Origin of the sequence: Oligoflexus sp. (genome assembly GCF_035712445.1) — a bacterium.
Lineage (GTDB): Bacteria > Bdellovibrionota_B > Oligoflexia > Oligoflexales > Oligoflexaceae > Oligoflexus.
In genome coordinates this window covers 1-57,671 of sequence record NZ_DASTAT010000111.1, presented here as the reverse complement: position 1 = coordinate 57,671, position 57,671 = coordinate 1, and the positions used below count along the sequence as shown (strand labels likewise).

51 protein-coding genes (1 of these 51 running past the window's edge) are annotated in these 57,671 nt (G+C 55.3%); 37 read left to right on the top strand and 14 right to left on the bottom strand.

Annotated features, from left to right (window positions below; genetic code table 11):
- From VFO10_RS24510 to dinB, 3 genes are all read left to right on the top strand, one after another.
- Window positions 1–988 carry the final stretch of a phosphoenolpyruvate synthase gene (locus VFO10_RS24510; RefSeq protein ID WP_325144633.1) on the top strand. It extends 1,736 nt beyond the left edge of the window, so 988 of the gene's 2,724 nt are visible here — the last part of the coding sequence; its start codon lies beyond the left edge, outside the window; it ends in the stop codon at window positions 986–988.
- Between the two features lie 3 nt (window positions 989–991).
- The gene (locus VFO10_RS24505) at window positions 992–2,011 is read left to right on the top strand and encodes a hypothetical protein (RefSeq protein ID WP_325144632.1); all 1,020 of its coding nucleotides are present in this window, start codon (window positions 992–994) and stop codon (window positions 2,009–2,011) included.
- A 79-nt stretch (window positions 2,012–2,090) separates the two neighbouring features.
- Window positions 2,091–3,173, top strand: coding sequence for a DNA polymerase IV (gene dinB, locus VFO10_RS24500; protein WP_325144631.1), 1,083 nt, complete (start codon window positions 2,091–2,093; stop codon window positions 3,171–3,173).
- 232 nt (window positions 3,174–3,405) lie between these two features.
- Here dinB and VFO10_RS24495 read toward each other — a convergent pair whose 3' ends face one another.
- Window positions 3,406–3,603: a hypothetical protein gene (locus tag VFO10_RS24495; RefSeq protein ID WP_325144630.1), complete on the bottom strand. Its 198-nt coding sequence runs from the start codon at window positions 3,601–3,603 to the stop codon at window positions 3,406–3,408.
- Between the two features lie 190 nt (window positions 3,604–3,793).
- On the opposite strand from VFO10_RS24495, the gene VFO10_RS24490 reads away from it, so the two are divergent.
- From VFO10_RS24490 to VFO10_RS24455, 8 genes are all read left to right on the top strand, one after another.
- Entirely contained in the window at window positions 3,794–5,767 is a 1,974-nt protein-coding gene (locus tag VFO10_RS24490) for a SulP family inorganic anion transporter (protein WP_325144629.1), read from the top strand.
- Between the two features lie 14 nt (window positions 5,768–5,781).
- On the top strand, window positions 5,782–6,687 hold the full coding sequence (locus tag VFO10_RS24485) for an SPFH domain-containing protein (RefSeq protein ID WP_325144628.1): 906 nt from the start codon (window positions 5,782–5,784) through the stop codon (window positions 6,685–6,687).
- Window positions 6,684–7,619 carry an SPFH domain-containing protein gene (locus VFO10_RS24480; RefSeq protein WP_325144627.1) on the top strand — a complete coding sequence of 312 codons (936 nt, stop codon included), beginning with the start codon at window positions 6,684–6,686 and terminating at the stop codon, window positions 7,617–7,619. The genes VFO10_RS24485 and VFO10_RS24480 overlap by 4 nt, the downstream gene beginning before the upstream one ends.
- 23 nt (window positions 7,620–7,642) lie before the next feature.
- Entirely contained in the window at window positions 7,643–8,089 is a 447-nt protein-coding gene (locus tag VFO10_RS24475; protein ID WP_325144626.1) for a hypothetical protein, read from the top strand.
- Window positions 8,090–8,207: 118 nt separating this feature from the next.
- Entirely contained in the window at window positions 8,208–8,747 is a 540-nt protein-coding gene (locus VFO10_RS24470) for a hypothetical protein (protein ID WP_325144625.1), read from the top strand.
- Between the two features lie 95 nt (window positions 8,748–8,842).
- Window positions 8,843–10,396: a hypothetical protein gene (locus VFO10_RS24465; protein ID WP_325144624.1), complete on the top strand. Its 1,554-nt coding sequence runs from the start codon at window positions 8,843–8,845 to the stop codon at window positions 10,394–10,396.
- 162 nt (window positions 10,397–10,558) lie between these two features.
- The gene (locus tag VFO10_RS24460; RefSeq protein ID WP_325144623.1) at window positions 10,559–11,323 is read left to right on the top strand and encodes a sporulation protein; all 765 of its coding nucleotides are present in this window, start codon (window positions 10,559–10,561) and stop codon (window positions 11,321–11,323) included.
- A 170-nt stretch (window positions 11,324–11,493) separates the two neighbouring features.
- A complete protein-coding gene (locus VFO10_RS24455; protein WP_325144622.1) occupies window positions 11,494–13,209 on the top strand; it encodes an adenylate/guanylate cyclase domain-containing protein in 1,716 nt (571 codons plus the stop codon).
- A gap of 24 nt (window positions 13,210–13,233) precedes the next feature.
- Here the strand turns inward: VFO10_RS24455 and VFO10_RS24450 are convergent, their stop codons facing one another.
- Window positions 13,234–13,932: an START domain-containing protein gene (locus VFO10_RS24450; RefSeq protein ID WP_325144621.1), complete on the bottom strand. Its 699-nt coding sequence runs from the start codon at window positions 13,930–13,932 to the stop codon at window positions 13,234–13,236.
- Window positions 13,933–14,006: 74 nt separating this feature from the next.
- Entirely contained in the window at window positions 14,007–15,005 is a 999-nt protein-coding gene (locus VFO10_RS24445) for a tetratricopeptide repeat protein (RefSeq protein WP_325144620.1), read from the bottom strand.
- A 186-nt stretch (window positions 15,006–15,191) separates the two neighbouring features.
- On the opposite strand from VFO10_RS24445, the gene VFO10_RS24440 reads away from it, so the two are divergent.
- The 8 genes from VFO10_RS24440 (at window position 15,192) to VFO10_RS24405 (ending at window position 23,955) form a co-directional block, all read left to right on the top strand.
- Complete coding sequence (locus VFO10_RS24440) at window positions 15,192–15,698, top strand: hypothetical protein (protein WP_325144619.1); 507 nt, start codon at window positions 15,192–15,194, stop codon at window positions 15,696–15,698.
- Window positions 15,680–16,804 carry a hypothetical protein gene (locus tag VFO10_RS24435; RefSeq protein WP_325144618.1) on the top strand — a complete coding sequence of 375 codons (1,125 nt, stop codon included), beginning with the start codon at window positions 15,680–15,682 and terminating at the stop codon, window positions 16,802–16,804. Before VFO10_RS24440 ends, VFO10_RS24435 begins: the two co-directional genes overlap by 19 nt.
- Window positions 16,805–16,924: 120 nt before the next feature.
- A complete protein-coding gene (locus VFO10_RS24430; protein ID WP_325144617.1) occupies window positions 16,925–17,605 on the top strand; it encodes an ABC transporter ATP-binding protein in 681 nt (226 codons plus the stop codon).
- A 24-nt stretch (window positions 17,606–17,629) separates the two neighbouring features.
- Window positions 17,630–19,732, top strand: coding sequence for an ABC transporter permease (locus VFO10_RS24425; RefSeq protein ID WP_325144616.1), 2,103 nt, complete (start codon window positions 17,630–17,632; stop codon window positions 19,730–19,732).
- Between the two features lie 3 nt (window positions 19,733–19,735).
- Entirely contained in the window at window positions 19,736–21,079 is a 1,344-nt protein-coding gene (locus tag VFO10_RS24420; RefSeq protein ID WP_325144615.1) for an ABC transporter permease, read from the top strand.
- Window positions 21,080–21,097: 18 nt separating this feature from the next.
- Window positions 21,098–21,880 (top strand): outer membrane lipoprotein-sorting protein, encoded by a 783-nt coding sequence (locus VFO10_RS24415; RefSeq protein ID WP_325144614.1) that lies wholly within the window; start codon window positions 21,098–21,100, stop codon window positions 21,878–21,880.
- A gap of 15 nt (window positions 21,881–21,895) precedes the next feature.
- Window positions 21,896–23,299: a hypothetical protein gene (locus tag VFO10_RS24410; RefSeq protein ID WP_325144613.1), complete on the top strand. Its 1,404-nt coding sequence runs from the start codon at window positions 21,896–21,898 to the stop codon at window positions 23,297–23,299.
- 8 nt (window positions 23,300–23,307) lie between these two features.
- Window positions 23,308–23,955, top strand: coding sequence for a hypothetical protein (locus tag VFO10_RS24405; RefSeq protein WP_325144612.1), 648 nt, complete (start codon window positions 23,308–23,310; stop codon window positions 23,953–23,955).
- Here VFO10_RS24405 and fabF read toward each other — a convergent pair.
- Window positions 23,952–25,181, bottom strand: a complete 1,230-nt coding sequence (fabF, locus tag VFO10_RS24400) for a beta-ketoacyl-ACP synthase II (protein WP_325144611.1) — start codon at window positions 25,179–25,181, stop codon at window positions 23,952–23,954. The two genes, VFO10_RS24405 and fabF, sit on opposite strands and share 4 nt — an antisense overlap.
- 199 nt (window positions 25,182–25,380) lie before the next feature.
- Here fabF and VFO10_RS24395 point away from each other — a divergent pair, with 199 nt between their 5' ends.
- The 7 genes from VFO10_RS24395 (at window position 25,381) to VFO10_RS24365 (ending at window position 32,428) form a co-directional block, all read left to right on the top strand.
- A complete protein-coding gene (locus VFO10_RS24395; RefSeq protein WP_325144610.1) occupies window positions 25,381–25,818 on the top strand; it encodes a hypothetical protein in 438 nt (145 codons plus the stop codon).
- 14 nt (window positions 25,819–25,832) lie between these two features.
- Window positions 25,833–26,762, top strand: a complete 930-nt coding sequence (locus VFO10_RS24390) for a hypothetical protein (protein ID WP_325144609.1) — start codon at window positions 25,833–25,835, stop codon at window positions 26,760–26,762.
- 112 nt (window positions 26,763–26,874) lie between these two features.
- Window positions 26,875–27,027 (top strand): hypothetical protein, encoded by a 153-nt coding sequence (locus tag VFO10_RS24385; RefSeq protein WP_325144608.1) that lies wholly within the window; start codon window positions 26,875–26,877, stop codon window positions 27,025–27,027.
- A 124-nt stretch (window positions 27,028–27,151) separates the two neighbouring features.
- Window positions 27,152–27,688 (top strand): RNA polymerase sigma factor, encoded by a 537-nt coding sequence (locus tag VFO10_RS24380; protein ID WP_325144607.1) that lies wholly within the window; start codon window positions 27,152–27,154, stop codon window positions 27,686–27,688.
- On the top strand, window positions 27,673–28,101 hold the full coding sequence (locus VFO10_RS24375; RefSeq protein ID WP_325144606.1) for an anti-sigma factor family protein: 429 nt from the start codon (window positions 27,673–27,675) through the stop codon (window positions 28,099–28,101). Before VFO10_RS24380 ends, VFO10_RS24375 begins: the two co-directional genes overlap by 16 nt.
- Window positions 28,102–28,124: 23 nt before the next feature.
- A complete protein-coding gene (locus tag VFO10_RS24370) occupies window positions 28,125–29,357 on the top strand; it encodes a S41 family peptidase (protein WP_325144605.1) in 1,233 nt (410 codons plus the stop codon).
- A 122-nt stretch (window positions 29,358–29,479) separates the two neighbouring features.
- Window positions 29,480–32,428, top strand: coding sequence for an ATP-binding protein (locus VFO10_RS24365; protein WP_325144604.1), 2,949 nt, complete (start codon window positions 29,480–29,482; stop codon window positions 32,426–32,428).
- On the opposite strand, the gene VFO10_RS24360 is transcribed toward VFO10_RS24365, so the two are convergent.
- The 4 genes from VFO10_RS24360 to VFO10_RS24345 form a co-directional block, all read right to left on the bottom strand.
- Complete coding sequence (locus VFO10_RS24360) at window positions 32,429–34,780, bottom strand: Hpt domain-containing protein (RefSeq protein WP_325144603.1); 2,352 nt, start codon at window positions 34,778–34,780, stop codon at window positions 32,429–32,431.
- A gap of 93 nt (window positions 34,781–34,873) precedes the next feature.
- Window positions 34,874–35,947, bottom strand: coding sequence for a hypothetical protein (locus tag VFO10_RS24355; RefSeq protein WP_325144602.1), 1,074 nt, complete (start codon window positions 35,945–35,947; stop codon window positions 34,874–34,876).
- Window positions 35,948–36,053: 106 nt separating this feature from the next.
- Window positions 36,054–36,596: a GDYXXLXY domain-containing protein gene (locus VFO10_RS24350; protein ID WP_325144601.1), complete on the bottom strand. Its 543-nt coding sequence runs from the start codon at window positions 36,594–36,596 to the stop codon at window positions 36,054–36,056.
- The gene (locus VFO10_RS24345) at window positions 36,593–37,720 is read right to left on the bottom strand and encodes a DUF2157 domain-containing protein (RefSeq protein WP_325144600.1); all 1,128 of its coding nucleotides are present in this window, start codon (window positions 37,718–37,720) and stop codon (window positions 36,593–36,595) included. The genes VFO10_RS24350 and VFO10_RS24345 overlap by 4 nt, the downstream gene beginning before the upstream one ends.
- Before the next feature lie 82 nt (window positions 37,721–37,802).
- Between VFO10_RS24345 and VFO10_RS24340 the strand changes: the two genes are divergently transcribed.
- From VFO10_RS24340 to VFO10_RS24330, 3 genes are all read left to right on the top strand, one after another.
- Window positions 37,803–38,693, top strand: coding sequence for a LysR family transcriptional regulator (locus VFO10_RS24340; RefSeq protein ID WP_325144599.1), 891 nt, complete (start codon window positions 37,803–37,805; stop codon window positions 38,691–38,693).
- Between the two features lie 119 nt (window positions 38,694–38,812).
- Window positions 38,813–39,394, top strand: coding sequence for a malonic semialdehyde reductase (locus VFO10_RS24335; RefSeq protein ID WP_325144598.1), 582 nt, complete (start codon window positions 38,813–38,815; stop codon window positions 39,392–39,394).
- A gap of 14 nt (window positions 39,395–39,408) precedes the next feature.
- Entirely contained in the window at window positions 39,409–40,209 is an 801-nt protein-coding gene (locus VFO10_RS24330) for a class III extradiol ring-cleavage dioxygenase (RefSeq protein WP_325144597.1), read from the top strand.
- Between the two features lie 891 nt (window positions 40,210–41,100).
- Here VFO10_RS24330 and VFO10_RS24325 read toward each other — a convergent pair.
- Entirely contained in the window at window positions 41,101–41,775 is a 675-nt protein-coding gene (locus VFO10_RS24325; protein ID WP_325144596.1) for a class I SAM-dependent methyltransferase, read from the bottom strand.
- Window positions 41,776–41,946: 171 nt separating this feature from the next.
- On the opposite strand from VFO10_RS24325, the gene VFO10_RS24320 reads away from it, so the two are divergent.
- From VFO10_RS24320 to VFO10_RS24310, 3 genes are all read left to right on the top strand, one after another.
- Window positions 41,947–43,827: a SpoIIE family protein phosphatase gene (locus VFO10_RS24320; RefSeq protein WP_325144595.1), complete on the top strand. Its 1,881-nt coding sequence runs from the start codon at window positions 41,947–41,949 to the stop codon at window positions 43,825–43,827.
- 74 nt (window positions 43,828–43,901) lie between these two features.
- The gene (locus tag VFO10_RS24315) at window positions 43,902–44,840 is read left to right on the top strand and encodes a hypothetical protein (protein ID WP_325144594.1); all 939 of its coding nucleotides are present in this window, start codon (window positions 43,902–43,904) and stop codon (window positions 44,838–44,840) included.
- Window positions 44,841–45,020: 180 nt separating this feature from the next.
- Window positions 45,021–45,362, top strand: a complete 342-nt coding sequence (locus VFO10_RS24310) for a hypothetical protein (RefSeq protein WP_325144593.1) — start codon at window positions 45,021–45,023, stop codon at window positions 45,360–45,362.
- Between the two features lie 43 nt (window positions 45,363–45,405).
- Here VFO10_RS24310 and VFO10_RS24305 read toward each other — a convergent pair whose 3' ends face one another.
- The 5 genes from VFO10_RS24305 to VFO10_RS24285 all read right to left on the bottom strand — a co-directional run bounded on the left by VFO10_RS24305 (window position 45,406) and on the right by VFO10_RS24285 (window position 51,293).
- Entirely contained in the window at window positions 45,406–46,122 is a 717-nt protein-coding gene (locus VFO10_RS24305) for a hypothetical protein (RefSeq protein ID WP_325144592.1), read from the bottom strand.
- A gap of 148 nt (window positions 46,123–46,270) precedes the next feature.
- The gene (locus VFO10_RS24300; RefSeq protein ID WP_325144591.1) at window positions 46,271–46,849 is read right to left on the bottom strand and encodes a hypothetical protein; all 579 of its coding nucleotides are present in this window, start codon (window positions 46,847–46,849) and stop codon (window positions 46,271–46,273) included.
- Window positions 46,850–46,916: 67 nt separating this feature from the next.
- Complete coding sequence (locus VFO10_RS24295) at window positions 46,917–47,624, bottom strand: energy transducer TonB (protein ID WP_325144590.1); 708 nt, start codon at window positions 47,622–47,624, stop codon at window positions 46,917–46,919.
- A gap of 159 nt (window positions 47,625–47,783) precedes the next feature.
- A complete protein-coding gene (locus tag VFO10_RS24290) occupies window positions 47,784–48,845 on the bottom strand; it encodes a hypothetical protein (RefSeq protein ID WP_325144589.1) in 1,062 nt (353 codons plus the stop codon).
- 150 nt (window positions 48,846–48,995) lie between these two features.
- A complete protein-coding gene (locus VFO10_RS24285; protein ID WP_325144588.1) occupies window positions 48,996–51,293 on the bottom strand; it encodes an adenylate/guanylate cyclase domain-containing protein in 2,298 nt (765 codons plus the stop codon).
- Between the two features lie 154 nt (window positions 51,294–51,447).
- Here VFO10_RS24285 and VFO10_RS24280 point away from each other — a divergent pair, with 154 nt between their 5' ends.
- The 5 genes from VFO10_RS24280 to VFO10_RS24260 all read left to right on the top strand — a co-directional run.
- Window positions 51,448–52,386: an ABC transporter ATP-binding protein gene (locus VFO10_RS24280; protein ID WP_325144587.1), complete on the top strand. Its 939-nt coding sequence runs from the start codon at window positions 51,448–51,450 to the stop codon at window positions 52,384–52,386.
- Window positions 52,383–53,144, top strand: coding sequence for an ABC transporter permease (locus tag VFO10_RS24275; RefSeq protein ID WP_325144586.1), 762 nt, complete (start codon window positions 52,383–52,385; stop codon window positions 53,142–53,144). The genes VFO10_RS24280 and VFO10_RS24275 overlap by 4 nt, the downstream gene beginning before the upstream one ends.
- Window positions 53,145–53,287: 143 nt before the next feature.
- Complete coding sequence (locus tag VFO10_RS24270; protein WP_325144585.1) at window positions 53,288–56,035, top strand: 7TM diverse intracellular signaling domain-containing protein; 2,748 nt, start codon at window positions 53,288–53,290, stop codon at window positions 56,033–56,035.
- A gap of 149 nt (window positions 56,036–56,184) precedes the next feature.
- Complete coding sequence (locus tag VFO10_RS24265) at window positions 56,185–57,195, top strand: metalloregulator ArsR/SmtB family transcription factor (RefSeq protein WP_325144652.1); 1,011 nt, start codon at window positions 56,185–56,187, stop codon at window positions 57,193–57,195.
- Window positions 57,182–57,671 (top strand): adenosylhomocysteinase (locus tag VFO10_RS24260; RefSeq protein ID WP_325144584.1); only part of this gene is annotated, 490 nt, incomplete at its 3' end. The genes VFO10_RS24265 and VFO10_RS24260, both read left to right, overlap by 14 nt.

Here is a 57,671-nt window from a genome sequence, read left to right as displayed (position 1 = left end):
GGATGAAATCATCACAGGCCTGCGCGGCACCTACAAGGATACCGCCGCGGCCAAGGACTTCGCGGAGTTTCTGGACCGCTTCGGTTTCCGCTGCGTGAATGAACTGAAACTCGAAGAACCCGATCTGCATGATGATCCGAGTTTCGTCGTGCATTCGTTGGTCAGCTATATTCGGATGGGCTCGTTCCAGACCGAAGACATGGAAATGCGCGAGCGTGAAATTCGCCAGAAAGCGGAAGCCATCGTCGATCAGAACCTTGGCGGCATAAAGCGCAAGGTTTATAACTTCGTCCTGCGCGAAGCCCGCCGGGCCGTGAAAAACCGGGAGAACCTGCGTTTTGCCCGTACCAAGAGCTTTGGCCTGACCCGGCACCTGTTCCGAGCCATGGGTTCGCAGCTCGTCCTGGCCAAACTTCTGCAGGATGAACGCGATATTTTCTATCTGAGCATTGATGAAATCATCGCCTTCGTCGAAGGCCGCGGCTTGACCACGCGCCTTCATGAAATCGTCGCCATCCGCAAGGCGGAATTCGATGAATACCGCCGCACGCCTTCGCCTCCCGAACGCTTTATCAGCTATGGAGCCGTGGGTTATTCCCTGGCCTGGCCGAGCGTGCTTTTGGAAGCCGACCTTCTGCGTAGTCTGCAGGAAGTGGGTGATGATCCGAATAAACTCCATGGCACACCCTGCTGCCCTGGTGTTGTGGAAGGCACCGTGCGCGTCGTGGAAACTTTAGCTGATGCCGCAGGCATCAACGGTGATATTCTCGTGACGTCGCGAACCGATCCAGGTTGGGTCCCGCTGTTCCCGTCCTGCTCGGGTCTTTTGATTGAACGCGGTTCGCTCCTGTCGCACTCGGCAGTCGTGGCTCGTGAACTCGGTCTGCCGACGATCGTGGGTGTGAACGGTGGATTGATGAAGCGCCTGCAAACAGGTGATCGTGTGCGTATTGATGCCGGCAAAGGTGAAATTACCATCCTGAGGTGATCCATGGTCCTTAAGATTGCGATTGAGAATCCCGCGACGTCTGAACATCAAGCCGCCTGGCATGACCTTGGAGTATATGACCCGACTCGTTTGAGCGCCGAGCATGAGTGGAATCTTCTGCAGGAGCTGGGACAGAAAGGGGCGCAGATGGCCCTTGTATTCCTGGATGAAAAGCCGGTTCTTCGCTTTGCGCTGAACCCCTTCCTTCCCGAAGAGGGCACGGCCGGACTTGGATTTTTCGCTCTGCACCCGGAGGCCAATGATGCCTTTTTGCAGGAAGGTTTTCAACTCGCTCTGCAGAAGATGATCACACCATCTTTGCGTAAACTCGTGGGTCCGATGAACGGCAACACCTGGTTCAGCTATCGCCTGCGCGTGGATCAGCATCCTTTGCAGTTCGATTGGGAACCCAAAGCGCAGCCGCGACTGGAAACACTGCTCGCGACGGCGGGATTTTCCTTCTGGGCCCATTATCACAGCATCGCAACCGCCGGATTGAAGGACATGCAGGCCTATCTGCAAAAGGACTTCACGCGTGTGATGGAAAAGGGCATGAGCCTGCGCCGCATCGGTCTTGAGGATCTGAAGACCGGCGCTCTTTTCGATCTGCATCGCTTGAGCCAGGTGGGATTCGCCGACAATCCCCTCTTCGTTCCGCTCAGTTTTGAAGCCTTCGCGCGGAGCTACCTGCAGGGAAAAACCGGCAAGGAAAACTTCATCACCATGGCCTATGATGCAAACGGTCGGGCTGTGGCCTTCTTCCTTGCCTTCCTGGAGCCGGCTCACCTCGGTCAGCCGCAAAAAACGCTGGTCTTGAAAACAGCCGCCACCGATCCCGAGTATCGCCGCCAGGGTCTGAGCAACGCGCTGCTCTATGCGATTTGCCAGGATCTGCCTGAGGCCGTGAGCGACACCTATATTTCCGCTCTGGTCTTTCAGGGTTGGACCAGCGAGTCCTTTGCCCGCCATGGAACCACACTCTGGGAACACCAGTACGTGCTGATGGCCAAAGATTTGGGTTGAATTCCCGTCCTTTTGCTCGACTGGACAAGCTCTCCCGGATAACATACATTTTTATGGAATTGTTTCCGGGAGCCATGTCATGGCAGCAGTGCACCCTTCCTTGCTTGAGCGAAAAATCATCCATTTCGATATGGATGCCTTTTACGCGTCCATTGAAATTCGGGATGATCCGAGTTTGAAGGATAAGCCTCTTGTCATTGGAGGCTCCCCTCAGTCGCGCGCCGTGGTCTGTACCGCGAGCTATGCCGCGCGAAAATTTGGCGTTAAGTCCGCCATGCCCTGCTCGCAGGCCGCGCGTCTTTGTCCCGATGCCATCTTCATGTCCCCCAACTTTCATAAATATCATGCGGTGTCGCAGGAGATCCGCGGCATCTTCCGCCAGTATACGCAGCAGATCGAACCGCTTTCTTTGGATGAAGCCTATCTGGATGTGACGCACAATGCGCATGGTCTTTACGCAACGAAACTCGCGAAGATGATGCAGGAGCAGATTTATGACGAACTGAAGCTGACCGGCTCCGCGGGCGTGGCTCCGAATAAACTGCTGGCGAAAATCGCATCGGATATCAATAAACCGAAGGGACTCACCGTGATCCTGCCGGAGCAGGCACTGCGGTTCATGGAGCATCTTCCTTTGCGGCGGATTCATGGCATTGGCCCGGCGAGTGAAAAGCGTCTGCAGAAGGCCGGGCTTTTCTATTGCCGTGATGTCTGGAAGCGTGATCCTGCGGATCTGGAAGCGGAGCTCGGGAGCATGGGCCGATGGATTTGGATACGTTCCCAGGGCATTGATGAAAGACCCGTGGAGGTGGAGCGTGAAAGAAAATCGCTCGGCAAGGAAGATACCTTTGCCACCGATATTCTGGATCTTGATGTTTTAATCAAGGAGCTGAAGGCGCTCGCCCAGGAAGTGGCCGAGGCTCTGCGGCGTCGGGGCCTGCGTGGCAAGACCATCACGGTGAAATGCAAGTACGCGGACTTTCATCAGGTGACGCGCAGCCGGTCCCTGCCGATGCCCACCGATGAAGCAGCACGGATCGAAGAGATCGCCTGCGAACTTTTGCGGCAGACCGAGGCGGGTCAACGCAAGGTTCGTCTCTTGGGTGTCAGTGTCGCAAATTTTGAACAGCTTCAGGAATTGCCGCTCGACCTTCAGGCCTGAGGGGGCCACGCACACAGCTTCCATTCCGTCACAAACTGCGACCTATCAGTTGTTCCCACCTTTTTGTACCTGGCCGCAAACACCGATTTTTCCGCGCTTTCATGCTGTACATAATTCGTACTTCACTGAAAATTTATAAACGCATTGGTTGACAACGCGGGAAGACACATGACAAAATTTTTTCCTCGTACAAAGTTCGCGTCGTTCTGCATGAATGCGGGTACTGATGAATTTATTTGCAAATATTCTGCGCAGAATCTGCTTTTACGCGCTTATGATCCTGATGCCTCTCTGCTTTACGCAGCAGAGCCAGGGCGGCTTTCCAGAACTCTGTGATCAGAAGAATGCCGAAGCGGAATCCGCTAAGCTTACTCTCTGCCGCATCTCGAATTCTCATCGAAAACTCCAGCCGGGAGTTTTGCGTTGTCATCCTTTCATCCGTCCTCTTCTGTGTCCTACTCGCGTCGATTGGGGATTCAGGACTCTGCGTCCCGAAACCTTTCCGTCCCTCCCATGGGCGTCGCGTAGCCTTCCCATGCTGTGTTGAGCCCGGACCTACACTGAACCACAAATAAAAATACGATGCATGGGTTGATGACTTTCAACACAGTGGGCTTTCTATGCAAAAATTTCATTCGCTTCTCAACTTTTGGAAGCAGAGCTGGCTCGATGTTTTTCGCAATCCGTTCCTGCCCCAGGATACGATGGCTGCGATTACGGTAGCGGCCGTGGCTCTGCCCTTGAACATTGCTCTGGCGGTGGCCTCGGGGCTGCCGCCGAGCGCGGGGCTTTTAGCCGGTGCCATCGGTGGGGCCATCGCGGCCATCTTCGGTGGGGCTCCTTTGCAGGTCACAGGTCCTGCAGCCGCATTGAATATCATGGTGCTGCATATCACCAAGGATTTTGGAGCCGCAGGCGTGGCTGCATCCTGTCTGATCATCGGCCTCGTGCAGCTGACCCTCTGCTGGCTCGCGGCCGGGCGTTTCATACGCTTTGTGCCCGAGGCGGTACTGGCAGGATTTACCACGGGCGTGGGACTTAAACTCCTCGATAATCAGATTCCGGAATTTCTGGGATTTCATTACACCGTCTTTGAATTGGCCGTGATGTTCGAGCGTCCCGACTGGCTTCATGAGGTTTCATGGCTGGCCGTCGTCTGCGGACTTTTCGTTGCACTGCTGGTCACGACCTGCAAGCCGTTCAAACGCTTTCCGGCTGCGCTGATCGGGATCGCGATTGTCACTGCGGTTTCCGTGCAGCTGAATTGGAATCTGGATCGCGTCGGAGCGATTCCTGCAGCTCTGCCGTGGCCGTCTCTGCCTCAGGTTTCGGCTGACAGGTGGTTGAGTCTGATTGTGGCCACACTTCCTTTGGCCCTGCTCGCCGCCATTGAATCGCTTCTGTCCGCGCAGGCCGTTGATCGACTCGCGCAGGCGAAAAAACCGCATCATCCCGATCTCGAACTCTTCGGTCAGGGCCTTGCCAATATTGGTTCGGGCCTCGTCAGTGGCATGCCGGTGTCCGGTGTGATCGTGCGATCCTCGGTGAATGTGCAGTGCGGAGCCCGGACAAGGCTCAGTTCTCTTCTGCATGGCGTCATCCTTTTGGTGTCGATTCTGTTTTTGAATGAAACCATGGCGCTGATTCCTCTGGCTGCCCTGGCAGGACTTCTTTGCGTCATCGGTATGAGGCTCATCGAGTTTCATACACTCGCTCATTTCTGGCAGAAGGAAAAAATCCAGGCCGTGGCCTTTCTTTTGACGGCGATCGGAACGCTGACAGGTCACCTGATGGGTGGACTGATCCTCGGCATTCTTCTGGCCAGTTTCAGCCACTGGCGGGCGGGCAGAATGCAGAGAGACTCGCGACCACGTCCTCAGCATGCGAAAGGCATCCGCGCCGTGATTCGGAGTCCGGATAAGAACCAAAGACGGCCGGGTCATTACCATCCGATCAGCGGGCAGAACAATTGGCTGTCGCAGATCCGCGAGAGGGCCCAGCTCGCAGCATCGGCTTTCGTGCATCAGAAAGCTTCGGTGATTGGTCGGGTCGTCCTTGGTGAGAACGCGCATATCGCAGCGGAAAGTTCGGTGCGTGCGGATGAGGGATCACCGTTCTTTATCGGTGCGAACTCGAACATTCAGGATGGTGTCGTCATCCATGCTCTGAAGGAAAAGTGGGTGAACGTCGCTGGCGAGGATTGGGCCGTCTTCATCGGAGAAGAGGTGTCGGTCGCGCATCAGGCCCTGATTCATGGACCCTGCTATATCGGGGATCATTCCTTCATCGGTTTTCAAGCGGTCGTGCATGATTCGGTGGTGGGATCCCATTGTTATATCGGTATCGGTGCGGTCGTTGTCGGTGTGGAGGTGGAGTCGGGTCGATATGTTCCGCATGGGACAGTCGTCGATACTCAGGCCAAGGCCGATCAGCTGCCGCCTGTGACCGACGCGCATCGGCATTTCAATGAAGACGTCGTCGACGTCAACAAGGGTTTGGTGTCGGCCTATCGTCGGCATCATCGGGAACAGACTGCGGGAAAGCGTCCATCGGCGCTGACCTTCGGCCAACGTCCGCTCGCGGATCGCTTTTAAAAGGAGTTTTTATCGTGTGGCCAGGTGAAATCGTGTTCAGTATGGTTTGTGGTTTCCTGCTGTATCTCATTTACCTTGCAAGTCGCAGCGTCTTCCAGATTCAGGAAGGGCACCTGGGAGTCTTGATCAGCTTCGGCAAAGTCATGCCGGCTGAACCCGGACGCGATCAGCTGAAAACATTCGGACCGGGGCTTCATTTGAAGTGGCCCTGGCAGCGTGTGCGTAAGGTTTCGATGATGGAACAAATGATAGATCTTTCCGGCGAAGAGGGCGGAACAACGGCCATGGCCTCGGACGGGACCATCCTGCGGCTCGATTCGAAACTGCGTCTGACCCCGGAGTTGGACCATCTGCATCACTATCTTTTTTCCATGGAACGTCCGGTCGAGCATGTGAAAGGTCTTTTTACCTGTCTTCTGCGCAATGAGATCGCGAACTTCGATCAGAAGGACGTCGCAGGGGCCCAGGAGCTGAAGACCGAGTCCTATCTACCGGCCGTACGCGTGGGTTCCTATGCGGCCATTCGCCGGGAACGCCGGCTTTTGAATCAGCATATTCAAAAATTCTGCCGGGCGCAGATCGGCAACCGTTACGGCGTGCGTTTCGATGGTGTGGATCTCACGGATATTCTTCCGCCTGAAGAGCTGGCACAATCGCTCAATAGTGTCATGAACGCCCAAAGTGAAGCGCAGAGACTCCTCGCGCAAACCGAAGCGGAATGTGAGCAGCGCATCCTCGCGGCCCGCAAAGGGCTGGCGATTGCCCGGTCGCGCGGTCGCGCGGTCGAGGATGAAATCGGAACGATGGCGGGCCTGCTGGCCGATCTGCAGAGGAATGGAACTCTGGATCTTTACATCGAGCGTCGCCGTGGTGAGGTATTGGCTGATTCCCGTATTTCCTATATCAAGAGGCCGTCATGACCATCAATTTCGCAATAGTTCTGGGTTTTCTGGGCGGGTTCTTCATGATCCCCTTGGCCGTTTTCCTGTTTCGCATGGTCACGCTTGAAGTCGAGGATGGGACCGCCACCATCATCACCGGCTTTGGGAAATGGAAGCGCACACTCGATCAGCCTGGTCTGGCCTTTTATCCCGGCAAGGCATGGCCCTGGGTGAAGGCGCAAACCCTGTCCCTGAAGCGGGATTTTCGTCATTATGCCGAGATTCATGTGAACGATCGGAGCGGCACCACGGTCGTGATCGATCTTTGGCTCGAACTCTCGATCGTCAAGCCCGAGAATACTTTGTTCCGCGTCGAAAATTTCGAGGCGGCGCTGCAAAGTCTTCTGACCAATTCCACCGCCTCCATCCTCGGCAACTTTGAATTCCAGCAGATCCTCAGCAATCGCAGTGAACTCGGCCGCATCCTGAAAGAGGACATCCGCGAGGAGACGCAGCGCTGGGGCCTTGAGATTGAGCTGGTCTTCATCAGTAAGCTCAGTCTTTTGCCGGATGTCGCGCAGCAGCTCTTTGATACGGTGGCGGCGCGGCTGGATAAGGCGCGTGCGGATATAGAAGAGGCAGGTCGATTGGAAGCGGCGCAGCTGGAAGCTGAGACGTCGGCAAAGATCGCGGCTCTGGTCGCTGAAGCCCAGGGACAGTATGCGCTGGCGGTCGGCAATGCCTATCATAGGCTGAGCAAGAATCAGGAACTTCTTTTCGCCTATCGCGAACTCTATGAGCTTTCGCTGATGAAACCGCAGCGCACGGTCGCCTTCCGTGGCTTCGCGGATTCGGAGATGAAAGCTCTGGATGCGGCCATGGCCGTACCGAATGTCTTTGAACATATTCCCATTCACGGCAGCCGCCAGACGGCCATGCATGCCGCGGATCGGGATGGTCGACAAAGTTAACTCCGTGACTTAAGGAAAACGTGATGTCCAAGATGGGAATGATCAGCGCTGTGATCGGTCTTGCGGTGGGAACTCTGGCCCAGGCCTCGACCCACTCGACGAAGTGGACTCTGCGCAATGAGGCCAAGGATGCGATGACACTCGCCTGCCGGAATACCTCGGCTCTGGAGATGGAAATCGTCCTGCCTGAACAGACGCTCGCAGCCGGTGAACAGATCATCTACGATTGGGGGGACCGTTTCTATAATGATGGTCTTTGGCTCAATCCCGGAACGTGGACCTGCGTGCTCAAATCGGTGACGAAAAAATCACGGGCCGAGCGCACAGAAACGTTCGCGACCGATTGGGGTGAGGCGATCACGCTGGTCCTCAGTCGCTTTGATGATCAGCCGCGTCTCAGAAAAATCCCGATGAAAACACCCATCGCGACCAAGGATGGGTCAGAAAGCAGGACAAAAGGCTCCAAGTAAGCCAGGGTCTATGGGTCCAGGCGATTGGCCTGGGCCCTTTTTCCAGGTCGCCAGTCGCGTTTTTCTGTGGCAAACTTCCCGCGGATTTTGCCATGAACGATTTGCCTGAGTGGACCTTATGAAATACTTTTTTATCCCTCTTGTCTTCCTGGCTGCTGGATTTTCGGGCCGGGTTTCCGCTGAAACATTTATGCCTCCTGCCCAGGATCAATGGATTGAGCTGGGGCTGGAAGCCTTGAAGCAGGAAGCGCCTGGCATTCGCTTTGGTGCAGCCTATGTCATGAACATGGGGATTCCCTCGCTGGTTTCCAAGATTGGTTTGGACGGCGGACTTTATTCCTTTAAAGGGATGAGTGGACTGGCGCCGGAATATGGTTTTTTCCTGGTATCCACAGTGTATGCGACGCCCTCCTATGCGGCCCTGATCAAGACCGGGCTCTATACTCTGGCCTTTATGGAAAGCGAAAGCACCGACACGTCGATGTCCTCTGTTGCGATCGAGCCGTCCTTGCAGTGGAATCGCAAGGGAGTCTTTTGGGAAATCGGTTTCGGTGCCCGCTATTGGAAGGGAGATTCGGATCGAATTGAAGTCGGATCTGTGACCATCGAAAAGGAATGGCTTTTTTATCCCAAGATCGGTGTCAGCGGCCATTTTTAGCCTGAATCGCCTGGAATAGGCTTTGCAAATGCCAGGTGGTTCCGGGACCTATTTGCTGTCGACTGATCCTTTCTCTTTTTGATGTGGAGCAGAAAATGATGTGGTTCTGCCGCTTTCCCGCCCTTTTGGGTTTGGCATGTCTTCTGACGCAATGTGTCCAAAATCAACCCGACAGCGAGCTGATGGACAAAGCCAGCCCGGAAGCTGAACTGCAGGACTTTTCCTATGCCGGCTATCGTCAGGGTCTTGGGGTGATTGCCTCCGCGAGTTTTGCCGAAGAGCAGGTGATCGAAGCGCCGCATGATGGGCGTGAGGATGCATCCCCGGCCTTTCAAAAGGCTTTTGCCGCGGCCATGTCCAAAGGTGTCTCGATGAAGCTGCGTATCCCCGAGGGCACTTATCGCCTGGATCAAACCGTCCAGATCATAGGGCGGAATATTCTTTTGCAGGGGGCCGGTGCGGATAAAACCCGTCTTATTTTTACCAATCCTGACGCGAAGCTTATGCTCGGTGAATTCACAGGGACGCAGTCGCCTGCGGATGGATCGTGGAAGCTGAGCGCGGATGCTGCGATCGGCGATCGAACTCTCACGGTTACGAATAGCACGGGGCTTAAGATCGGTGATGATATCGTCGTGACCTTTAAGCTGAGCCCGGAATTCATAGCCGAGCATCAGGCCTCGCCCTGGTGGGACGGACAGCTCGGAAATTCGTTTGAAATCTTTCGGCGACAGGTCACAGCCCTTGATGGTCAGAAGGTGACGCTGGATACGCCCCTGCGTTATCCGGTTAAAATCAGGGATCAGGCTGAGCTGAAGCGCCTGACACGATCGAGTTCGGAATTGGGCCTGGAAGGCATCGGCGTGCATAACGCAGCCGAGAGCGTCACCCAAGCCTGGGAAGCGAAGCCTGGCTCCTCGCCTCTTCTGATGGTGCAGTGCCGCGATTGTTATGTGCGTAATGTCAGCAGTTTTCCCGTCGAAGGGAAGGTGCATCATCTCCTGAGTCACGGCCTTGTCATTCGGAAGAGTTATCGAGTCACCGTCGATAATGTGCATATGGCCCATACCCAGAACCGTGGTCCAGGAGGCAGCGGTTATCTTTTCATGGTGGCGGGCTCCAATGAAGTTTTGATCAAAAACTCCTCGGGTACGGCCGGGCGTCATAATCTGACCTTTGTCGGACGTTTTGCAAACAGCGGAAACGTCGTGCATAAGTTCAGGAGCAGCGGTGGGCGTATCTGCAGCACCCTGGAAGCGGATCTTGCGAATAACTGCTCGGTTGGACCTGTGGATACCCACGAATCCCTGGCCATCGCGAATCTTTTCGATCTGATCGAACTGGATGATGGCCTTGAAATAGGCAATCGACAGGATAAGTCGAATAACGTCGGGCCGACGGGAACCTTGAACGTCATCTGGAATGTGAAAGGCAGCGGTTTTGTGAATTCCTACAACACCGGGACCGGCTATGTGTTCGGCAGTGAGCCGGGCATCAAGCTTTACTATAAGCTCGATGAAAGCTTCCCCAAGGCCAGGGCCGTCGCGCTGAACACCGGGGCCGAGGATAGCATTCAAAGCGCCGGTCAGATGATGCCGGAGCCGTCGCTTTATGTCCTGCAGCTGAAGAAACGACGGAATCAGAAGTAGTATGTAGACTTTTCAACATATAACAAAAAGCGAAGATTCACTTCAAATCAATCGTTTTGATTTATATCTCCAGACGTAGTTTATTAGGGATGTTGTCGAGCTGGCTCATGGATTGAGTCGCGAGCTTGTCGAACCCGCTCAAGCATTCTGGAGGAAACACACATGGTCTTCGGTCGCATCCTGGCATCTGTTGGTATTGGTGGCGCCAAGGTTGATACAAAAATTTCCAACCCTAATCTTTCACCAGGCGGATTGATGCGCGGCACGGTCAACCTGCAAGGTGGGTCTGTGGACCAGGCGATCGAACGCATCGACATCGCGCTGGAAACCTATGCGAAGCAGGAAGTCGGTGATGGTGAAACCCAGCAGAATGTGGTGATCGGTGTCGAGACCGTGGCCCCTGCTCTGAAGATCAAGGCGGGTCAGACTCTGGAAATTCCCTTTGAAGTGCGTGTTCCCTGGGACGCTCCTTTGAATCGCGTCTACGGCTATGACGTTCCTGTGTCGATTTATTTAAGGACCCATGTGCATCTTGCCAATGCCGTGGACTCCGGTGACAAAGATCCCCTTTGGATCAGTCCGCTCCCGGCCCAGCAGCACGTGCTGGATGCCATGAGACGGCTCGGTTTCCGCCTGCATAAGGTGGATGTCGAATATGGTCAGATTCAAGGCGCGCGCCTGCCTTTCTTCCAGGAGATCGAATTCTATCCGGGATCGGATTACTTCGGGCGCCTCGAAGAAGTGGAAGTGACCTTTATCAATCGTGCCTATGATATGGATGTGATCTTTGAAGTGGACCGTCGGGCGCGGGGTTTTCGCTCCATGTTCGGGGGACATGATGATCAGATCCGATTCTTCCGCGTGGCTTACGATGAGGCCGATCGAACCGACTTCGAACGTCTGATTCAGCATACTCTGCAGGTCTAAGTTTGCTTCCCCCGGCCCTGGTCGGGGGATTTTCCGCCTTTTCCTTCCCCGCAAATCCTCCTCGTGATTTGGAAATTTGAAATCATTCACCCGCGTAATACTTTTGTCTTTCAGTCCTTTGAAATTTAGCCGATCGGGTTTTTTATCGAAAAACCAAGGCGTGGTACCCAATGTCTTTACGATTGAAAACGCTCTTAATTACGGCAATGACCCTGACCACCCTCCTTCTGGTGCTGACGGTCAGCCTTCGCTCCATCCTTTTGGAAAGCTATCGGCAGATTGAAGAGCAGGATGCCCTGCAGAATCTCGATCGCGGCGTGAATGCCTTCATGGGTTCGCTCGATCACATGGATCGAACGACCCAGGATTACAGCTATTGGGATGATCTCTATCGCTACATGATTACCAAAGATAGGGCCTTCGCGGATGTGAATCTGGTCGACTCGACGTTCAGCAACACCCGCTGGAACCTGCTCCTCCTTTTTAATCCTGAAGGGAAGAACGTCTATGCGGGCGCTTTCGATCTGGATGCCAAGGCCTCCATGGACGTTCCCGAGGCCTGGAAAAAAGCCATCGAATCGCGCCTTCCGCGGCTGAAACCCGAGACGGATAAAGCCGCGGTCCGTGGACTTTTGCAGGTCCCGGAAGGTGTGATGATGATTGTGGCTCGCGAGATCCTTCAGAGTAATCTGAGCGGCCCCTCGCAAGGCCTCATGGTCACGGGCCGCCTTCTTTCCGGTCAAGAGAACAGGCTTCTGGCCGAGCAGACGCGTTTGAACCTGCGCTGGCAGCCGCTCTCGCAGGCCCAACTGGATGGCCTTGAGCAGGAACTCACAAAGGGACTGAAGACGGATCATGCAAGGGCCATGCGGCCGATGAATGACAAGGAGCTTTTGGCTATTGAACTCATCCATGACCTGGATGGTCAGCCTGCTCTCTACATGATGCTGGTTTTGCCGCGAACCATATTTATGCAAGGGCAGAAGAGTCTTTATTATCTGATTTCCGCTGTCGTGATTTGCGCCAGCGTATTCTCGGTCATGATCCTTTGGCTTCTGGAGCGCTTTGTTCTGGCCCGCATGTCGCGCCTGTCCGCGGAAGTCGTGGCGCTGGGTGAAGGTCAGGATCTGAGCCGCCGCATCACAGGCAGCGGCCAGGACGAGATCGGCCAGCTTTCCGTTGCGATCAATCGCATGCTGACGACGCATGAGGACCTTCATGTGCTCCTGGAGCGCGAAAAGGGCAAGTCCGAACGCCTGCTGCATAACGTGCTGCCGGATGCCATTGCCACCCGACTCAAAGAGAGTTCCGGGGTCATCGCCGAGAGCTACGCGGAGGTGACAATCCTTTTCGCTGATATCGTCGACTTTACGACGATGTCGACCCAGGTCAGCCCCGAATATCTGGTCAATATGCTGAATGAAGTGTTTTCCGCCTTTGATCACCTTGCAGAAAAACATGGACTCGAGAAGATCAAGACGATTGGTGATGCCTATATGGTGGTGGGCGGCCTGCCGGAAAAAAGAGAGGATCACGCAGAAGCAGTCACACGCATGGCCCTCGACATGCTCGCCGTTCTGGAGGATATCAGCCGCACGCGTGGACAGCGACTGCAGGTGCGCATCGGCATCAATACCGGGCCTGTCGTGGCCGGCGTGATCGGGACCAAAAAGTTTCTCTATGATCTTTGGGGTGATACGGTCAATACCGCAAGCCGCATGGAGTCATCCGGCATTCCCGGAAAAATTCAGGTGACCGAAGCAACCCTTCAGCGACTGGAAGGCCGTTTTCAAATCCAGGCCTTGGGCGAGCGGGATATCAAAGGCAAAGGCCGGATCCCTGTGTTCCTCGTGCTGGACGAGACGAGACGGAAGGATGCGGCCTAGATTGGATGGCAAAGGAAGGCGGCTTCAGTGGGCCACTTTCATTTTGGGCTTCATCACCTTGTTATAGATGTCCCACTCCTGAACGAACGACTTTTTCACCTGCTTTCTAAGGCCGGCGAGCGTCTTGTACGGCCAGTTCTTTTGAACGATGTTCACCACCCAGGTCGGCAGGATCCCTTTGGGATCGGCCAGATATTCCGCTTTGACGAAAGTCTGGTTCGGACCTTTGGGCTGCAGCACATAACGTCCATGCAGTATCACGCCGCGGACGCCGATCGAATCCTTGGCGGGAGCCTTTGGATGCTCCACCGATTTCACATCGACGATGACCGCGTTTATGCTTTCATCGACGGAAAAATCATAGCGATAGACGAAGTCGCGGTTGGTGACGGGAAAGGGCATCGAGAACGCTGCATACTGAATGTTCGAGAGGTCGGAAGGGGTCTCGATGGTCTTGGTGCTTTTGAATTTATCGACCCAATCCCCTTTGTGTTCATTATCCATCAAAACCCAGAGGATCTTGCCGACCGATGCATTGATGATGCATTCTCCGCCGACGCCTTTGACCTCGCTGTCGGGGAAGGACTTGCGGAAAACGGTAATGCCGTCCTCTTCATTGATTTTCTGCCAGCCCATGTTTTGCCATTCCTTCACGCCGGCGCTGACCGGCTCTTGCCATAACAGAAGGCTAACAAAGGCCAAAGCGATGGACCGTGCTATCATGCAAAATCTCCTGGCGATGCAAAGGATAAATTTGTTTTTATTGTATCCTTGGAGACGCCTGTCTGGCAAGGCCCTCACACTTCCACAAGGTAGATTCCGCCCGCGATGGGTACTTGGGCTTGAAGCCGCAAAGGCTCGACCTGAAAGGCGCGCAGGTGCATTCCATGCGTCCTTAGTCGTGATTGTATGTAAGCAAGACTATGCTGGTAACGCCCGCTTATCATAAGGCGCGGGGAATTCCCGCTTTCCTGAAACTCGGTGCTGAACAATAAAAAAGCCGGGGACTTGGCTTTCTGCCTGATCACGGTGAAAAGGGAGTCGACCTCGCCGATATAAGGCAGAAGATCGGCAGCCAGGAAAAGATCGTAGGATTCCGTGGCAGCTCCCAGGGTTTCCATGCAGTCGCCCGCTATCAGCTGGCGGTAGATGTTTCTTTCCGCCGCCCGCTCCAGCATCACAGGCGAAAGATCGTAGCCGTCCACGTGGGTCACGAGCTTTTGAAAGGCGTCCATGCTGCGTCCCGTTCCGCAGCCCAGGTCACAGGCCTCATAACGCCGGCCGCGCGCGGGACCATAGCTGTTCAAGAGGTTCCGCAGACTCTCGGGAGCTTTATACTTCAGCACCTGATTCATGTGCTGATCATAGGTCGCCGCATACTGATCGAAGAGTTCGATGACATAAGCCGCGGGTGCGCGCGGCGGCGTGCTTCCATCCAAAGCCGCCAGGAAATAGTGAGCCGTCACGTTCTCGGGATCGAGCGCGAGGATTTTTCCATAGCACTCGCGCGCCTTGTCGCGCTTTTGAGTCGAACGATAAAGGGGCGCGAGGTTCACGAGGATGTCGGGATCCTTCGGATTCAATCGGTAGGCATGCTCATAGACGCCGATGGCCTTTTCATGCTGCCCGATCGTGCGCAGAAGATTGCCAAGGTTATAGCAGAGATCGGCATCATCAGGATTTAAAAGTATGGCCTGCCGATAGATGCGGAGAGCTTCCGCATAACGCCCTTCCTTATGCAGGGTGGTCGCCAGGATTTTCCAATAACGCCGACTGCGCTGCGCTTCCTCGTGCATGGTCTCTCCGTGAAAATTCCCTTCTATAACCATAACGCAGTGCTTCCCGGCTTGACAGATCTGCCCAAAAAGTAAACAAGGGCGAGCCGCAAATTTTAATGAATTCAATATGTTAAATGTGGCATTGGGATTGCTTGGTAAGAATTGCTCCCAGCTGTTTCGCTGAGTTAAACGCCGAGGTGGACCATGATGAACGCGAAAATGTTTTGGATCCTTTTGATGCTGATGAAGCCCACGAGTCTTCTGGCTCAATACGCGAGCTCGCCTTTTATGCAAAGGATCATGGACCTCAAGCAGGGGCAGCTGCCGCCTGCAGGTTTCGTCCTTTCGCTGCAGAAGAACGATCACCCGAAATTCGCCCGCGCCGTCTGCATGCATGGAGGCACATACAGTGCCATCTGCCAGAAAAAAACCAACCCCAGCGTAGGCTGGTCGCTGTGTATTTTGGGAGGGCGGCCGCAGGTGGAATGTGATCTGCCAAAAGTTGCCAGCGTGGGCTTCGGCCTTTGCATGGCCTCGGGGCGGGATGTCACTGATTGCAACTACGTGCAGAATGCCACGATCGGCTATGGCCTTTGCATGGCAAGTGGACGTAGTTTTCATGAATGCTCCGCTCCGAGCCAGCCGTCCCTGGCCTTTGGCTATTGCATGGGACGGAGTGACGATGTAAGCAAATGTTTGGATCTCAACTGAACTCACAGCCGACCGGGATTGGTGTTTTGGATATTTCTTTCCATGATGATGTGCATCACTATCCGGATTCCACGCTCTGGCTTGTCACCCAGGAGCCGGTGCTGAATGAGTTCGTCTGCTATCTGAAGGACAAGAAAAATCGCTTCCTGCGCGAGGGACTCGGCGGTCAGGAACTTGTGGTTTCCCGCAGCCAGCTGGACGACGTGCGGCGCGCGTATAATCGCATGATCTGCAAAGGTGAAGAAAAATTGCATCGCCTTTGCGGACTTCTCTGCGATAATCTTTTGGCCGCAGACGTGCAGATGAAGAGCGTGGTGATTGCCCAGCTGCCCGGCACTCAGCAAAGGCTGAAGCTGATCCAGGATATCCAGAAATCCGAAGTCTATGGGCGAACCGACCTCGACCTCGGCAACTGGCTTTTGGAAAAACTGCGCTATGCGGGACCGCTGGGTTGGGAACGGCCGAAGCTGATCGCCAACTTCGTCGAGTATCAGCCGCTGTGCCGCAATCCCTTTGGCATCAATAAGATGATCTCCCGGATTAAGGCCGAGGAGCAGATCTGGTCCAAGGTCGTCGATGAAATTTTTGAATTGGACAAGCTCGTCAACCAGGATAAGAAGCTGCGTGAGCTGAGTTATTTCATCAAGGATATCTTCGGCATCAAAATCGTCGTCGATGACCTTGAATGTATCCATGCCGTGCTGAATGCCATGGAATCGGTCAGTTGGAATAGTGAGACGCTCGCGCTCCATGGTGTCGCTCATGAGCCTGCAACCCAAAGACTGCAGCGCATCGAGGTGAAAAACCACGTCGGCGAAACCCAGCAAAAGCAGAGCGGATGGCAAGCCATCAAGGCCGTGTATTCCTGGTGGAATAAAACCTTCGAGATCCAGGTCCAGACGCTCGATGTCTACCTGCGGGAACAGGAACTCCTGACCAGTGAAAGCCATGCCGCGTTCAAAGAAAAGCGTGAGCGCGTTCGCCAGGAAGTGGCGGATCGTTTACCTCTTTTTGGTTTCTACCTGCAGCTTCTGCGTTGGCTCTTCATCAGCCCCGATGCCACACCGCCTGAACTTGAAGGCATTCGTATTCTCATGCGAGACTGAGACGTCCTCCTCGCTGATAAGTCGTCCTCACCCCCAGATAATCCTTGCCAATTTCACTGGCTTGCGCCACCATGTTGCGATGTGATCCGCCCGGAATTCTCTGGAGGAAATGAGCCAGCCATGACGCAAGCCATTCGTATCGAATCAGTTTCGAAAGTCTATCCCCTCGGCAAGACCGAAGTCCGCGCCCTCAAGAATATCAAGTTGAATATTGAAGAGGGTGAGTTCACGACCATTGCCGGGCCCTCAGGCTGCGGCAAGTCCACGATGCTCAACCTCATCGGTTGCATGGATACGCCCACCTCGGGCGAGGTCTACATCGAAAACCAGCCGATCTCCAAACTCTCCGACAAGGACCTGACCCGTCTGCGATTGGAAAAGCTCGGTTTCATCTTTCAGAGTTTCAACCTGATTCCCGTGCTCACGGTTTATCAGAATATTGAATTTCCTCTGCTCATTCATGGTGGCTTCACACCCAAGGACAGAGCCCGCATCATCGGGGAGCTGATCGAAGAGGTGGGACTCAAAGACCAGGCGCGGCAGAAATCCAATGAACTGTCCGGCGGTCAAAGACAAAGGGTCGCCATCGCCCGGGCCCTGGTGACCAACCCCCGCATCGTCCTTGCCGATGAACCCACGGCCAACCTCGATTCAGCCACCGGCGAAAAAATCATCAACCTCATGAAAGACATCAATAAAACCCACAAGACCACCTTTATCTTTTCCACCCACGATCCGCAGGTCATGAAGCATGCCAGCCGCATCGTTCGGCTCAAGGACGGGGAAGTCGTCGAGTCCTGAAACCGAAGGAAGGAGGCTCTGGACATGAGACTTTTGGAAATGATCACGTTGATCATGAAAGTGGCGTTTCGCAATCTTTGGCTCTATCGCGTCAAAACCCTGGTGATCGGAACCCTTTTGTGCCTCGGAACTTTTCTCGGCGTGATTGGCTTTTCGCTCCTGAGGGACGTGGAAGGGTCGATGCGGGAAAGTATCATCGGCAGTATCGCCGGTCATCTGCAGATTTATTCGGATAAAGCGAAGGATGATCTGGCTCTGTTCGGGGGCGGGTTCATGGGGCGTTCTGATATCGGTGAATTGCCGGATATCGTGCCCTATCGCGAGGTGGCCATGGCCAACCCGAATGTCCAGGCCTTTGTTCCGATGGGTCTGGATATGTCGCTGCTCGGTCGCGGCAACGAGATGGATGAAAGTCTCGACCTTCTGCGCGAGGCTTTGAAAAACCAGGATCCGGTGGCCATTCAAACCCGGATCGATGCCGTGCGGTTTCAGCTGGAGCAGCTGAAGAAGGAAGCGGCGGAACAGAAAAAGCTCGCGGCGGATGTCGCGATCATCGAGCAAAGAGAGGCCGATATCGCCAAGGCCGAGGCGCCTGGATTCCTGGACGATCTGAAAACGGTCGACGAAGCGAAGCTGCAATTTCTGGAAACCAAAATCGCGCCGCTCTCGGGCGAAAAAACTCCCATCTATCTTGGCTATATTGGAACCGACATCAGCATCTATCAGAAAAATTTCTCGAAGTTCCATGTGATCGAAGGCCAGGATCTGCCGCCTGGACAGCGCGGGATCCTTCTGGCCCATCGTGCGCGCGAAAACTTTCTGAAGGTGATCGTGGCCCGACTCTTCGATCGGCTGAACAAGCGCCTGGTCGCCACCAATATCAAGATCAAGGGCGATGCCGAGAATGAACGCAATGCGGCTGACCTTGCCCGTCAGTACAGTGCGATCATCAGTTCGCTCAGTCGGGATCAGGCCAGCGATCTTTCCAAAAAGCTCACGGATTTTGGCATCAATGGGGCGAAGCCCGATCAGGATTTGATCACGCATCTGACCAGTCAGCTGAAGGAATTCCTGACGGTCAATGACGAGAACTTCCGCGCGCGGCACGAATGGTTCTATAAAAACATAGCCCCGCTGATCAAACTCTACGAGATTTCTCCAGGAGAAACGATCACGCTGCGGGCGTATACGCGCAGCGGTTACGTCAAGAGCCTGCCGCTGAAAGTCTACGGCGTCTATTCCTTCGCCGGACTGGAAGATTCCGACCTTGCCGGTCAGACCAGTATCATCGACCTTGTGAGCTTCCGCGAGCTTTACGGAAAGATGACGGAAGCCTCCCAGAAGGAGCTGGCCGAGATGCGCGCGCAGGTCGGCATCAAGGACATCGAAGCGAGCAACGCCGAGGATGCGCTGTTCGGTGAAGCGAGCCAGGCGCAGATCGAAACGCGTTCACTCGAAGCGAAGCCGGGTCCTGTCGAGGCGGTGATCAACATCAAGCCGACGATTCCCGATCGCTTCGATCTGGATGAAGTCACCCGCGGCCTTGCTTTGAATGCGGCCATCAAGCTGAAGGATCCCAGCCGCCTCGCGCAGACCCAGGAGGAACTCATCCAGGCTTTTAAAGACAAAGGCCTGGGCGTGCGCGTCGTGGATTGGCAGCAGGCATCGGGCATTGTCGGGCAGATGGTGAACATCATGCGGCTCGTCCTGGTCCTGGCCCTTGGCGTCATCGGTCTTGTGACCCTGGTGATCATCAACAACTCCATCATCGTCGGAACTCTGAACCGCATTCGGGAAATTGGAACGATGCGGGCCATCGGGGCCCAGAAGTCTTTCGTTGTGGGTCTTTTCCTGGGTGAAACCTGCGTGACGGGTTTGATCGGCTCCATACTCGGGGCGATCCTCGGGGCTGTGGTCCTCGTGCTCCTCTCCAAAGTCGGCATCCCGGCGGTGAATGATGTCGTGTCCTTCCTGTTTTCCGGTCCGCGGCTTTATCCCAATATTCGCTGGGACATCATCATAGCCACGCCCTTTGTCATTACGCTGGTCGCCACGCTCTCGTCGATCTATGCGGCGCGACTGGCCGCGCGGGTTCAACCGGCCGAAGCCATGCAAGAGAAGGAATGAGATATGCTCACCATGCTCAATATTGCCTTTCGCAACCTTCTGCAGGCCAAACGCCGGACCATACTCCTGGGCCTGGCGGTGGCGATCGTTGCGACGCTCTTTCTTTTCCTGCGCGCTGTGTCGAGTTCCATCAGCGAGCGCATGATTGAATCGGCCACCACGCTGTCCGCTGGTCATGTGAACGTTGGCGGCTTTTTCAAAATACGGAAAAAAGCCTCGTCCCCCATCCTCGCGGAACGCACGAAGCTCCGAGGAATCGTGGCCAAAACCGTACCTGAAGCAGAAGGGATCATCGACCGGCATCGCGGCTGGGGACGCGTCATCAGTCCTGCGTCGTCGATCAATGCCGGCGTGAACGGCATCAATTATGACGAGGAAGGACGCTTTTTCAAAAGCCTGCGCCTGGCCAAGGAAAGCGAATACAAAAAGGACGGCAGCGATCAGACCTTCGGCAGTTTTGAAGACATGCAAAAACCCAACACCGCGTTGATCTTTGCCAGCCAGGCGAAGAAGCTGGAGCTGCGGGTCGGTGATACCCTGACCCTCGTGACAGAGGCTTCCGGCGGGCAGGACAATACCGTGGATCTGCAGGTCGCCGCCATCGCTTCGGACGTCGGCTTTATGAGCAACTGGTCGATCTTCACCCAGCGCCAGGTCGTGCTTGATCTCTACGATGTGGGCCCCGAGACCACGGGCGTGGTCATGGTTTATTTGAAGGAGGCCGACAAGGCCAATGAAGTCATGGAGCGCCTGCGCAAAGCCTTCAAAGAAAATGGCTATGAGGTGATGGATCACGATCCCAATCCCTTCTTCATGAAATTTGAAAAGGTTGCAGGCGAGGACTGGCTCGGACAGAAGCTCGATCTGACCATCTGGAGCGACGAGATTTCCTTCGTCCTTTGGATTACGGACGCCTTGAATTACATTTCCGCGATCGTCATCACCCTGCTCGCCGTCATCATCATCGGCGGCATCATGAATTCGATGTGGATGAGCGTTCGCGAACGCACCAAAGAGATCGGAACCATGCGGGCCATCGGTGCCCAGCGTGGCTTCATCCTTCAGATGTTCGTGTTCGAAGCCTTGATGCTGGGCCTTCTGGCCTCAGGGCTGGGCATTCTATTCGGCAGCCTTGTGATCCTTGTGATCAACAGCCTGAATATTCCCATCACCAACGATGGCATCCGTCTTTTCATGATGACCAATACTTTGAAATTCAGTCTGCACCCTGGCCAGATCATCAGCACTCTGATCCTCTTCGCCGCGATCACGGGTCTGGCTGCTCTCTATCCTGCTTACAAAGCGGCCCGGCTGCGTCCGGTGGAAGCTTTGATGCAGGGCAAATGATTCAGGAAAGGAAAGATTATGTTGCGCAAAGGTACGGCAATTCTGGGAGTGACCCTTTCGGTATCCCTTCTCTCGGGCAAGGCCCTGGCTCTTGATGAAGCCCAAACCAAGGACCTTATCAAGCTGGTGGATGAGCGGCAGCGGGCCACGGGGGATTACGCCTCGGTCGTCTTTATCGATCAGAAGGAAAAGGACGGCAGCACCAAGGCCTTCGAAGCCCGCGTCTATCGCCGTGATGCCGACGACAAATGGATGATACTCTTCACCAAGCCCAAGGCCGAAGCCGGCAAGGGTTATCTGCGGGTGGAAAAAAACCTCTTTCTTTACGAGCCCGCTCTCGGCAAGTGGGAAAGACAGACCGAAAGGGCCAGCATCGCCGGCACCAACAGTCGCCGGGATGACTTTGATGAATCGCGGCTTTCCATCGAATACGAAGCCAAATTCATCGGGGATGAAAAGCTCGGGAAATTCGGAGTGCATCGCGTGAAGCTGACCGCCAAACCCGGAGTGGACGTCGCGAGTCCCATCGTGGAGCTTTGGATCGATCAGGATTCCAAAAATATCCTGAAACGCCAGGAATCGGCGCTCTCCGGCAAGCTTCTGCGTACGACCTATTATCCCGGCTGGGATAAGATGTTCAGTAAATCGAAGGGCTCGGATGTATACGTGCCCAAGGAAATCCGCGTCTTTGACGAAGTCGAGAAGGGCAACAGCACGACCGTGGTGCTGCGGGATGTGAAGCTCGATCCTTTGGATGCGAACATGTTTACCAAAGCCTGGCTGGAATCGCAGAGCCGCTAACCCACGGGGAGTGACATGAAAAAGCTTGTACTCGTGCTGGCCGCTGGACTTCTGCCTGAGCTGGTCCATGCTCAGGATCAGCGCGATGAGGATATTTTCGGTGAGGGGGCGAAGCCGACCCAAGCCCCGACGGACGAGAAGAAGGACGCGGGGACGCCGCCTCCGAGCACCCTGGACCGTCAGGCCAAGGCCTTGATGGATACGATGCAGATCGGTGGGCGCCTCGAAGTTCGTTCCACCAGTTCCCAGGCGGAGCGACAGACCTTTCAGGAGGGCTCGTTCACGCCGAGCAAGACCGCTGATATTTACTTCGACACAAGACCGAGCGAGGAAATAAGGGTTTTTCTGCGCACGCGGCTCTCGGAGCAGGAGACCGTCATCCCGAACACGAGCACCGGGGAAACCACGCGCGTGACCACCCTGAGGCAGGATATTGACGAACTCTGGTTCAAATGGGATCTGGCGCGGTCGGTATTCGTAACCTATGGCAAGCAGCATCTGAAGTGGGGCAGCGGGCAGATCTGGAATCCCACCGACTTCACGGCGCGTGAGGTCAAAGATCCCTTCGATCTTTTCGATCGCCGCCTGGGTCAGAATCTTCTGAAGATTCATATCCCGAATGAAAAAATGGGTTTCAATTATTATGCGGTCGTTCAGTTCGATGACGCCGAACGGAACGATGATCTGGGCCTCGCGCTGCGTGGGGAATTTGCCTTCCTCGGCACCGGGGAGCTGGCTTTGACCGCGCAGGCTCGCCGTAATGCTCCGCAGCGACTTGGAGTCGATGTTTCCAGCGCTTTGGGGCCGATTGATGTGAATGTCGAGGCGGCATTGACCAAAAGGCAGAAGCGAACGTTCTTCCGGGATGGCGTTCTTGAAGACGAGCAGATCGTTCTGCCGACCCCTTATCAGGACGAGGATAAGACTTTCAAGCAGGTTGCCTCGGGCATTCGCTATGCAGTGAAGTACAGTGATGATGACAGCATTTATTTCGGTGCGGAATACTTCTATAATGAACTGGGTTATGAAGAGCGTTTTCCCGAACTGTATTCCTTCTTCCTCAGGGAATCGCCTTACCTTTATTCAGGTCGCCGCTATGTGAGCGGCTATGTGCGACTGCCCAATCCGGGAGATTGGAACAAGACCTCGTTTTATCTCACAGGGCTTGGCAACCTGAGTGATAAAACCTCGATCGCCCGCCTGACCGGGACCTGGCTGGTGGCGAACTATGCGACCTTCGAGGCCTGGGCCCAGCGCTGTTTTGGGGAATACGGCGAACTCTGTCTGAAGATCCCTGAAAACCTGAAGGAATATGGCGCGACCGTGGACCTTCCTGACGAACTGCAAAACGCTTTGGCTCTGATGCCGACCGAAAAAACGTATTTTACGGCCGGCGTGGGACTCAGTATCAATTTTTAAAGGCCGGCATGGGACGTTTTTTTGCCAGTATCTTCAGTCTTTGGATGGGCGCAGGGGCCGCATATGCGAACGTCCCTGCCATCGAATGCCTTGGTCCCACCCAGGCCAAGGGTCATCTGATTTATCTGCATGGCCTGACGCCACCCGGCGAGGACACGGCCGAGGAAGGCGAAAACCGCAAGGTCCTGGAGCAGCTGGCCCGGGAACTTTCCCTGCGCATCGCCATGCCGCGCGGCTCCTTGTGTTCCACGGGAAAAGTCTGCTGGCCGGCTGCCGATAGAAATGAAGTGCTGAAAACCTTCGATGAACTGCGCGAAAAAGCCAAAAGCTGCTGGAGCGGAAATCCCCGCTATGACCTGCTGGGTTTTTCCAACGGCGGCTACTATGCCTTTAAACTTTATAAGGCGCATCAGGATCCCCAGCTCACGCGCATCCTGGCCACGGGCAGCGCGGGGATTTGGGATCCCAAAAGCGATCAGCCCAATCCCGCGTCGCGTTTTTTTCTGATGATTGGACGGCAGGATATCACCTTGAAAAAGGCCAGCCAGCTGGCCGGTCTTTTACGGAAGGCCCTTCCCGGTTTCCGCTTTGAGACCTTCCCCGGTGGGCATCGACTCGACTATAAAACGACCAAAATGCTGCTCGAATCTCGCTAGGAAATCTGCCGAATCGCAATCGAAGCATTGGTCCCGCCAAAGCCAAAGGAATTGGACAGGGCCACCCGCACTCTTTTCCGTCTGGCCGTATTGGGCGTATAATCCAGGGGACAGAGCGGATCGGGCTCATTGTAATTGATCGTCGGCGGGATCAGCTGCTGATGAACGGCAAGAGTCGTAAAGACCGCTTCAATCGCACCTGCCGCACCCATGCAGTGCCCGGTCACGCCTTTGGTGGAGGAAACGGAAAGACGCTGCGCATGCTCTCCGAAAAGATCAAGGATGGCCTCGCTTTCGTACTGATCATTCATGCGCGTGGACGTTCCATGGGCATTGATATAGTCGACTTCATCAGTCGGGATGCGTCCGCTCTGAAGAGCCATCTGCATGCAGCGCCGTCCGCCTGCGCCTCGCTCTTGAGGCGAGGTGATATGAAATCCATCGCCGCTTAAACCATATCCGGCCAGCTCCGCATAAATTCGGGCGCCGCGACGTCGCGCGTGTTCATAATCTTCCAGAACGAGCATGCCTGCGCCTTCTCCCATCACAAAACCATCCCGATCGCGATCAAAGGGTCGCGACGCTTCCTTGGGATTCTGATTGCTCATGCTGAGGGCGCGCAGCGCTGCGAAGGATGCAATGCCGAGGGGCGTGATGCCGCCTTCCGCTCCGCCCGCCAGCATCGCATCCACAGACCCCTCGCGAATCAGACGAAAGGCCTCGCCGATCGCATGCGTGCCACTCGCGCAGGCGGTGGTCTTGCAGTAACAGGGCCCCCGCCAGCCGTAACGATCAGCGACGTAACCCGCGGCCATATTCTGCAGGGCAAAGGGCAGGAAATTCTCGGGCAGTGTCGGAAGGCCGTCAGCACCGACAAAGGATTGCTGCGCGATATCATTCACCGATCCCATGCCGACACCAATGATGCAACCATAACGCTCGGGATTGCTGATGGATGCCAGTCCGCTGTCATGCAGCGCCTCGTGCGCAGCGACTGCTGCAAATCGAACGAAGCGGGTAAGACTGAGGTCCTCGGCCTCACTCAGGCAGTGATTGACTTGAAGATTCTTGATTTCACCGGCGATCTGCACGCGGTGAGGCGTGGGATCGAAGAGAGAAATCCTGTCAATGCCGGAACATCCCTCCACTGTTGCTGTCCAGGCCGCCTGGGCAGCATTGCCATTGGGTGCAACCACTCCAAGACCCGTGATCACGACTCTTCGCATCGCCTGCATTCCCCCGTCGATTTTTATGCTTGTGCTGGGAGCATAGCCTGATTGTGTGAGGAGTGAATAAAGACGGCCAGGTATTTTCGTGAAGACTTCGAATGCAGGCAGGTTGTGTCGGGCAGAGCTTCGTGCTATTCGTGAATGTTCGACCCGGCTTGAAACCGGTGAATTTACGCTCTTCTGTTCGAGGTGATATATGAAAAAGCGATATCTTTATACGAAAATCTTTATAATGTTTCTGACCCTCGCTGGAGCCCAGGGCGCTACTGCCGCCGCTTCTGACGCTGATCGCATCATGAAGGCCATTGATGACATCTGCGGAGACAGCTGGTGTGAAGGGGCCTTTGACTTCCGTTTTCAACAGGTTGTACTGAAGCCCGAGAAGAATGAGACGCAGATCTTCTTCCGCATGAGTCAGCAATATCCTGTACGTCTGGATTGGAAGGAAAGCCAGGGGTTCAAGGCCCAGATTAACCAGCGCTTCTATGATGTCAGCTGCCTTCTGCCTGGTTATGCGACCTATGATAGTATTATGCAGTCCGAATATGCTCTGCGCTGGGAAGTCTATACCACTCTTACACAGTGCATCGGCGCCCTCGAAGACCGCCTTATGAAGGTCACTCAATCCCTGTGAAACAGAATACCTGGATGCGTTGTCTGCTCCTCCTGCTTTTGTGGATGCCCACGTCCTGGCTGCAGGCGGCCGAGCCCCTGCGCATTATCATGACGGTGGACTGGGAAGGGGATGACCTGCGCCCCGAGAATCTGGAGGCCATGGCGCGTCTGCGTCGCGAGTTCCCGGATGTGCCTCTGCTTCATTATATGAACGCAGCTTACTTCACAAAACCTGGTGTCGATCGCGCAGCGGTTCGGGCACAGATCCAATCCGTTGTGCGGAAGAAGGATCAGTTCGGCGTTCATATTCACGGCTGGAAGAGTCTGTTCGAGGCAGCGGGTGTCACGCATCGCACCAAACCGAGCTGGGCTCGCGGCGGTCGTCCGGAGAGTGTGCAGGACTGCCGGCTGGATTGCGGCTGGGAGATTCCGATCAATGCTTATACTTATGATGAGCTGCGCAAGGTGCTCAAGACATCGCGCGTTCTGCTGAAAGAACAGGGTTTCCCAGGCCTCCAGCATTTTCGTGCGGGTGGCTGGGTCACAAGTCCGGATCTTTTGGAAGCGCTGGCGGCTGAAGGTTTTCGAACGGATAGTTCGGCTGTGCCCGTGCCTTTCCTGGCATCGGAACTCCGCGGCACGGAACTCTTAAGCTGGCTGCGATCCTACTGGGCGGACATCACACCGCAGTCGCAGCCTTATCGCGTGAAGACCGCAGAAGGTCTTTTATGGCAAGTTCCGAACAATGCCGCTCTTGCCGATTACATGACGGCAGAAGCCACGCTCAAGGTCGTGCAGGATGCATGGAAGCGCGGGCAGCCTTACGTGATCGCCGGCTTTCATCAGGAAACGGCAGATGATTGGTATGACCGCGTCAGCGGCTTTCTTCGATCCCTGCAAAAACTTACCAAAGAGCAGAAAGCTCTCATCGTCTTCGATATCATGCCGGAATCCTTCCCTTAAAAAAAATGCGCGCAGCTCTGAACAAACCGCGGGCTGTGGTGTTTCTCCTTTTAGAAGGTACGTGAGGCCGAACATACAGCTCACGGAGTCCTCACTCGCTCAGGAGAAACCCATGAATTACGTTCTGCTGGCCTTTGTGCTCCAAATTTTTGGTCTTTATGCCATGATTCTGCTCACGGATTACGTGGCGGGTTTGGTCTCGTCCTACAGGGTCCAGCGGCGGCTGAAAAAAAGCCCTGTGCGTATCCGCCGTAACTATGACTGACAGTTTTCTTTGCCAGGTTCCTAATTTTGCTGGATAATAAGCCCCTGCCTAAAATTTTTTATGAACCAGTGAACATTGGTCCCTCTCGGGTGTTTCTCCCATAGAGGTTTAGGAAAGGGTTGGCATGGAATCCGATGAGCAGCTCTATCTCGAAGTGCGCAGGGGCTCGCAGGTTGCCTTCGAGACGCTGTATGAACGCTACGAAGGACCGATCTTCGGTTTTATTTATCGCCGCCTGCAAAGTCGCCAGGATGCCGAGGAAGTTTTTCATGAGGCCATGCTCGCCATTTTTAAAGGCTCCGACCTGGAATTCTCCAAGGGCGGGTTTGCCGGCTGGCTGTTCAAGGTCGCGCTGAATCTTTCCCTGAATCGGGTGCGCAGTAAAAAAAGGGAAGGGCGGGCCCTCGCTTTGGTCACAGACTACGATGGGGCCGCAAGAAACCTTGAAACATGGCCGGATCCTGAGGATCTGGAAGAGATGCAGAAGGCCGCCGCGGGCCTGAGTGAAACTCTGCGGCAGGTCTATGTGCTCAGGCGCGAAGGCCGCAGCTATGAAGAGATGTCCGATATCCTCGGGATTCCTCTGGGGACGGTGAAATCCCGGGTTCACCTGATGGTGACGCAGCTAAGAAAGGAAATGGGCAAATGGATTGCAAAGTGAACCAGGAAAGTCTGATCGATTTCCAATTTGGAAATATGGATCGTCAGGCGCGATCCGAGGTGGAAGCGCACCTTCTGGGCTGCTCGTCCTGCCTCGAAGAATTCTTCCTTCTGAAGCGTGATGTCGAATCCGCCCATGATGTGATACTGAAACCCTCAAGCCAGGTGAAGGAGCGGATTCATCGCGATTTCCTCGCCTTTGCCTATGGCACGGTGCAGAAGCATCCTCGTTCCTTCATCGTCGGCGGGCTGGTGGCGGCCGCCGCCATGCTGATCGTCATGTTTTCAGGCCAGTTCAGCAAGCTGATGCATAAACCCGTTCACGAACAAGCCCCCGAGACGGAAATGGTTCGCAGTCTGAATGAAGCTGTGGATTCAGGTGGTGAAAATCCGGGGCACATCAATATCATCTGAAGTGGAATTGGAAAGGGCAAACCATGATACCGACCCGCAAACACATCCTCATGGGCGTCGCGACTCTTGCGCTCGCATCCGGCAGCATGCTGGCGCTTGCGAAGAAAGAGGACGCGGACTTCGCCAGCTGGCGCAATAAGCCTGAAGAACCCTTCAGCAACGGTGCCGCCACCTTTGAAGCGGTCAAGCAGACCCTTTTGAAAAATTATGTGAACAAGGGCGTGACCGAAGAGGATCTGTACCGGGCCGCCGTCGAAGGGATGCTCAGCAATATGGACCCGTCGATGACGTTGTGGAATAAACTCATGACGCCGACGGAATACAGGGAACTCATCGGTGATATGCAGGGCCGCATCGTCGGCATCGGCATCGAAGTGGGCTTCAATGAAAGCAACGGCTACGCGGACGTCATGGGCGTCATCCCTGGTACGCCTGCGGAAAAAGCCGGCATCAAGCGCGGCGATCAGATTCTGCGGATTGATGGGCAGAGCTTCAAAGGCAAGCAGCTGCGCGACCTCGTCTATGCGATCCGCGGCAAGGACGGCAGCGAAGTGAAGCTGACCGTGCTGCACGAAGACAGCATCAAAAACCTTAAAATCAAGCGTCAGGGATTGGTCTGGGATTCGGTCACCACCCAGATGGTGAACCAGGACATTGCCGTCCTCTTCATCCGAAACTTCACCGACGCCACGCCGGATCTTCTGAAGAAGAAGCTGACGGAATTGAAAAGCAAGGGTATCAAGGGCCTGATCGTGGACCTGCGCGGCAATCAGGGTGGGGCTTTTGAGAAGACCACGGAAAGCATCGAGCACTTCATTCCGAAAAATAAAGTGATCGTCAAGGCTATCAAACGCGGTCCCATCCAGGAGGACCTGATCAGCAAGGGCGAACCCATCCTGGCCGGCGTTCCCTTGGTCGTCCTGATCAACGGTCACACCAAATCAGGCGCGGAAATCATGGCGGGTGCCTTGAAAATGAGCGCCGGGGCCACGACGGTCGGCACGCATACCTATGGCAAGTGGAGTGCGCAGAGCGTGGACGAACTCCCGAACAAGTATGCTATCAAATACACGACGGCCACCTTTCTGCTTCCTGACGGAACAGACCTCGCAGGCAAGGGTCTTCAGCCGGATATCGTGGTCGAATTCAATGAAGACGAAGCCGCCAAGCTGCAATCGCAGCGTAATATCGAGCAAAGGGTTCAGGCTGATGTCCAGCTGCAGACGGCCATCAACGTCCTGAAGCTGAAAAGCTAAGACATTGTATGGGATCCTGCCTTCCCAGGCAGGATCCGATTTTTACCAACTTGTAAAAACCCCCGCCTTCGATCCTCTCCCGCTTCAGCCGACAATCCTGCTGAATTCATGTAGGATCTTGCATGCTGAAGCCGGCTCTCCATACTCTCAAAACTTCGCTTTCAGCTTTTCCACGCCTTGTGCCGGTCGTGGTCATGATCGTGTCCACTCTGGTCATCACAGGCCTCATCAAGGATATGCAGCGGGTGATCTGCGCCTGGCATTTCATTCTGATCGGCTGCCTCTTGCTGAGCGTCCAGCGTAAGATCTGGACTTTCTCCTGGGCCTTGGCCCTGCTTGGCTGCGTCTTGCCGCTTTATTCGCTGCTGGCTGGCAGAAACCTGCTTTCGGAAGGAACGGCGGTCGGCATTCTTCTCGTGAATTCAGGAACGGTTCTGATGATGAATGCACGCGGGCGTTTGACCCGTGTTCTGCTTGCGCTCGGCTGCATCTCCTTTCTTTTTGCCATAAGCCTCGTCAATGTGTTGGCTTACGCCTTGGATCTGAAACAGGCCATCGGCTGGCATGCCTTCACCTCGATGGCCCCGCTCTCGTCGTTTCTCTTCGCTTTGATCGGCCTCAGCCTTATCGTTATGACTCTGAAGCAGCTGACCGTCCCAAAGCATGTGCGCCTCGTCACGACCATTCTGGTGCTTTCGAGTTCCCTGCTTCTGACGCTCTTTGGCTGGCAGGCCGCCGTGTATGTGGAAAAAATTCAGCTGAAAAATCAGACGGCCATGAAAGTGCAGGCCATGCAGGACCTTGTCCAGGCCGAACTGCAGGGCTTCAGCAAAAGTCTTATGCGCATGGCCCAACGTTGGGTCGTCGCCGGCAGCACGCCGGAGTATCTGTGGCGCGCGGATGCCCTTGGCTATTTCAATCACATGGTCGGCATCACGGGCGTTGGCTATGCGGATGCCCAGACGGTGATCCGTTGGATCGAACCCAAGGCCACAAACGATGCTGCCGAAGGCTTTCAGCTCAATTCCGAACCCCTGCGGGACTATGCGATTCGCATGGCGCGGCTCTCGCAGAACGCAGCTCTCACACGCGCCGTCAGCCTCAAACAGGGTGGCCTGGGCTTTCTCCTGCTGGTGCCGCTGCAGAACCGAGGCATGGAATTGGGCCTTGTCTACATGGCCGTTCGTTACGAGGAATTCATCCGTCACCACCTGCGTTGGGAGGGCTATTCGCTGACCATTCACGAAAAGGGCAGGGTGATTTTCGAAGATCGCCAGACTCATGACTTTGATGCCAGCTTCTGGCGCATCACTCGTCCTCTTGAGTTCGATGGCACGTCCTGGGAATTTACCCTGGAGCCCGGCCCGGAGCTGATCAACAACACGCACAGCTCGATGCCGCTGAGCATACTTTGGGTCGGCCTTCTCTTCTCCTTCTTAACAACGACGCTTCAGTATCTTTATTTCAAGACCAGGGAAGCGCATGAAGAGGGCGCGCGCCTGATGCGATGGAATCACGCCATCGTTGATGGTTCCCAGCTCGGCATTATCTCGATGAATCGTGATGGCCTTGTGAAATCCTTCAACCCGGCGGCCCAAAATCTTTTGGGCTACGCCGCGGACGAGGTGATCGAAAAAGCCTCCGCTCTTCTGTGGCATGACGACGAGGAACTTCGGCTCCGGGCCCTGACCTTGGGTGAGGATCTGGGGCGGCCTATCGCGGCCGGTATCGCTGTGCTGGTGGCAAAAGCGGACCTTGGCGGCGTGGACCGCCAGCAGTGGACCTATATCACGAAGGCCAAGGAACGCCGCACAGTGGATCTTGCGATTCATGCCTTGCGCGACGAGACCACTGCTATCCATGGTTACGTCGGAATCGTCGAGGATATCAGTGACAAGGTGCGCCGGGACAAGGAGCTTCAGGACGCCTTGAGCCGGGCGGAAGTTGCGACGCTGGCGAAATCGAGGTTTCTGGCCAACATGAGTCACGAGATTCGTACTCCGATCAACGGTATCCTGGGCATGGTGCGCCTTCTTCTGGATACGCGGATGCAGACGGAGCAGAAGGTCTATGCCGAAGCCATTGCCAGTTCAGCCGATAATCTTCTGGTGATCGTTAATGACATCCTGGATCTCTCGAAGGTCGAAGCAGGACGTTTGGAGCTGGAAATTACGGCCTTTCATCTGCCCTCGCTGCTCAGGACCGTGGAGGCCAACCTGGAATTCGCGGCGCGGAAAAAGGGCGTTGCCCTCCAAAATATCATGAGTGCTGACCTGCCTGAGCATGTGAAAGGTGATCCCACTCGCATTCGGCAGATCCTTTTGAATCTGGTCAGCAACGCCATCAAGTTTACCCCGGCGGGCCAGGTGGTGATGAAGACGAGTGTTGTGGCAAAAAATTCGGCAGGAGCGCAGATTCGCTTTGAAGTCATGGACACGGGCATTGGCATTCCCAAAGATGCCCTGGACAAAGTCTTTCAACCCTTTGTCCAGGCGGATGCCTCGACCACAAGGCGCTTCGGCGGCACCGGCCTTGGCCTTTCCATCTCGCAGCATCTCGTCCTTATGATGAAGGGTCAAATCGGAGTCGAGAGCGAAGTCGATCAAGGATCCCGCTTTTGGTTCACTCTCGATCTGCCGCTGGCGATTCAAAGTCCAGCCGCAGGATCACAAGGCCCGGAGGTGATTCAGGATCAGCTGCGGATTCTGATCGTCGAGGACAACGCGATCAATCAGATCGTGGCCAAAAAAAGCCTTCAGAAATATGGCTATGACCTGACTGTCGTGAATAATGGGCAGGAAGCCCTGGATGTGCTGAACCAGCAATCCTTTCATCTTATCCTGATGGACTGCGAAATGCCGATCATGGATGGTTACGAGGCGACCCGAAGAATTCGAAGCAGCGGCGCTGCCTATCAGAATATTCCCATCATTGCCATGACGGCCAATGCGATGATGGGCGACCGTGAGCACTGTCTCAAAGCCGGCATGGATGACTATATCACCAAGCCCTTCGCGGTGCAGGATGTCCTCAGCAAGGTTCAGAAGATCATCGAGCGATCGGTGGCCTGATCACTGCGCACGCTGGGTCCGATTCTGTCCGCTTTCCGCCCACTCGATACGAAGCAGTGTTCCGGGTCCTTCATCATTATCCAGAATGGTGGCCTGCCCCGCGGCAAAGCCCCCGATGACCTGACGAATAAAGCTGAGACCCACGCCACGACCCGAGCTTTCGCTGACGATGTCGGTGGTGGTCAGACCATCGAGGAAGAGCACGTCGCTGGCCGGACGACCGCGTTCCGGAACAAAACGCTGCTGAAAGCAAAGTTCACGGATGCGATTCCAATTCAAACCCTGACCGTTATCACGGATTTCAATGACGGCACGCTCAGCTTCATAGAAGCCAGCGACGCTCAGATGGACATCATGCTGGCTCGCGCCTTTTTTGAGCGGCAAAATATAGCCGTGATCACAGATATTGCTGAAGGCATGCACCAGACATTCGCTGATCCCGGAAGGCAGGACACCCAGCGCGTCGAAGACCTTCAGGCTCTTCAGGTGAATGCCGTGCGCAGCGAGCTGCTCTTCCATGCTCAACTTCAGGGCCTGCACGCAGTCCAGAAGACGACGGGCCGGTTCCTTGTCCGCGCTGCTGCCGAAGACTTCACGCAGAGCCAGGGTGTACTCTTCGATTTCCGTTTTGAGGGCCGCGATCCCGGTCGCGAGCAGCGGCATCTGCCGTTCCCGATAAAGGCTCTCCAGGTGATGAGCCAGGGTGCTGATATCGTGGAACTGGGCGGCACGCGCGGCGCCTTTGATGGTGTGGAGATTGCGGAACAGGACCTGCGCCTCGGCCTGGGGCGCTTCCGGCAAACGCTCCAGATTACGCGTCAGGCTTTGCGCCTCATGCAGGAACATGCGGCTGACTGTGCCGCCATTCATAAGGGCCCGCGCTTTTTGGATCAGTCGCAGAAAGCGGGCATCGGCCTTTTGCTCCTGCTCCTCATGCAGGACCTCTTCCGTTTTATCCTGCGCTGTCAGGATCACGCTTTGCACGCTCTGATCGAGGATGATGGGATGAAAGTCGAGCTGCAGCGTTCGCTTGCCGAGCTGTACCCTTTGCAGATACTGGGGCCGATTCAGCTCCCATTGAAGGACATCCGCGCCCATGCTGAGGCTCAGGCCCTGGAGCATGGCCGCCTTATGATCATCATTGGCCACGATGCGCGCGAAGAAGGGCAGAAGGTCATCGCCGACTTTGATATTCAGCTCGCGCTCGGCCCAGCTTGAAGCCTTTTCAACCTTGAAATCACTCGTAAAGCAGATGATGCCCTCTTCGATGTTCTCAAAAATCCGCTGCGACGATTGCGCAAGGATGGCAAGATCCTCGGTCTGTTTTCTGAGATCGGCGGTTTGCTCCAGGACGCGGGATTCCAGGGATTCATTGATCTGCGCCAGCTCCTGATTTTTAAGGGCTATGGCTTCCTGGGCATCCAGAGCTTTCTTTTCATTGGCCACGGCCGTCTGGAGCAGCCGATAGGTCATGAGGCAGATGAAGATCGACTGAAAGAAGGTCGCAGCAAAAAGGTGCTGACGTTCGGCAAGGCCGAGGTAGAAAATGAAGAGCGTGTTGGCCAGCGCGAAACTTGAGATGATGATGCGCCGGCGCTTCCAAAGGTTATAGGCCGAGAGCAAAAGGATAAGAACGCCGGTGACGCTGGATATCATCGAGATCTTGATATTGATGTCATAGGGAAAGGCTGAAAAAGAAAGAGTCCAGAGCGCGGCGAAGCCTAGAGTGAAGAAGTGAATCCGCCGATTCCATTGCGGCCGCTGAAAACCCAGAACGATATTGAAGTAACTCGACACCATGACAAAGAAGAAGACGTAATTGAGCGTGAAGGCCGTCGGATGCAGCATGTTATAAAGAGCCGTGGTCAGGGAGAAGAAGGCCAGATGAAAATAGGCCATGCGCCTATATAAAAAGTAGTAAGCAAACGCGATGGCGGCACCCAGCGTGCTGGCAATCAGGCAATAGGCCCAGATCCAAAGGCTCCAGTAAGACCCGGCGAAATAATAAAGATTGACGTTTCGGTCGCCGACATTGCGAAAAGTCATCTGATCCTGGGCCTGCAGCTGAATAAAATAGAATTTATAAGTCGGCAGGTCGACCGTCTGCCCGTTAACCGCGTATTCGATCTGCGGGAGCCAGGACTTTTCGTGTTTGGGCGTGTAGTTGATGAAGATCACCAGCCGCGGTTCGCTGGTTTGAAAGGTGCAATCAGTCGCTGGCGCAAGCTCCAGGCTCTGGCTGCCTTGAAAATCGTGCCGACCGCTGCAGAGCGAGGCCGCGTGGCCGGGCGCAGAGATCAGGATCATATACGCGAGAGCAAGGAGTCTCAAAGTTTCGAAAAGACTCAGCATGGCTTGTCCAAAATAGGCGGATTTCAGGTATGGGACATCCACCTATCTTAGCAAGATCGTGCCCAGGATGGCAGCAGGAACGTGATCGTGCCTTCACGGAGCCGACAGAAGATTCACAGCCTGGCCACAGGCCACCTGGACGACCTTCTTATCGTCGGCGATATGAAGACAGCTTCCGGTGCGCGCGCTTTTCAGCTGAAATTCTCCAGTTTCGATGTTGACGCTCGTGAACTCCCAGAGCTCATCGACGTCACCGCCGCGCTTGCAGGCGCCCAGCAACACGCGGGCTGTAGCGGCCGTGGTCGCAGCTGAATCCAGGCGTACACACATCTGGGTTCTTTGATCGACCAGCAAAAAGCGTGAGCCAAAGCTTTCCGTTTTGAATTGCTGGCGAACCGGCGGTGGCGTCACGCACGGCAGTCCGAGGAGCGAGGCGCCGCTGATGGTGCTGCCGAATTCAAAGCAGGTTTGCGTGTTGTCGGCATTCATGCGATAGAATTGCCAGGCGATCTTGCTGACCGAGCCGGTGTTGGCCGCGGGCGTTCCCGCTGGTGTTGCCGTGGGGGTCGGTGTGGGTGACGGCGTGCTGGTGGCCCCAGGAGCATCCGCTTTCGGCAGCGACGAGACGCTGATGGTCTCGACCTTCGAACGCTCGATGGCCAGTTCTTTTTCCAGAACTTCGATGCGTTGATTCAGGTCCGAGATCTGGGCATTGGCCTTGCGGATTTCCGCAGAAAGGGCATCCATCTTTTTCAAAAGGTCCTTGATGGTATCGGCATTCATCTGCAGCTTGCCATTCAGGTCCTCACGTTCTTTGTTGGCTGCATCCAGTTTCATTTGGATCTGGGCCCTTTCCTCGGGTGTGGTCGAGGCGTCCAGTTCTTTTTGCAGCCGGCTGATATCCAATTCCACCGAGGCTTTCTGCGCGTTCAATTCATCGCGTTCGAGGGTCAGCTCAGCAATCAGGCGCGCGCCTTCCACCTGCTGGGCTTCCAGCTTGGCGATCAATGCATTGCGTTCCTGTTTGAGTTTATCAAGATCCGTTTCGGTGGAAAGATCCGACGATGACGGCAGGCCGTCACTCACATTGATTTCTTTCATAGAGCGGCGTTTGCAGGCCGGCTGGGCCACAAGCAAAAGAGCAAGAAGGGCAACAAGTCTTCGCATAGTCGTTCCTCTCCAATTCGGTACCCATGTCTTACAAGATGCGGGCCAATTTATAGGTCAATCGTTACAGGCCCTTAAGAAGGGCCGCCTGTCCAGGAACATGGCATCAGGGGGCGGTTGGCTGTTCAGCTTTTTTGCGTTGGATCCAGACCTTATAGTCCTGGCCTTCCGGTAAAAACTCCTTCACCATGGCTTTGCCGGAGCCTGTGAGTGTCAGGCGGACCCGACTTTTGGGAGGCACGACTTTGAGCCAGGCACTGTCCGCTTCCGGTATATAAAAGCGTTCCACGCCCACCATGAAGCCTGACCATTGGCAGACGCCTTGGAGATAAAGACTGCAGTCCATCGGTTTATCCGTGCAGGATCCCGCCCAGTTGGGCTCGGGCTGAGCCTTGGCATCAAAACAAAGGCAGCGTTCCTCCTGACGATCGATGAGACCTTGGGAACCCGGGCGGCAGGGATCATGAAGACCCATGGCCAGACGCCAGGTCACGTAATGCCCCGAGATCGGATCACGCGGATCAAAACCCTCCACGGGCATTTGCACGGTGACGCCGCTCGTTCCCTGCCAGCGAAGGCGCAGGGTCCATGCTCCCAGGACAAGTACGGGCAGAATAAAAATCAGAAGAGTCGTCGCGCGTATTTTCATTGCAAAAGTCCCTTGAGTCGCGATTGCAGTCGATCATGGTAACGATACCAGACTCGCAGAAGGCCCAGGACGATGATGCCGAATATGATAAGGCCGGCACCGGTCATAAAAAGGGTTCCAAAGAGCGTGAAGAAAAGAGTGAAGATGCGGGCGGCCATCAAAAGGGTCAGCCCATCGAAGATGCGTCCGCGATCCCAGTGAAGAGCGAGAAGGCCCAGCGCGCTCAGCTGGATGGTGAAGACCACGGTATCCAGGAAATTGGGCCAGTGCTCCAAAAGATTGCGCTGGGCAAGATCCGCAATCCACCAGCGGGCGAAAAATCCGAGTGCGACAACCACAGCGGCGAGCATCTGAGTTTTTTTCAGCTGGCGTGCCAGGACAAAAAGCCAAAGAGCAGCCAGCAGCAGCGCCACGGCGAAGTCGAGACCAGTCCTGGCATCATGGGAAGAACGGGCGAGCAGGCACCAGGGGCCGACGACCAGGACAAAGAGCGAACCGAGATGCAAAGTCAATGACCTTTGCGGTTCCGGCAGTGTCCAGCGACCCTTCCAGCTGGCGATGATGCAAAGAACGGCCACGCTTGCCATAAAGCATTGCAGGCGCAGAAACTCATGGGCCGAGGATTGAAAGACAAAGCCGAGCCAGGCCCAGCTAAAGCCGCCGAACCAGAGCAAAACGCTGGGTGCGGTGCGTGCTCGCAGCATGATCCCAAGGCTTAAGACTGACCACAGCGTGGGACCGCGCCAGCCGTCACTCGGCACATGAAAGACCTGAGCGATGAGTCCAATGCCAGCCAGAATGGAGAGGATATACAGGAAATATAAGCCCTCGCGCACGACGCCGGGTCTTGGATCCCACCGCAGCAGGGCATAGACCTGCGCCAGCATCAGCGAAAAATAGCTGAGAAGCTTGATCGAGGCCGGGATCTGATCCCAGTTGGCGGCAATCAGACTGATGATGCCGAGGCCAATGGACAGCACGGCCAGGATCGTGAGAACGGTGAGCAGACGCGATTGAGGCGCGCGATCGGCTTCATACTGACGAATACGATCAGCCTGCTCAGGACTCAGAAAACCCTGGCTCTGCCAATCACTCAGATGCTTGTCGAGATTTCCGAGCGCCATGCTGAATACCCTCGCGTCTTTCTTAATGCAGCGTCCGCTTCCCCATTATAAACTTGAAAGCCTTGCGAGGGGAGGGTCCGCTATGGATATGAGTGATGTAGCAGTCTTTGTGAAGGTTGTCCAAGCGGGGAGCTTCACCCACGCGGCTCGGGCCCTGGAGGCGCCCAAATCCACGGTGAGCGCCAAGGTCGCGGCTTTGGAAAGAAGGCTGGGCGTGACCCTTCTGAAGCGCACAACGCGGAAGCTGAGCGTGACGGAAGAAGGCGAGGCCTTCTTTCGAGCCTGTTCGCAGGCGCTGGCGGACATTGAAGCCGCGGAAAACGCCGTGGCCCGCAGCCAGGCGACGCCGCAGGGCCGCCTTGTGGTGACGAGTCCGGTGAATATGGGTAAGTTTCTCGCGCAGTTTTTGAAGGGCTTTTTGGAACGCTATCCCGGCATCAAGGTCGATCTGCTCCTGACCAATCGTTATGTCGATCTCATCGGTGAAGGCGTGGATGTGGCGATTCGCGGCGGAACTTTGCAGAGTTCCAGCCTGATCGCCCGGCGGGTCGCCAGCAATGAATCGCTGCTGGTGGCGGCTCCGGGCTATGCCGCGAGGCTCGGTGGATTGAAGCATCCCCGCGATCTTTTGCAGTATGACTGTCTCCGCTTTGCCGCGCGCAGCGAGTGGACCTTTTTTAAAAACGGCAAACCCTTTGTCATACCGATTGAAAGCCGCGTGTCCGTCGATGAATTCCCGACTCTGATGGCGCTGGCCGAGGAAGGACTCGGTCTCGCTCTTATTCCGAATATGCTCGTGCATGAGGCTTTGGCCAGTGGACGCCTGGTGCGTGTGCTGGCGGATTGGAAGGGTGAAACCAATCCCATGAGCCTCGTATATCCAGCGCAGCGTTATCAGCAGCCCAAGGTTCGGGTCTTTGTGGATGAGTGTGCCGTGGCTCTCAAGGCCTCCTATGGGACTATTTCGGAATAGAATCCGACATTTGCAATTGTCCACCTGTATGGACAATCTTTCCAGATTAACCCATCTATTGTTCAAACCCGACTTTACCGTAGAGTGAGGGAGTGAACGTTGAACAAAGGAGTTCATCTGTGAAAACGATCCCCCTCGACCAACTCTTTCAAAATGCACGGACTCACAGCGCCTGGCTCGATCGTCCTGTGGATGATGCGATCCTGCAAAAAATTTACGAAACGATGCAGTGGGGACCGACCAGCGTCAACTGTCTGCCGGCCCGCGTGATCTTCATTACAGCCGGCCCGGAAAAAGACAAGCTGTTGCCGACGCTGATGGCGGGCAACGTGGAAAAGACCCGGACCGCGCCTGTGACGGCGATCCTTGCCTATGACCCGAAGTTTTATGAGCAGCTGCCGAAGCTTTTTCCGCATGCGGATGTCAAAGGCTGGTTCAGCGGCAACGAAGCTTTTGCGAAAGAAACGGCGCAGTACAACAGCGCCCTGCAGCATGGATATTTCATCCTGGCCGCACGCGCGCATGGACTGGATGCCGGTCCTATGGCAGGCTTTGACAAGGACGCAGTGGATGCCGCTTTCTTGAAAGACACAGGCTGGAAGTCGAGTCTGCTCGTGAATCTTGGCTATGGTGATGCGAGTCAACTGTTTCCGCGCAGCCCACGTCTTGCCTTTGATGAAGCGGCGCGAATTCTGAAGTAAGAAGGAGAGCACTCATGAAACGCTGGCCCACGCTTTTTATTTCGCATGGTGGCGGTCCGTGGCCCTGGATGGACTTCGGTCCGCGAAATCCGTATCTGGCGCTTCAGAATTACCTAAAAAATATACCAGCATCCCTGGGCGGAAAGCCCAAGGCCATCCTGGTGATCTCGGGTCATTGGGAGGAAAAGGACTTCACCGTCATGACCCATCCCGAGCCTCCGATGCTCTATGATTATTATGGTTTCCCCGAGGAGACCTATAAAATCCGCTATCCGGCGAAGGGTTCGCCGGCCCTGGTTCAGCGTGTGCTTGAACTTTTAAACAAGGCGGGACTGCAATCTGCATCGAACGCCGAGCGCGGTTATGATCACGGCGTCTTTGTACCTTTCGCGGTGAGTTTTCCCGAAGCGGATGTTCCCATCGTGCAGCTGTCGATGAAGAAGGCCTATGATGTGCAGGAGCACCTGGATCTCGGCAAGGCGCTGGCACCTTTGCGGGATGAAGGCATACTGATCGTCGGCAGTGGGCTCAGTTATCATAATCTCAGGGAGTTTGGCCAGCCGCGCGCCATTCCTGTGTCGCAGCAGTTTGATGCCTGGCTCAGCGAAGCGGTCACGCGGGGAACCGGTCAGGAGCGTGATGATCAGCTTCTGCGCTGGGCGACGGCTCCCGCCGCAAGGCTCGCTCATCCACGCGAGGATCATCTGATTCCGCTGATGGTCGCCGTGGGGGCCGCGCGTGAGGAGCGCGGCGTGAAGGTTTATAGCGATCAGATGTTTGGGCTTGAAGTCTCAGGTTTTCAGTTCGGCGCTTAAAGCTTATCCGAGAGTCGCTTCAACGCGACCTCCTGGATCGATGGATTCGAGGCATGTTAAGATTAAACAGGTAGCCCATTATCTGTCGATATGGATGAGCGATGCGAAGCTTGAATATTCTCTTCTATGGTTTGATAGTGACCTCAGCATGTGGGAAGGCATGCGTCCTGTTCCGTGCAAAACCTTCTGGGCAAGTGTCAGCTTTCTGTTGAAGGATATAAATTTACAAGATTCTATTACTCTTTTCCCGATGGCCTCTCGGAATGGCCTAACACAGCCTCAGATGCGCAGGAGCATTGCTTGAGTGAGGATGAGTTCTTCAGAAAGCCGGCCGGTATCTGGATCCCTATGACTCTTCTTCCTTGAGACTCAACAGCTCAAGCATCAATCGCCGATGCCCTTCGACTGTAATATTACGCTTCAAGGTGAAACGGTTTCTCTCTCCGTCAGCGAAGCGAACGAGATGACAGTCCGTTTTATGGATGAAGTGCCCCAAACTGTTGAATGTTCGGTGAATACACAATCCTCAGTGAGCCATGGCGGCTGCTCCTCAGGAAACTCGATATTTTCTATGCGGGTACCTGTTCGGAAGGCGTTGCAATCAAGAATCGAGCTGATGGCAGCCCATATAAAACATCTGAAAAGGATCGACATTACTGGACCTATGAAATGAGCAGCGTCAGCACGTGAGGGGTCTTGCATGCAAAAAACTGACGGGGGACTGGTCGTTACGATCTCGCATAACGACAAACCTATGGATTGTCCTGATCACTTTAACATTTTCAGAATCACTACTGAAAAATAGTATAGCGACGTCCTTGGACCCACACGGGCGACAGCAAATCAGTTTTGCGCTGACGGCGCTACGTGTCGCGGGTTTGGGATAGGGTGTCAGCGCTTTTTGAAGAAAACAAGGTGCTGACGCGGCAGGCTGTTGTCCACTCGCACAAATTCCAGGTTGAGTTCCTTCCGGTTCATCTCTTTACGGATTTGGGCCAGAGTCATTTTATGATCGGCCTTGATCGGTACTTTGGGATCCTCGCCCCGATATTCCACGAGCGCAACCCAGCCGCCTTTTTTCAAGGCTTCACTGGTGCTCTTCATCATTTCAAAAGGCTGACTGAACTCATGATAGACATCGACCATCAGCACAAGGTCGATGGAATTCGGGGGGAGTTTCGGACTTTTCAAACTGCCCAGGACTGTCTTGATATTCCTGATGCCGGCTTTTTCATTCTGCTGCTCCAGACGCTGGAGCATTTCCTGCTGAATATCGACGGCGTAGACCGTGCCGCCTGGCAGAACCCTTGGCGCCATCATTCGCGTAATCACCCCGCTGCCCGCACCCAGGTCCGCGATCTGCATGCCGGGCTTAAGAGGCAGCGCCGATACCAGAATGGAGAGCCTTTCCTCGGCCTCGCGGTTCTCCCGCTCCAGCCATTCGATGCCGGCCGGTCCCATGACGTCAGCCAGGGGCCGACCCATGTAAGTTCCCGGTTTGTCCCGGGCCACAAGTCCCGGGCTCATGAGACTCCAAAGGAGCAGAATCAGGGGCAGCCGCTGCATAGTAACTCCTATTCTTACGTTCAAGAAAGATAGCATAAAAAGCAGCATATTCCCTGGAAAATCGCTTCATTCCTCTTTTCGACAACCGATACCGGATCCATGGGGATTATACATAGAACTTATTTTTCCTGCCTGCTTATGGCCCTGCTGACCTTGCTCAGCAGCGGGAGTTTGCGCGCGGCCGTCGTCACCATAGACGACGATTTTTCGGAAAAGCTCCTGGGCCTTGATCTCGATTTTCATGAAGACGCCAGCGGCACGCTCGACTTTGACGAGGTCCGGGAGCTGGAATTCAAGCCGAATCCTTATCGTGTGCCGGCCTTTGGTTACGCGAAGTCCACCTACTGGTATCGCCTGCTGCTTCGCAACGTCAGCGATCAGGATCGAAGCCTTTATCTGGAACTTGAAGTCAGCTGGATAGATCAGTTCAGCCTTTTTATGCTGGAAAACGGCCAGTGGATCAGGCGCGACGCGGGCGTGTCGACGCTGCTGAAGGATCGTGAGCTGCCGAACAACCGCGCGACCCATCGCCTGGATCTTCCGGCCCGCAGCGAGACCACTTTTTATCTGCGCGTGGCGAGCTCGGATACCATCCTTTTGCCGATGCATCTTCACTCCGCGGAATCCTTCCCCGAGCATCTGCGGATGAAAGAACTGCTCTATGGAATATTTGCCGGGATCATGGCGGTCGCGGCTTTCTACGGCCTCGTCTTCTTCGTTTACACCTATAACAAGGCCTATCTCTATTATTTCCTGAATACTCTGTCGTGGCTGGTTATGTTTGCGGCCTGGGATGGCTATGTGCAGGAATTCATCTTCCATGATAACTATGTCTGGAACAAGCGCTTCAACGTCATCATGATTTCGAGCTCCTTGATCTGGGGAGCCCTTTTCACATCCAAAATCCTGGAAACGGCGTCCTACTCCCGGCGATTGAACCAGATCGTCAAGGGCTGGGTCGCGATTCAGGCCTTGATTGCGCTCCTGGTTCTGGTGCTGCCCTATCCGATCATGATGCAGGCCTCGGCAACCGTCGCGCTGGTGTTTCCCGTCCTGCTGGCCGCCACCTCGATCGCCGCGATTCGGCAGCGGCTGCCCATCGCCCGAAATTACCTCGTATCCTGGATCTTTCCCATCGTCGGCGTGGGACTTTTCAACGGCATGGTGGTCGGGATCATCCCTGGGCATCCGCTTTTCGTCTACTCGCTGCATTTCACCGTTCTGATTCAGAGTCTCTTTTTGTCTTTCCTTCTGTCCTATCACCTGCGCGAGGCCACTCAGAATGCATCTGTTCTGAAAGTCTCCGTGGAAGCGGCTGGCCTTGCTCATACGGCTCTTATGAAAAACGACCTCAATCCTGAATACTTTCAGCTCGCCTATCGCTACCGTCCCTGCGAAGAAAGCGGCGGCGATGTCTTCAGCTGTCTGGCTGATCCGCGCGGTTCCTTTTCCTATGTGGTGGTCGGTGATGTCAGTGGTCATGGCATCACAGCGGCCATCATTTCATCCGCGTTCACCGGCGCCTTGAATGCAGCCGTCAAAGGACTTTATGAAACGACGCTGTCGCTGGATGAATCCTGCCGGAAAGTGATGAACGATGTGAACCAGGTGATGTGCGATTACTTCGCGCGCACCAATCACTTCGCTTCGGCGGTTCTGGTCGGCATTGATCATCGCAGCGGCGAGGCCATTTACATCAACGCCGGCCATCGCAATATCTTTCTGAAGAATGGCCCCCGGGTTTCGGCCCTGCTGCGCGGCGGATCCCTGATGGGGCTTCAGCATGGCTGCAATCTGACGCCGGTGAGACTGACTCTGACAAAAAATGATATGCTCCTTCTGTTTACAGATGGCCTTGTCGAAAATGATTTTGGCGTTTCGCAAAAAGGCCGCTCGGATGTGATCGTGAACAGCCTGAAGACTCATGCGGACCCGGAAGCCGTGCTGGAATCCATCTGGCAGGGAATCGTCAACCAACACAGTGGCGATCATTTTGACGATGATATGACCCTCCTGGTCATCAAACTGACTTCACTTCAAAACGCGGCCTGAATCTGACGGTTGAGGCCCTTGAGCAAGTCCTGTACAAAAGGGGCCAGGATTCCCTTGAACAGGACGCTTACTTTATGAATCGGAAAGCCTCGCTAATTTTTCTGCTCCTCCTGCTTTCGAATTCGGCTCAGGCCGCCCTGCGTGTGGTTGTCAGCGTCGATTGGGAGGGACGCAATCTCGATCCGCAGAACCTCGCCGCCATGGAGCATTTTCGTCACGACTACCCGAAGGTGCCTTTGCAGCATTTTCTGAATGCCGCCTATTATACGAAGGCTGATGCCGATCCGCGCCTGACGACCGCCGCGATTCGCTCCGTCCTGCGTGAAGGTGATGAGCACGGGCTGCATATCCATGCCTGGAAGAGCCTGGTCGAAGCCGCGGGCGTGGCCTTTCGCACCGAGCCGGCGTTTCGCGGCCCGCTTGATTTGAGTCAGTGCGATCCGGACTGCGGGCATGATGTGAACATGGCTGCTTACAATGAAAAGGAGCTGCAGCAGCTCATTCGCTTCAGCGTGAAGAAACTCGTGCAGCATGGCTTTGATCGTCCACGGAGTTTCCGCGCAGGAGCCTGGCAGGCGGATAAGCATGTGTTCCGTGCGCTGGCCCGCGAAGGCATCACACTCGATTCCTCGGCGACCTCGGCGGAATACCTGAAGGAGCGCTGGGGCAAGTCGCTCCTTTATCCTGTGGTCGGAAAACTATGGCCTGACACGACCGCGACCAGCCAACCCTATCGCATCGAGCTGGGTTCGGGTCTTTCCATGCTGGAACTTCCGAACAACGGCTGCCTTGCGGATTACGTGAGCGGAGAAGTGATCGCCGCGACCTTTCAAAAAAACGTGGAGCTTTGGAAGAAGGATCCGCGCCGCGATATTTATATTTCGATAGGCTTTCATCAGGAAACCGCCCAGAAATTTTTGCCCCATCTGCGTCAGGGGATTGATGCCATTCAAGCGATGGCCGAGCGGGACAAATTGCCGGTCGCCTTCGTGGTGCCGCCTTTCACGCTGTAAACGCGTGGCGGATGTCGCAGAAGGAGGACAGGCTGTCCTCTTTTTCCTACAAAATGCTGCCTTTCAGACCTTGAGAATGCCCCCTTCCTGAACCCTCTTGCTTGTGCCCGATCCTTGCAATAATGTTCTGCACGCGGATGCCATGTCCGCTTGGGACTTTTTTGGAAAAGGACTATACGCATGAAATTTTTGTTGGGACCTGCACTCCTGATTCTCGCCAGCTGTTCGCACGCGGCAGAGTCACAGAATTCTGACCCCAAACAGCATTTCAAGGAAGGCTGGCAGAATATCAAGGAGGGCGGGCGCGAAGTGGCCGCAGGTGTGGCGACAGGCGCAAAAAAAGCTGGCCAGGCCATTCAGTCGATCGCCTGCCCGGTGGCTGCGGATACCAGCGCCGGTCGCTATTATGCCAAGGACAGTCCAGGCTATGAAAAAATGCTGAGCGCCGAGAAGTCGGACGTGCGCGAATGCTTCGCCTCCGAGGCTGGCGCACGCGAAAAAGGCTATACTCTCGTTCGTTGACGGTTGGTTTCATGCGGCGGGTCCAGGCACCCGCCGCTTCTTTTTAGAAATAGTAACCGAGCCGCAGCCCCACATAAGCTCCCTGACTGGACTCGCGAAACGTACTGTCCTCGATGGTTACAGAGTAGCGCCTCATTCTATAGCCCACGATGAAATCCACGATGCGTTCCGTCAGATCAAAGGCGAAGTGAGCGTCGGCATCTTCGCGGGTCCCGAGCTTCGAATTGCGTTCGAGCTTATCAAAGGTTCGGAGGCTCTGCACGCGCATCAGATCCGCATTGAACACGAGTCCCTGATGCAGGTTCACGATCAAACCCAGGCCCGCATTCAATCCGGTGGCGAAGAGTCCGACCGCGGGTGCCGCGGCGCTGGTCACGTCCCATTCCGTCAAGGAAATGCCGACCGAAGGCTGCAGGAACCAGATGCGAGCCAGGAGCCGCACATCGGTCATCGCCGTGCGGGAGTGAGCCTGATTCAATTCGAAGGGCACGTCGTGATACGAATGCCCGACTTTCAAACCCATGATCCGCTTCTCACCCATCCAGCCGCCGAATTCCATCTCGCTTGTGTTACGCGTTTCCTTGCTGCCCGCCGCTTCGCTGTCGAAGGTTGTCATTCCCGCCGTGCCTTTGACGTAAATCGTCTGGGCCTGCTTGGTCAGGCTGTCGCCATAGACCTGACTCAGGGTCTGGCTGAACCCCAGCGCAGGCATGAAGGCGAGGCCGACGAGAGCGATGAGCCACGCTGTCTTGAAATGCATACAGTCCTCCCAAAGTGTTTCAAGGAGTCTTTCGACTCCTGACTTTGATCGGACGCAGATGAGGAGGGTTGATAGGGGGAAAGCTGCCCTGTGAGTGTCACCTGGCGGCCACAGTTTTCTTCAGCCTCTGTCGCCGCCTGTCTCGCGCTTATTTCGGTGTTTCCTGGAAGTAGACAAACCGCGCCTTGAGCGGATCACCATCAGGCGTCGTCACATCAATCTTGTTGCCGATCCATGGATACTGTTTGGTCAGAGCCAGCATGAGCGATTGAAAGCGATCGGCGTCACCGTCCTTCGATTCCGCTTCGACGATGCAGGTATCGACCCGGCATTGAATTTTTTTGACGAGAACCGAACGGGAAAGGTCGGGATCGCTTTTGAAAATCTCCCAGAGCCTTTGTTCACGGGCCTTGCCGTAGCCGGGATTATCCGCAGGATCCACATCATCGTGCCGCGAAGCGGGGCGCGACATTTCAAAATGCCCGGACGCAGCCTTGGACTTCGTCTTGGCCTTCGGTTTTTCGGCGGAATTCACCGATGATTCAGGCTCGGGAGTAACAGGGGGCGGTTCCGCAGGAATGGGTTCCTCGCGTTCCGCCGTGGCCGCAGGGGGTGGAGGCATCAGCACCTCTTCGTCCTGCGGAGCGGGTTTGGATTTTTTATAAAGAAGAAAACCGGCACCCAGAGTGGTGGCCAAAGCAAGACCAATCAAGAGTATTTTTTTCATGAGGCTGCCTTTCCTAGTCGAGATTCCATTGTACCAGGAATCCGTCCGGGCAGCCTAGTGCAAGGCTTTAGTGGGTCAGAGTAAAGACGACGGTGAAGCTGTGGCCCACCACGCGGACCGGGCGGCCATTGACTTTGCGGGGACGATAGCGAAATTTACGCACTGCCGCTCGGGCCTCGGCTTCAAAGACAGAACGGTTTTCCGCGGCAGAAACCTTGATATTTTCGACGCGACCATCCTCGTTTATATCAAAGGTGAAGGTGATGAAGCCTTCAATGCCCTTCAAGGCAGCTTCACGCGGCATTTTGGGTTTGACCTGCTCAATTGGTAACCAGTCAGTGCTGGCGTTGGGATCGCTGGGGCCCCGGGTGTTGCTGGCGCCCGTGCCCACCATGCCGACTTCCTGATTGTCGCCGAAACTCTGCGGCGCATTGTTCGGTGGCGGCGGTGGGGCTTCCTCCTCCTTGACCTTTTCCACGACGGCTTTTTTCATGACTTTATTTTTGGCCAATTTGGTCTTGGGTTTGGGCTTCGGTTTATTCTTGGGCTTGGGAGTCGGCTTGACTTTGACTTCTGCGGTTTTTACCGGAGTCGCAGGATTGCCGTTCGGATTGGAAAGGATACGGATGCGCGCGACCGGCGGCTTCTCTATGATGATGGGTTCCTGATTTCTGTGCCAGCGCATGGCGATGATGATCAGAAGATGCAGGACGATGGACCCGCCTACGGCCAGCCACGAGGCATGGCGATCGAACGACTGAAAGATGCGTTTCATAAGCCTTCCGCTCCACTCAAATCCGCTTCCGCTCAACGAATGCGCGTCTGATCCACAAGGCCCTCGCAGTCAAACGAGGACCCGTGGCACTATCGGAGTTTTGGGCGAAATCTTAAGAATCCCTGATAAAGGCCAGGGATGCCGAGGGTTTGGGTTCGATCATTTCTCCCAGGACCATTCGAGGTTTCCGCGCCCGGACAGGCTTATTTCGCTGCCCTCGAACTTTTTCCAATTGATGCCGTCATCGGAATAGAGGAAGTGGAAGCGATCCGGGAATCCATTGGGGAAGGTCCGGCCGGGGTTGGCGAGCCCCCCATCCATGCGAAAGCCATGAAAGCGTTTTTTAACGCCCATATCGATGATCACTTCGATGGGACTGGCGCTGTTTTTCAGGTCATAGGGTTCGCTGCTCGCAAAGGATGAAGTGGGATCAAAGGTCCAGCTGGTGCCGTTGGACGCTTTCCAATCCAAGAGTTCGGGACGGGTCGTACTCAGGATCTGGGCGAGTTCACGGCCCATGCCGGTTCCGAGGTACATTCTCCAGTCCGCTTCACTGCCTTTGAATTGAAACGCAAAGCGATCGGACTCCATGGTGTGGGCCGTAAAATCGAGGGAATCCAGGCGGATTTTGACCTTTTCCCAGACGCCATCAATCTTGAATTCAAAGTCCACCGTATCGGCGATGACGCTCGTGTCCGTCGGCGCATTCATGTGGATGGACTGGTAGGCGAGCTTTACAAAGCGATGCTCGGCAAGGCCCATCAGGATGTTTTTGATCTTGTCCTGAAGGGTGATGGGCTGGCCTGTCCCGTTCTTGTTGAAAATAAGAGTGATCTGTGTTTCCAGGATCTGGGTCACGCGATCCAGGGTGTCGGTCGCTGCAAAATCAAAGCGGCCCTGCCAGCGCACGCCCTTCGGGTCGATGTAATTGCGGGTGAACGTAACGGCCAGGCGGCTGTCATAGGACCAGCGCGGCTCGGAACCGGCGATGTCCAGGTCGATGATCCTGTTGTTCTCGTCATAGGGATTGCAGCCCACGGGCGTGTTGCCGGAGCTTTTTGGATCTTCGACATAGGAGCAGCGGAGGTAAGAGCCTGTGACCGGCGCGGGTGCGGTAGCCAGCTGCTCCTCGCTCGCGTCATCGGACGAGGGCATGTTCCGCGTATCCTTCGTTTCCTCGCAGGCCGTCGTGAACAGCTGCAAAAGCAGTAAGACGCTCAAGAATCTCGTCGTCCATTGCATGGCGCGTTCCTCGACAGATTTTTAACAGGGCTTGATAACTACGTATCGGTCAGACTCTAAGCTATTTGAATGAGGTCACCAGCCTTGGGAAATGGCAGCTTAATCCGGAATTATTTCCTGACAGCAGATTCAGAAGGATGGGACCCCGTGGAGTGAAGGCTTTTGGCGTTCGTGGAAAAGCGAAAAGATGCGGTTTTTCTGATCGCTGCTGAGGCCGACGTAGCGAACCCCATGCTCGAAGCCTTCCACGCGTGGACTCCCCCAGCAGATCTCGACCACGAGCGAGGACAGGCCCCACTGATGCAGTTCGTTCTGGATATCGGGATCATCACTCTCAAGGTTCAGAGTGAGCACCACGCCCTGGGCCAGGAAGATGTCGCTCTTCAGACCAAGGCCGGACACGGAATAATTCAGCAGCTGAAAGTGGCCCATGCCGCTGCTGAAGCGTATCCCGTGACTGCTGGCGGCCGGATGTCGCGTGTCGCGCTGATAGATGCCGGCATAATTCCAATAGAGCTTTTCGATGCGTTCGATGTCTTCGCCGGAATTATGGAAGGGATCCACTTCCCAGGCCTCCAAAAGTTCGGAGGTATGCTTCACCATCACATGACGTTTGCGCATGCTGGGATGATCGGGAGAAATTTCCATCAGCTGCGCCTTGGTCGAGGGACCGATCATGATTTTAAAGGGTGCGCAGGCCGTCTCCAGTCGCGCTGCGAAGTTCACGCCATCACCGATCATCGTGAAATCAAACCGCTGCCGGTTGCCGATATTGCCGATGAAGACCGAGGCCGTATTCACGCCTATGCGCAAAGGATAAAGCGCCTTGCCGGCTTCCGAAGCCTCAAGGCTATGCTGGAAGATCTTCTTTTGAATCTGGATCGCACAGCGGACCGCCTGGTCCGCGTGATGCTGCGTGGGCTGACCGAGTATGTTGTAACCGAAAAAGCAGAGGAGACCATCACCCAGGGTTTTGTCGATGGTACCCTGATGCTGATGCACGATGTCCGTGATGTCGGCGAGCAGGGCTTTCAGCTGCAGAAAGGTTTCGCTCGCGGAAAGTTTCTTGGTGGTCAGGGAAAAGCCCACGATGTCGACGAACATGATGCTCACGACATGACCTTCCGGCTCGAATTCCAGGCTCTTTTCGCCCTTCAGCAGGGCTTCGATGTGATCCTGCGGCACAAGGCCCGAAACCGCGCGGGTGATCCTTTGCGCTTCCCGCACGCGGACCATGGCGATCCACAGAAGATTCAAAAGCCCCGAGGTCCCCAGGGCGAGGCCTGCGGAGAGCCAAGGCAACTGCCAGGATGCATAGACGAAGGCGAGCACCCCACTGATGCCGGTGAACGCGAGAGCTGCAAGAAGAAAAAGAGGCGTCGCCACCGCATGAAAGCGAAGCGTGACGAGCCAGCCCATGGCCGCGAAGATGATGATTTCCCATGGACTCATCGGAACGGTGTGAATCCACTGTCCGGTCAGGACGCTATTGATCATCGAAAGCACCACATAGGAACCGGGCACGCTGCCCAGAGGCGTTTCCACGCGATCGGTGTTGCCTGTGAACATCGCGGGCAGAAGGATCACCAGCTGGTCAGGCTTGATGCGCCCGCTCATGCTCAACCCTTCGCGGCTGCGATGAATAACGGACGCGAGGCTATAGATATTACGCTCAAGGACTGCGACATCGACCATGTTCACCGCCACCTGGCCCTGAATATGCGGGACGGGCTGACCGTTGATGCTGGGGCCTTCTTCATCGAGTTTGATGGTGTCGGCGGCCAGCAGACTCCAATGCGGCACGGCATGCGCGGGCTCATAGCGGTGAAAGAGATTCACCATGCCCTGCCTTGGATAAAGAATATGTCCGAAGCTATGAAAGCCTTCCCACAGTTCAGGATCAGGCCCATAGACATAGCCCGGCTGCAGCTGCATCCAACTCAGTTCGTCGGCCCCCAAGGTGCGCCCCGTCCATTGGGATAATGCGAAGCCTTTGAAGTCGGTGGGCAGGGGCTCTTTGAATTTGATGACGTTCGATCCAGCATAGACGGCGGTGACGACATCCGCCTTGATCTTCTCGAATTCAGGCTTCAGCGCATCGAGCGGAGTCACGCTGTCGACGACCGCGAAGATCTTGTCGATCATGATGCGGCGTGGGCCTGCATCACTGATGGTCTTCAGAAGCTTCAGCCAGAGTTCGAAATCAAGATCCGGCTTTTTTGTGAAGCGCAGGGTGGAATCATCGTAGGAATAAATTTTGAGGCGTGGATCCAACGTGGGGGACTTCTGCAGAAAACTCCGCAGTCTGAATTCCAGAGGACGCACGCTCTTATCGTCCAGGGAGGAAAGGACCCCCAGGGCATAGAGCGACAGGATCAGACCCATCGCGAACAGGGTTACATAACCCGGTACCCGTTTAGATCTCATGAAGGAACCACAGCATAGCATCCTCGCGCAGGGCCGAGTATTCGTTTCCTTCCATCGTAAGGAAGGTGGACGATGAGGACAAGGAGCGATCCTTGCCGGTGGACGCCCGCGCGGGCCTGTGCTAGGGTACGAAAAACCTTGTCCAGGTGAAGGCATGCAAGCAATGGAACCCGCAATTATTTCTGTCACTGGTCTGAACAAGACCTACGCTTCGGGGCATCAGGCGCTCACGAATATCAATCTGGAAATCCGGCGCGGGGAAATTTTTGCCCTGCTGGGTCCCAACGGTGCCGGCAAAACCACACTGATCAATATCATCTGCGGGATTGTGAACCCCAGCGCGGGGACAGTCCGCGCCGATGGTCATGATATCATCCGCGACTATCGCGCGGCCCGCACGAAGATCGGACTGGTGCCGCAGGAACTCACCAGCGATATGTTCGAAAGCGTCTGGCGTACGGTCAACTTCAGCCGGGGACTCTTCGGCAAGGCTCCCAACCGGGCCTGGGTGGAAAAGATTCTCAGGGATCTTTCGCTCTGGGAAAAAAAGGATAACCGGATCATGACGCTGTCGGGCGGCATGAAAAGACGGGTCATGATTGCCAAGGCTCTGTCGCATGAACCGCATATCCTTTTTCTGGATGAACCCACGGCCGGCGTTGATGTGGAACTGCGCCGCGATATGTGGGCCATGGTACGGCGGCTGCGGGAAAGCGGAGTGACCATTATCCTGACGACTCATTATATCGAAGAGGCGGAAGAGATGGCCGATCGGGTCGGGGTGATTCGCAAAGGCGAAATCATCCTGGTCGAGGATAAGCAGCGCCTGATGCAAAAACTTGGGAAAAAGCAGCTGATTCTGAACCTGCAGGCGCCGCTTCAGGTCCTGCCCGCCGCCCTGCAGAACGAGCCCTTGGAACTCAGTAACGATGGGCTGAAGCTGACCTATACCTTTGATACCCAGGGTCAGCACACAGGGATCGCTCCGCTTTTGCGTCGGCTCGGCGAGCAGGGAATAGATTTCAAGGATCTGCAAACCAAGGAGAGTTCGCTCGAAGATATCTTCGTCGGGCTTGTGAAGGGGCCAACATGAATTTTTATGCGATTCGCGCCATCTATGCTTTTGAAATGGCCCGCTTCTTTCGCACGATTTTTCAAAGCATCGCGTCGCCTGTGATTTCCACATCGCTTTACTTCATCGTCTTTGGTTCGGCGATCGGATCGCGGATGGCGGAAGTGGACGGGGTGAGTTACGGGGCCTTCATCGTGCCGGGTTTGATCATGCTCTCGGTCCTGACGGAGAGCATTTCCAACGCCTCCTTCGGCATTTATATGCCGCGATACTCGGGCACCATTTATGAAATCCTCTCGGCCCCGATTTCCGCTTTGGAAATTGTCTGCGGTTATGTGGGAGCGGCAGCCAGCAAGTCCATTATTCTTGGGACGGTGATCCTGATCACGGCCCGCCTGTTCGTGGATTTCTCTGTGCAGCATCCGGTCTGGATGATTGCGTTTCTGGTGCTGACGTCGATCACCTTTTCGCTTTTCGGATTCATCATCGGGATCTGGGCTGACGGCTTTGAAAAGCTGCAGGTCGTGCCCATGATGGTCGTGACGCCGCTCACTTTTTTGGGTGGGAGTTTTTACTCGATCAGCATGCTGCCTCCGGTCTGGCAGAAGGTCACGCTCTTCAATCCTGTCGTCTACCTGATCAGCGGTTTTCGCTGGAGTTTTTACGGTCGCGCGGATGTCAGCGTTGCGGTCAGCCTCGGTACGACGGGCGCTTTTCTCGTCCTCAGTCTGCTCGCTGTATGGATTATTTTCCGCACGGGTTATCGCGTAAAGACCTGATCCCGGCAATTCTTTCCCGGATCTCGCAGGGAAACCTTGTGAGATACTAGGGAATGATGAAATTACTATATTTATACATGCAATTGAACTTCCTCCTTATCCTGCTTGCCCCACGCGCGACGGCGATGGTGCAAGGAGGGACGGTGGATTTTGCGTCCATGCACTGGGAAGAGGCGCATGCTCTTAGCGGCGAATGGCGATTTTTTCCACGGGAGTTTTTGAGCGAGGATCGACTGCGGTCACCCGATTTCAGTCTGGAGCAAGGTCTTCTGGTCAAGGTCCCTGCCGGCGTTGATGCCTATGTGGATGCCTCGGGTAAAAATCTGGATCCCCAGACCTGGGGAACCTTCGTGCTTGAGTTCAAAAATCTGCGGCCACCCTTTCAGAACCTTGGATTGAACGTGCGTGGGGATACGGCATACCGGGTCTTTGCTCTGGATGTGGAGCGCTCGGTGCCTATGGAAATGCTCCTGAGCGTAGGCAAGGTCGGGACCAGCCCGGACGATTCCATTCCTCAGGTGGCCTCTCCTGTTGGACTGTGGCGGGCTGATGGCAGCGGACACTATTATCTTGTCATTCACCTCAGTGGTTTTCATTATCCGTGGGGCGGACTTTGGACCTCACCGCAGCTGGGATCCTATGAATTGATCTCAAGGCGTCATCGCATCCTGTTTCTGTCCGAGGCCCTCGCTGTCGGCGCGATCTTCGCGATGATGATGTATCATTTCGGTCTTTTTCTGCATCGCAACGAAGACAAAGCCTCGCTGGTGCTGAGCGTCTTCAGTGCCAGTATCCTCTTTCGCATGCTGGGCAGCAGTCCGACCATCATGAATGTCCTTTTCCCCGAACCGAGTCTTTTGATTTTTGAGACTGTGCGAAAATTTGAGTATGGGTTCCTTGGCATTCTAGGGGCCTGCGGGGCGCTGTTTGCGATGGCGACCTTCCATCTGCGCAAGTTGCGGCTTCTTTTGCAATGCGAAGCTATGATCGGCGTCGCATCGCTGATTTTCTGCCTCGTCACGCCTGCGACCTTCTACCCCAGGTTTCTGATTCCCTTGAACGCCATACTCCTGGTGCAGACGTCCACCTACCTCGGCATTGTCGCCTGGGCGCTTTTAAATAAAGCCAAAGGCAGCGGCTACCTTGCTGTGGGTGGACTCATCATGGCCTGCACCGTGGTCTATGATGTTTTCATCGGCACGGGTCTTCACGATTCCCCTATATTTTTAGCCCCGTTTGGGATCGTCTGCCTGCTCTTCAGCAACAGTCAGGTCATCGCCGACTTGTTCGCGTCCTCCTTCCGCACTGCTCAGCGACTCTCCAGGACTCTTCAGGAAGAGGTCGAACGCAAGACGCGGAACATTCGCACGATGCTCGACCACATCCCGCAAGGCGTGATGGGCATTGTTTCGCCTGGGGTGGCCGATCATGAATACTCGCGGCATCTGAAGGTTATTCTAGGCGCGGATCAGGTGGCGGGCGTGTCCCTGAACGAGCTGCTGCTGGATCATAGTCTTTTGACCGCGGATGATAAATCGCGGATCACCGCCGCGCTCGATTCGATTTTGAACGAGGACCTGATCAACTTCGAATTCAATGCCGTGCAGCTCGTCACCGAGCTGGTGCTGATGATCGAGAACAAGCCGAAGTATCTGCAGCTCGACTGGGCGCCGATCGTGAACAATCAGGGCCTTGTGGAAAAGCTGCAGCTGACTCTGCATGACTATACGCGGATGAAGGCGGTCGAGGAGCAGAATGAAAAGCAGAAGAATCTTCTGGTCTATATTCAGGAACTCCTTCTCGTCTCGGGGCCAACGTTTCAGATCTTTGCCGAGGCCACGGACAATCTTTTGAATGATAACAGGCGACTTATGACCAGCCCGTCCTCGAATACGAGCGCGGTGGTCAAAGCCCTTTACATCAATATGCATACGCTCAAGGGCTCGGCTCGAACCCTTGGACTGAATCAGATCAGTGCCATGGCGCATGAAATGGAGCAGGATTATATCAGGATCATGAAAAATCCGGCCCAGCCCTGGCAGGCGAGCGAGCTGCTGGACGCGCATGATAAGCTGGTGGCCCTGGTCGCGCAGTACCGCGATATTCATCGCAGCATCCTGGGCCGCGAAGGAATAGGTCAGTCAGGGGCGACCCTGGGCCGCGAGGTCCTGGAAAAACTGGCCAATCTTCTGCATGCGTTTGAGCCTCTGGCCACCCAGCTCAACAGGATGGCGACGCTCAAGGAACTCTTGACGATCATCGAGACGCATATCTTCCAGGATGTGGCGCTGTTCTTCCCGGAAGTCCGTGGTGCAGTCCGCGGCATAGCCCGTGATCTGAAGCGCCTGGAGCCCCATGTGGCGATCGAAGCCGAGGGCTTTCTCTTCAGCCAGGCGGCCGAGAATCTTCTGCGCAAGATCATGGTGCATATCCTCCGCAATGCTCTGGATCATGGCATCGAAACACCGGAAGAACGCCTGCGTCAGGGCAAGCCCGCTCACGGGACTTTAACCATCGCCTGTGCCGAGGATCCGAAAGGCCTTCGCATCAGCTTTCATGATGATGGTCGCGGCCTGCCGCTGGGGCTTTTGCGTTCCCGCGCCTCGCTTTACGGCCTGCCGGTCAATGCCCGGGATGAGGAGCTTGCTGAACTCGTGTTTCAATCCGGTCTGAGCACCGCCGCCACGGTCACGGAAATTTCCGGGCGCGGCATGGGCATGGAAGCCATTCGCCTTTATTTGCGTGAAGCCGGAGGCGATGCCACGCTGGAACTTTTGAGCCCTGGAAAAGACCCCAATTTCCGTGCCTTTCGCCTCGTCGTTCACCTGCCGTCCACCTACTATCGGCGCCTGGATGCCGTCCCTAGCAGCCTGACTGCCCTTGTTTCGTGACTCGCTAAACCCTGCCTGATTTCCAATAAATTCAGTGACTTGAAAGCATCAAACTATTTCTATATAAAAAAACCTTAATATAGATTGGACATGAATCCGATATGTCTGTAGGATCGAATGCGTGACCCCAAAAAGGATCGAATTTGAACATGCTCGCCCCATCCAGCGCTTCGAAGCGAATCAGCCAGGCGCTGACCAGCAGCTCCCTTGCGGCCATTTGCAAGGCCGTGGCGGATCCTCTGCGCCTCGATATTATGCGGGTTTTGAGCAACGATTCTTTTGGTGTGCAGGAGCTGGCGACCATCTTTGCGATGCCGCAGCCGGGGATGAGTCATCATCTGAAGATACTGCACAAGGCCGGACTTTTGGCCACAAGGCGTCAGGGCAACAGTATTTTCTATCGCCGGACGCTTTTGAAGACGGGCCTGGAATTCCATGATTTCCTGCACAGTCTCTTCGCGACGATTGATGAGCTGGCTTTGAGCGAGGAAACGATGCGCCGCATCCTGGCGGTTTATGAGGATCGTTCCGCCCAGTCACGGCAGTACTTCGAACGGCATGCGGATAAATTCCTGGAAAACCAGGGCATGCTCTGCGAGCTGAACCAGTATCTGCCGAATCTGCGGGAAATCCTGGATCTCATGGACCTGCCGCGGTCGAGTCAGGTGATGGAAGTGGGCCCGGGCCAGGGTGAACTTTTGAAGGAATTATCGAGGCGCTTTGATCATCTGGTGGCGCTGGATAATTCGGAAGAGATGCTGGCGCTCACGCGCAAGCACATCGCAGCGAAGGACAAGATTCATTTCGTGCAGTCCTCGCTGGAAAGTTATGACGGCCGTGGAGGCCAGCTGGATGCCGTGGTTTTGAATATGGTCCTGCATCATATGTCGTCGCCGCGGCAGGCGTTCCATAAGGTGGCTCAGCTGCTCAAAGATCAGGGCTGCCTCGTGATCGCTGACCTTTGTTTGCACAATCAGGAATGGACCCGCGCCTCCTGCGGGGATGTCTGGATGGGCTTTGACCCCCAGGATCTCAAGGAATGGGCGGCCGGGGCCGGATTTATGGAAGATCAAAGTCTCTATCTGGGTTTGAAGAACGGATTTCAAATTCAGTTGAAGCTATTTCGTCTGAGGAAAGGAACCGACGATGTCCAAAGTTGATTATAAAGTAGCCGACATTTCCCTGGCCGATTTCGGCCGCCGCGAAATCAAACTTGCTGAGCGTGAAATGCCTGCTCTGATGGGCCTGCGCCGTAAACACCGCGCGGAGCAGCCCCTCAAAGGCGCCAAGATCATCGGCTGTATCCACATGACGATCCAGACCGCTGTTCTGATCGAAACCCTGATTGACCTGGGCGCGGAAGTGCGCTGGTCTTCGTGTAATATCTTCTCGACTCAGGACCACGCAGCTGCTGCCATCGCCGCTCGCGGTGTGGCTGTCTACGCCTGGAAGGGCCAGACTGTGGAAGAGGGCGACTGGTGTATCGAGCAAACCATCCTGAAGGATGGCAAGCCCTGGGATTGCAACATGATCCTCGATGACGGCGGCGACCTTACCGGCATGATCCATGAAAAATATCCTCAGATGCTCGACAAAATCCACGGCATCACCGAGGAAACCACCACGGGTGTGCACC

What these genes read in the sequence shown, in the direction of transcription:
- VFO10_RS24505 (WP_325144632.1), top strand. Translation starts at nt 992, where the DNA reads ATGGTCCTTAAGATTGCGATTGAGAATCCCGCGACGTCTGAACATCAA.
- dinB (WP_325144631.1), top strand. Translation starts at nt 2,091, where the DNA reads ATGGCAGCAGTGCACCCTTCCTTGCTTGAGCGAAAAATCATCCATTTC.
- VFO10_RS24495 (WP_325144630.1), bottom strand. Translation starts at nt 3,603, where the DNA reads ATGACAACGCAAAACTCCCGGCTGGAGTTTTCGATGAGAATTCGAGAT.
- VFO10_RS24490 (WP_325144629.1), top strand. Translation starts at nt 3,794, where the DNA reads ATGCAAAAATTTCATTCGCTTCTCAACTTTTGGAAGCAGAGCTGGCTC.
- VFO10_RS24480 (WP_325144627.1), top strand. Translation starts at nt 6,684, where the DNA reads ATGACCATCAATTTCGCAATAGTTCTGGGTTTTCTGGGCGGGTTCTTC.
- VFO10_RS24475 (WP_325144626.1), top strand. Translation starts at nt 7,643, where the DNA reads ATGTCCAAGATGGGAATGATCAGCGCTGTGATCGGTCTTGCGGTGGGA.
- VFO10_RS24470 (WP_325144625.1), top strand. Translation starts at nt 8,208, where the DNA reads ATGAAATACTTTTTTATCCCTCTTGTCTTCCTGGCTGCTGGATTTTCG.
- VFO10_RS24465 (WP_325144624.1), top strand. Translation starts at nt 8,843, where the DNA reads ATGATGTGGTTCTGCCGCTTTCCCGCCCTTTTGGGTTTGGCATGTCTT.
- VFO10_RS24460 (WP_325144623.1), top strand. Translation starts at nt 10,559, where the DNA reads ATGGTCTTCGGTCGCATCCTGGCATCTGTTGGTATTGGTGGCGCCAAG.
- VFO10_RS24455 (WP_325144622.1), top strand. Translation starts at nt 11,494, where the DNA reads ATGTCTTTACGATTGAAAACGCTCTTAATTACGGCAATGACCCTGACC.
- VFO10_RS24450 (WP_325144621.1), bottom strand. Translation starts at nt 13,932, where the DNA reads ATGATAGCACGGTCCATCGCTTTGGCCTTTGTTAGCCTTCTGTTATGG.
- VFO10_RS24445 (WP_325144620.1), bottom strand. Translation starts at nt 15,005, where the DNA reads ATGCACGAGGAAGCGCAGCGCAGTCGGCGTTATTGGAAAATCCTGGCG.
- VFO10_RS24440 (WP_325144619.1), top strand. Translation starts at nt 15,192, where the DNA reads ATGATGAACGCGAAAATGTTTTGGATCCTTTTGATGCTGATGAAGCCC.
- VFO10_RS24435 (WP_325144618.1), top strand. Translation starts at nt 15,680, where the DNA reads ATGTTTGGATCTCAACTGAACTCACAGCCGACCGGGATTGGTGTTTTG.
- VFO10_RS24430 (WP_325144617.1), top strand. Translation starts at nt 16,925, where the DNA reads ATGACGCAAGCCATTCGTATCGAATCAGTTTCGAAAGTCTATCCCCTC.
- VFO10_RS24425 (WP_325144616.1), top strand. Translation starts at nt 17,630, where the DNA reads ATGAGACTTTTGGAAATGATCACGTTGATCATGAAAGTGGCGTTTCGC.
- VFO10_RS24420 (WP_325144615.1), top strand. Translation starts at nt 19,736, where the DNA reads ATGCTCACCATGCTCAATATTGCCTTTCGCAACCTTCTGCAGGCCAAA.
- VFO10_RS24415 (WP_325144614.1), top strand. Translation starts at nt 21,098, where the DNA reads ATGTTGCGCAAAGGTACGGCAATTCTGGGAGTGACCCTTTCGGTATCC.
- VFO10_RS24410 (WP_325144613.1), top strand. Translation starts at nt 21,896, where the DNA reads ATGAAAAAGCTTGTACTCGTGCTGGCCGCTGGACTTCTGCCTGAGCTG.
- VFO10_RS24405 (WP_325144612.1), top strand. Translation starts at nt 23,308, where the DNA reads ATGGGACGTTTTTTTGCCAGTATCTTCAGTCTTTGGATGGGCGCAGGG.
- fabF (WP_325144611.1), bottom strand. Translation starts at nt 25,181, where the DNA reads ATGCGAAGAGTCGTGATCACGGGTCTTGGAGTGGTTGCACCCAATGGC.
- VFO10_RS24395 (WP_325144610.1), top strand. Translation starts at nt 25,381, where the DNA reads ATGAAAAAGCGATATCTTTATACGAAAATCTTTATAATGTTTCTGACC.
- VFO10_RS24390 (WP_325144609.1), top strand. Translation starts at nt 25,833, where the DNA reads ATGCGTTGTCTGCTCCTCCTGCTTTTGTGGATGCCCACGTCCTGGCTG.
- VFO10_RS24385 (WP_325144608.1), top strand. Translation starts at nt 26,875, where the DNA reads ATGAATTACGTTCTGCTGGCCTTTGTGCTCCAAATTTTTGGTCTTTAT.
- VFO10_RS24380 (WP_325144607.1), top strand. Translation starts at nt 27,152, where the DNA reads ATGGAATCCGATGAGCAGCTCTATCTCGAAGTGCGCAGGGGCTCGCAG.
- VFO10_RS24375 (WP_325144606.1), top strand. Translation starts at nt 27,673, where the DNA reads ATGGATTGCAAAGTGAACCAGGAAAGTCTGATCGATTTCCAATTTGGA.
- VFO10_RS24370 (WP_325144605.1), top strand. Translation starts at nt 28,125, where the DNA reads ATGATACCGACCCGCAAACACATCCTCATGGGCGTCGCGACTCTTGCG.
- VFO10_RS24365 (WP_325144604.1), top strand. Translation starts at nt 29,480, where the DNA reads ATGCTGAAGCCGGCTCTCCATACTCTCAAAACTTCGCTTTCAGCTTTT.
- VFO10_RS24360 (WP_325144603.1), bottom strand. Translation starts at nt 34,780, where the DNA reads ATGCTGAGTCTTTTCGAAACTTTGAGACTCCTTGCTCTCGCGTATATG.
- VFO10_RS24355 (WP_325144602.1), bottom strand. Translation starts at nt 35,947, where the DNA reads ATGCGAAGACTTGTTGCCCTTCTTGCTCTTTTGCTTGTGGCCCAGCCG.
- VFO10_RS24350 (WP_325144601.1), bottom strand. Translation starts at nt 36,596, where the DNA reads ATGAAAATACGCGCGACGACTCTTCTGATTTTTATTCTGCCCGTACTT.
- VFO10_RS24345 (WP_325144600.1), bottom strand. Translation starts at nt 37,720, where the DNA reads ATGGCGCTCGGAAATCTCGACAAGCATCTGAGTGATTGGCAGAGCCAG.
- VFO10_RS24340 (WP_325144599.1), top strand. Translation starts at nt 37,803, where the DNA reads ATGGATATGAGTGATGTAGCAGTCTTTGTGAAGGTTGTCCAAGCGGGG.
- VFO10_RS24330 (WP_325144597.1), top strand. Translation starts at nt 39,409, where the DNA reads ATGAAACGCTGGCCCACGCTTTTTATTTCGCATGGTGGCGGTCCGTGG.
- VFO10_RS24325 (WP_325144596.1), bottom strand. Translation starts at nt 41,775, where the DNA reads ATGCAGCGGCTGCCCCTGATTCTGCTCCTTTGGAGTCTCATGAGCCCG.
- VFO10_RS24315 (WP_325144594.1), top strand. Translation starts at nt 43,902, where the DNA reads ATGAATCGGAAAGCCTCGCTAATTTTTCTGCTCCTCCTGCTTTCGAAT.
- VFO10_RS24310 (WP_325144593.1), top strand. Translation starts at nt 45,021, where the DNA reads ATGAAATTTTTGTTGGGACCTGCACTCCTGATTCTCGCCAGCTGTTCG.
- VFO10_RS24305 (WP_325144592.1), bottom strand. Translation starts at nt 46,122, where the DNA reads ATGCATTTCAAGACAGCGTGGCTCATCGCTCTCGTCGGCCTCGCCTTC.
- VFO10_RS24300 (WP_325144591.1), bottom strand. Translation starts at nt 46,849, where the DNA reads ATGAAAAAAATACTCTTGATTGGTCTTGCTTTGGCCACCACTCTGGGT.
- VFO10_RS24295 (WP_325144590.1), bottom strand. Translation starts at nt 47,624, where the DNA reads ATGAAACGCATCTTTCAGTCGTTCGATCGCCATGCCTCGTGGCTGGCC.
- VFO10_RS24285 (WP_325144588.1), bottom strand. Translation starts at nt 51,293, where the DNA reads ATGAGATCTAAACGGGTACCGGGTTATGTAACCCTGTTCGCGATGGGT.
- VFO10_RS24280 (WP_325144587.1), top strand. Translation starts at nt 51,448, where the DNA reads ATGCAAGCAATGGAACCCGCAATTATTTCTGTCACTGGTCTGAACAAG.
- VFO10_RS24275 (WP_325144586.1), top strand. Translation starts at nt 52,383, where the DNA reads ATGAATTTTTATGCGATTCGCGCCATCTATGCTTTTGAAATGGCCCGC.
- VFO10_RS24265 (WP_325144652.1), top strand. Translation starts at nt 56,185, where the DNA reads ATGCTCGCCCCATCCAGCGCTTCGAAGCGAATCAGCCAGGCGCTGACC.